The 57,284-nt window shown below is 72.4% G+C and carries 46 protein-coding genes and 1 pseudogene (1 of these 47 running past the window's edge); 29 read left to right on the plus strand and 18 right to left on the minus strand.

From position 1 onward, the window contains the following. Window positions 1-43 precede the first annotated feature (43 nt). Window positions 44-511 (minus strand): acyl-CoA thioesterase, encoded by a 468-nt coding sequence (locus AAW13_RS23115; protein ID WP_046727132.1) that lies wholly within the window; start codon window positions 509-511, stop codon window positions 44-46. A 107-nt stretch (window positions 512-618) separates the two neighbouring features. Between AAW13_RS23115 and AAW13_RS23120 the strand changes: the two genes are divergently transcribed. Further along, window positions 619-1,512, plus strand: coding sequence for a fumarylacetoacetate hydrolase family protein (locus AAW13_RS23120; protein ID WP_046727131.1), 894 nt, complete (start codon window positions 619-621; stop codon window positions 1,510-1,512). On the opposite strand, the gene AAW13_RS23125 is transcribed toward AAW13_RS23120, so the two are convergent. Then, window positions 1,505-1,885, minus strand: a complete 381-nt coding sequence (locus AAW13_RS23125) for an ANTAR domain-containing protein (RefSeq protein WP_046727130.1) — start codon at window positions 1,883-1,885, stop codon at window positions 1,505-1,507. The genes AAW13_RS23120 and AAW13_RS23125 overlap by 8 nt on opposite strands. A gap of 145 nt (window positions 1,886-2,030) precedes the next feature. Continuing rightward, entirely contained in the window at window positions 2,031-4,187 is a 2,157-nt protein-coding gene (locus tag AAW13_RS23130; RefSeq protein WP_046727129.1) for an MMPL family transporter, read from the minus strand. Between the two features lie 302 nt (window positions 4,188-4,489). Here AAW13_RS23130 and hglS point away from each other — a divergent pair, with 302 nt between their 5' ends. Together hglS and amaB are read left to right on the plus strand one after the other, a co-directional pair. Next, the gene (hglS, locus tag AAW13_RS23135) at window positions 4,490-5,887 is read left to right on the plus strand and encodes a 2-oxoadipate dioxygenase/decarboxylase (RefSeq protein WP_046727128.1); all 1,398 of its coding nucleotides are present in this window, start codon (window positions 4,490-4,492) and stop codon (window positions 5,885-5,887) included. Between the two features lie 22 nt (window positions 5,888-5,909). Next, the gene (amaB, locus tag AAW13_RS23140; protein WP_046727127.1) at window positions 5,910-7,439 is read left to right on the plus strand and encodes an L-piperidine-6-carboxylate dehydrogenase; all 1,530 of its coding nucleotides are present in this window, start codon (window positions 5,910-5,912) and stop codon (window positions 7,437-7,439) included. Here the strand turns inward: amaB and AAW13_RS23145 are convergent. Together AAW13_RS23145 and AAW13_RS23150 are read right to left on the minus strand one after the other, a co-directional pair. Continuing rightward, window positions 7,398-8,288, minus strand: a complete 891-nt coding sequence (locus tag AAW13_RS23145; RefSeq protein ID WP_046727126.1) for a methyltransferase domain-containing protein — start codon at window positions 8,286-8,288, stop codon at window positions 7,398-7,400. The genes amaB and AAW13_RS23145 overlap by 42 nt on opposite strands. Before the next feature lie 126 nt (window positions 8,289-8,414). Then, window positions 8,415-9,584: a PP2C family protein-serine/threonine phosphatase gene (locus AAW13_RS23150; protein ID WP_240528703.1), complete on the minus strand. Its 1,170-nt coding sequence runs from the start codon at window positions 9,582-9,584 to the stop codon at window positions 8,415-8,417. Between the two features lie 355 nt (window positions 9,585-9,939). Between AAW13_RS23150 and AAW13_RS23155 the strand changes: the two genes are divergently transcribed. The 3 genes and pseudogenes from AAW13_RS23155 (at window position 9,940) to AAW13_RS23165 (ending at window position 13,098) form a co-directional block, all read left to right on the plus strand. Further along, window positions 9,940-10,608 (plus strand): glycoside hydrolase family 11 protein, encoded by a 669-nt coding sequence (locus tag AAW13_RS23155; RefSeq protein ID WP_046727124.1) that lies wholly within the window; start codon window positions 9,940-9,942, stop codon window positions 10,606-10,608. Then, window positions 10,608-11,288, plus strand: a pseudogene (locus AAW13_RS23160) (polysaccharide deacetylase family protein); the annotation flags it as partial. The gene AAW13_RS23155 and the pseudogene AAW13_RS23160, both read left to right, overlap by 1 nt. Before the next feature lie 130 nt (window positions 11,289-11,418). Next, window positions 11,419-13,098, plus strand: coding sequence for a hypothetical protein (locus AAW13_RS23165; RefSeq protein ID WP_046727122.1), 1,680 nt, complete (start codon window positions 11,419-11,421; stop codon window positions 13,096-13,098). Here the strand turns inward: AAW13_RS23165 and AAW13_RS23170 are convergent. Next, complete coding sequence (locus AAW13_RS23170; protein WP_046727121.1) at window positions 13,095-15,179, minus strand: SpoIIE family protein phosphatase; 2,085 nt, start codon at window positions 15,177-15,179, stop codon at window positions 13,095-13,097. The two genes, AAW13_RS23165 and AAW13_RS23170, sit on opposite strands and share 4 nt — an antisense overlap. A 207-nt stretch (window positions 15,180-15,386) precedes the next feature. Here AAW13_RS23170 and AAW13_RS23175 point away from each other — a divergent pair, with 207 nt between their 5' ends. The 3 genes from AAW13_RS23175 (at window position 15,387) to AAW13_RS23185 (ending at window position 21,352) form a co-directional block, all read left to right on the plus strand. Next, window positions 15,387-17,855, plus strand: coding sequence for a SpoIIE family protein phosphatase (locus AAW13_RS23175; protein ID WP_046727120.1), 2,469 nt, complete (start codon window positions 15,387-15,389; stop codon window positions 17,853-17,855). Window positions 17,856-18,201: 346 nt separating this feature from the next. Then, window positions 18,202-19,719, plus strand: coding sequence for a hypothetical protein (locus AAW13_RS23180; RefSeq protein ID WP_046727119.1), 1,518 nt, complete (start codon window positions 18,202-18,204; stop codon window positions 19,717-19,719). A gap of 43 nt (window positions 19,720-19,762) precedes the next feature. Beyond that, on the plus strand, window positions 19,763-21,352 hold the full coding sequence (locus AAW13_RS23185; RefSeq protein ID WP_046727118.1) for a serine/threonine-protein kinase: 1,590 nt from the start codon (window positions 19,763-19,765) through the stop codon (window positions 21,350-21,352). A gap of 11 nt (window positions 21,353-21,363) precedes the next feature. On the opposite strand, the gene AAW13_RS23190 is transcribed toward AAW13_RS23185, so the two are convergent. Both AAW13_RS23190 and AAW13_RS23195 read right to left on the minus strand, forming a co-directional pair. Beyond that, window positions 21,364-22,305: a D-2-hydroxyacid dehydrogenase family protein gene (locus AAW13_RS23190; RefSeq protein ID WP_046727117.1), complete on the minus strand. Its 942-nt coding sequence runs from the start codon at window positions 22,303-22,305 to the stop codon at window positions 21,364-21,366. A gap of 43 nt (window positions 22,306-22,348) precedes the next feature. After that, window positions 22,349-22,930 (minus strand): antibiotic biosynthesis monooxygenase, encoded by a 582-nt coding sequence (locus AAW13_RS23195; RefSeq protein ID WP_046727116.1) that lies wholly within the window; start codon window positions 22,928-22,930, stop codon window positions 22,349-22,351. 209 nt (window positions 22,931-23,139) lie between these two features. Between AAW13_RS23195 and AAW13_RS23200 the strand changes: the two genes are divergently transcribed. Further along, entirely contained in the window at window positions 23,140-24,384 is a 1,245-nt protein-coding gene (locus AAW13_RS23200; RefSeq protein WP_240528704.1) for a ThuA domain-containing protein, read from the plus strand. 57 nt (window positions 24,385-24,441) lie between these two features. On the opposite strand, the gene AAW13_RS23205 is transcribed toward AAW13_RS23200, so the two are convergent. From AAW13_RS23205 to AAW13_RS23215, 3 genes are all read right to left on the minus strand, one after another. Then, window positions 24,442-24,924 carry an iron chaperone gene (locus AAW13_RS23205; protein WP_046727115.1) on the minus strand — a complete coding sequence of 161 codons (483 nt, stop codon included), beginning with the start codon at window positions 24,922-24,924 and terminating at the stop codon, window positions 24,442-24,444. A 109-nt stretch (window positions 24,925-25,033) separates the two neighbouring features. Further along, the gene (gap, locus tag AAW13_RS23210; protein ID WP_046727114.1) at window positions 25,034-26,029 is read right to left on the minus strand and encodes a type I glyceraldehyde-3-phosphate dehydrogenase; all 996 of its coding nucleotides are present in this window, start codon (window positions 26,027-26,029) and stop codon (window positions 25,034-25,036) included. Between the two features lie 119 nt (window positions 26,030-26,148). Further along, the gene (locus AAW13_RS23215; RefSeq protein ID WP_046727113.1) at window positions 26,149-27,105 is read right to left on the minus strand and encodes a GlxA family transcriptional regulator; all 957 of its coding nucleotides are present in this window, start codon (window positions 27,103-27,105) and stop codon (window positions 26,149-26,151) included. A 178-nt stretch (window positions 27,106-27,283) separates the two neighbouring features. Here AAW13_RS23215 and AAW13_RS23220 point away from each other — a divergent pair, with 178 nt between their 5' ends. Continuing rightward, on the plus strand, window positions 27,284-28,885 hold the full coding sequence (locus AAW13_RS23220) for an FAD-dependent monooxygenase (RefSeq protein WP_046727173.1): 1,602 nt from the start codon (window positions 27,284-27,286) through the stop codon (window positions 28,883-28,885). Between the two features lie 4 nt (window positions 28,886-28,889). Here the strand turns inward: AAW13_RS23220 and AAW13_RS23225 are convergent, their stop codons facing one another. Then, window positions 28,890-29,981, minus strand: coding sequence for a LacI family DNA-binding transcriptional regulator (locus tag AAW13_RS23225; RefSeq protein WP_079178924.1), 1,092 nt, complete (start codon window positions 29,979-29,981; stop codon window positions 28,890-28,892). Window positions 29,982-30,239: 258 nt separating this feature from the next. Here AAW13_RS23225 and AAW13_RS23230 point away from each other — a divergent pair, with 258 nt between their 5' ends. Further along, window positions 30,240-31,298 carry a glycoside hydrolase family 5 protein gene (locus AAW13_RS23230; RefSeq protein ID WP_046727112.1) on the plus strand — a complete coding sequence of 353 codons (1,059 nt, stop codon included), beginning with the start codon at window positions 30,240-30,242 and terminating at the stop codon, window positions 31,296-31,298. A gap of 75 nt (window positions 31,299-31,373) precedes the next feature. Here the strand turns inward: AAW13_RS23230 and AAW13_RS23235 are convergent, their stop codons facing one another. The 3 genes from AAW13_RS23235 to paaI all read right to left on the minus strand — a co-directional run bounded on the left by AAW13_RS23235 (window position 31,374) and on the right by paaI (window position 33,720). Further along, entirely contained in the window at window positions 31,374-31,895 is a 522-nt protein-coding gene (locus AAW13_RS23235; protein WP_046727111.1) for a GNAT family N-acetyltransferase, read from the minus strand. Window positions 31,896-31,936: 41 nt separating this feature from the next. Next, complete coding sequence (paaK, locus tag AAW13_RS23240) at window positions 31,937-33,196, minus strand: phenylacetate--CoA ligase PaaK (RefSeq protein ID WP_079178930.1); 1,260 nt, start codon at window positions 33,194-33,196, stop codon at window positions 31,937-31,939. A gap of 86 nt (window positions 33,197-33,282) precedes the next feature. Continuing rightward, window positions 33,283-33,720 (minus strand): hydroxyphenylacetyl-CoA thioesterase PaaI, encoded by a 438-nt coding sequence (paaI, locus tag AAW13_RS23245; RefSeq protein WP_046727109.1) that lies wholly within the window; start codon window positions 33,718-33,720, stop codon window positions 33,283-33,285. Window positions 33,721-33,866: 146 nt separating this feature from the next. On the opposite strand from paaI, the gene AAW13_RS23250 reads away from it, so the two are divergent. From AAW13_RS23250 to AAW13_RS23295, 9 genes are all read left to right on the plus strand, one after another. Next, window positions 33,867-35,090 (plus strand): thiolase family protein, encoded by a 1,224-nt coding sequence (locus tag AAW13_RS23250; RefSeq protein WP_046727108.1) that lies wholly within the window; start codon window positions 33,867-33,869, stop codon window positions 35,088-35,090. A gap of 114 nt (window positions 35,091-35,204) precedes the next feature. After that, the gene (gene paaA / locus AAW13_RS23255) at window positions 35,205-36,176 is read left to right on the plus strand and encodes a 1,2-phenylacetyl-CoA epoxidase subunit PaaA (protein WP_046727107.1); all 972 of its coding nucleotides are present in this window, start codon (window positions 35,205-35,207) and stop codon (window positions 36,174-36,176) included. Further along, on the plus strand, window positions 36,173-36,463 hold the full coding sequence (gene paaB / locus AAW13_RS23260; protein WP_046727106.1) for a 1,2-phenylacetyl-CoA epoxidase subunit PaaB: 291 nt from the start codon (window positions 36,173-36,175) through the stop codon (window positions 36,461-36,463). The genes paaA and paaB overlap by 4 nt, the downstream gene beginning before the upstream one ends. 9 nt (window positions 36,464-36,472) lie before the next feature. Continuing rightward, the gene (gene paaC, locus AAW13_RS23265; protein WP_046727105.1) at window positions 36,473-37,303 is read left to right on the plus strand and encodes a 1,2-phenylacetyl-CoA epoxidase subunit PaaC; all 831 of its coding nucleotides are present in this window, start codon (window positions 36,473-36,475) and stop codon (window positions 37,301-37,303) included. Further along, window positions 37,297-37,815 carry a 1,2-phenylacetyl-CoA epoxidase subunit PaaD gene (paaD, locus tag AAW13_RS23270; RefSeq protein ID WP_046727104.1) on the plus strand — a complete coding sequence of 173 codons (519 nt, stop codon included), beginning with the start codon at window positions 37,297-37,299 and terminating at the stop codon, window positions 37,813-37,815. The genes paaC and paaD overlap by 7 nt, the downstream gene beginning before the upstream one ends. Beyond that, complete coding sequence (gene paaE / locus AAW13_RS23275) at window positions 37,815-38,927, plus strand: 1,2-phenylacetyl-CoA epoxidase subunit PaaE (RefSeq protein WP_206306265.1); 1,113 nt, start codon at window positions 37,815-37,817, stop codon at window positions 38,925-38,927. The genes paaD and paaE overlap by 1 nt, the downstream gene beginning before the upstream one ends. 258 nt (window positions 38,928-39,185) lie before the next feature. Then, window positions 39,186-39,524, plus strand: coding sequence for a hypothetical protein (locus tag AAW13_RS23280; RefSeq protein ID WP_046727103.1), 339 nt, complete (start codon window positions 39,186-39,188; stop codon window positions 39,522-39,524). A 443-nt stretch (window positions 39,525-39,967) separates the two neighbouring features. Further along, the gene (locus tag AAW13_RS23290) at window positions 39,968-41,581 is read left to right on the plus strand and encodes a purple acid phosphatase family protein (protein ID WP_046727102.1); all 1,614 of its coding nucleotides are present in this window, start codon (window positions 39,968-39,970) and stop codon (window positions 41,579-41,581) included. A 373-nt stretch (window positions 41,582-41,954) separates the two neighbouring features. Beyond that, window positions 41,955-43,871, plus strand: coding sequence for an FHA domain-containing protein (locus AAW13_RS23295; RefSeq protein WP_046727101.1), 1,917 nt, complete (start codon window positions 41,955-41,957; stop codon window positions 43,869-43,871). 85 nt (window positions 43,872-43,956) lie between these two features. On the opposite strand, the gene AAW13_RS23300 is transcribed toward AAW13_RS23295, so the two are convergent. Further along, window positions 43,957-45,813 (minus strand): arabinofuranosidase catalytic domain-containing protein, encoded by a 1,857-nt coding sequence (locus tag AAW13_RS23300; protein ID WP_206306267.1) that lies wholly within the window; start codon window positions 45,811-45,813, stop codon window positions 43,957-43,959. Between the two features lie 277 nt (window positions 45,814-46,090). Between AAW13_RS23300 and AAW13_RS23305 the strand changes: the two genes are divergently transcribed. Next, window positions 46,091-47,626 carry an MFS transporter gene (locus tag AAW13_RS23305; protein WP_046727099.1) on the plus strand — a complete coding sequence of 512 codons (1,536 nt, stop codon included), beginning with the start codon at window positions 46,091-46,093 and terminating at the stop codon, window positions 47,624-47,626. Here AAW13_RS23305 and AAW13_RS23310 read toward each other — a convergent pair. Beyond that, window positions 47,619-49,295 (minus strand): serine/threonine-protein kinase, encoded by a 1,677-nt coding sequence (locus tag AAW13_RS23310; RefSeq protein ID WP_052768443.1) that lies wholly within the window; start codon window positions 49,293-49,295, stop codon window positions 47,619-47,621. The two genes, AAW13_RS23305 and AAW13_RS23310, sit on opposite strands and share 8 nt — an antisense overlap. Before the next feature lie 344 nt (window positions 49,296-49,639). Between AAW13_RS23310 and AAW13_RS23315 the strand changes: the two genes are divergently transcribed. Together AAW13_RS23315 and AAW13_RS23320 are read left to right on the plus strand one after the other, a co-directional pair. Beyond that, window positions 49,640-50,398, plus strand: coding sequence for an SDR family oxidoreductase (locus AAW13_RS23315; RefSeq protein ID WP_046727098.1), 759 nt, complete (start codon window positions 49,640-49,642; stop codon window positions 50,396-50,398). Window positions 50,399-50,427: 29 nt separating this feature from the next. Beyond that, entirely contained in the window at window positions 50,428-51,039 is a 612-nt protein-coding gene (locus AAW13_RS23320) for a VOC family protein (RefSeq protein WP_338059062.1), read from the plus strand. Window positions 51,040-51,055: 16 nt separating this feature from the next. Here AAW13_RS23320 and AAW13_RS23325 read toward each other — a convergent pair whose 3' ends face one another. Continuing rightward, window positions 51,056-51,934, minus strand: coding sequence for a phytanoyl-CoA dioxygenase family protein (locus AAW13_RS23325; protein WP_046727096.1), 879 nt, complete (start codon window positions 51,932-51,934; stop codon window positions 51,056-51,058). A 155-nt stretch (window positions 51,935-52,089) separates the two neighbouring features. On the opposite strand from AAW13_RS23325, the gene AAW13_RS23330 reads away from it, so the two are divergent. The 5 genes in view from AAW13_RS23330 to AAW13_RS23350 are tightly spaced (at most 34 nt apart) and all read left to right on the plus strand, a layout consistent with a single transcriptional unit that may run on beyond the window. Continuing rightward, window positions 52,090-53,190, plus strand: a complete 1,101-nt coding sequence (locus AAW13_RS23330; protein WP_052768442.1) for a LacI family DNA-binding transcriptional regulator — start codon at window positions 52,090-52,092, stop codon at window positions 53,188-53,190. After that, window positions 53,187-54,113: an ABC transporter permease gene (locus AAW13_RS23335; protein ID WP_046727095.1), complete on the plus strand. Its 927-nt coding sequence runs from the start codon at window positions 53,187-53,189 to the stop codon at window positions 54,111-54,113. Before AAW13_RS23330 ends, AAW13_RS23335 begins: the two co-directional genes overlap by 4 nt. Further along, window positions 54,113-55,027: an ABC transporter permease gene (locus tag AAW13_RS23340; protein ID WP_046727094.1), complete on the plus strand. Its 915-nt coding sequence runs from the start codon at window positions 54,113-54,115 to the stop codon at window positions 55,025-55,027. The genes AAW13_RS23335 and AAW13_RS23340 overlap by 1 nt, the downstream gene beginning before the upstream one ends. Window positions 55,028-55,061: 34 nt before the next feature. Further along, a complete protein-coding gene (locus AAW13_RS23345; RefSeq protein WP_046727093.1) occupies window positions 55,062-56,600 on the plus strand; it encodes an ABC transporter substrate-binding protein in 1,539 nt (512 codons plus the stop codon). Next, window positions 56,597-57,284 carry the 5' portion of an ABC transporter ATP-binding protein gene (locus AAW13_RS23350; RefSeq protein ID WP_079178926.1) on the plus strand. The gene runs 344 nt beyond the window's last position, so only the first 688 of its 1,032 coding nucleotides appear in the window; its start codon is at window positions 56,597-56,599; the stop codon falls past the right edge of the window. The genes AAW13_RS23345 and AAW13_RS23350 overlap by 4 nt, the downstream gene beginning before the upstream one ends.

The raw sequence follows: 57,284 nt of genomic DNA on the forward strand, positions 1-57,284 counted from the left end.
GGCTCCCGGGAGCCGGCCCGCCACGAGCACGCGCGCGCACCGGTCAGCCGGTCTGCTCCGGGGTGAGGGCCGCCACCCACTCGGCCGGCCAGGGAGCGCTCACCCGCTCGCCGCCCCGCGGCACGTGGACGACCGTGTAGCGGCCGGAGGCCGCGAGCCGCCGCGGCCGGCCGCCGGTCTCCTCGCCCCATACCTCGAACCCGAACGTCATCGAGGAGGTGCCGACGCGTTCGACGCCGAGCACGGTCGTCACCTCCTGCTCGAACCAGAGCGGAGCGGCGAACTCGACCTCGTAGCGCACGCGCGGCACCGCACCGAAGTACCCGACGACCCCACGCTCGCGCACCAGCGCCGCCTCGGCCGCCTCCACGTACCGCACCACGGCCGAGTTGTGGTAGTGCCCGGAGGCGTCCGTGTCCGCCCACTCCACACGGCACCGGTGCACGGCACCGACCGTCCCGGACGCCAGGAGCCGGTTTCCGACCTCCACGGGCTCCGCTCCGTGTGTCATCTCCGCACCTTCTCTCATGTCTCGTATTTTTCACGATCGTCATTTAAAGTCAATGCATCCCGCTCGGTCGTGGGCGGGCCCGACCGCAACAGAGCGAAAGGGGCGACGTGAAACTTGCCTCCCTCGTCGTCGAGGGCGAGCGGCGAGCCGGTGCCGTGGACGTGCCGAGCCAGACCGTGACGCTGGTGCCCGCGCACATCGGGACCGTCGACGACATCGTCCGCGGCGGCCCGGCGGCCCTCGACGCGGCCCGGGCCGCGGTCGCCCACGGCGGACCGGAGACCGTGGCACTGCCCCAGGTCCGGCTGGAGTCGCCGCTGCACCGCTTCAACCGCGACATCCTGTGCACCGGCTGGAACTACTGGGACCACTTCGAGGAGTCGAAGGGCAGGCGCGAGGGCCAGGATCCGCAGGAGCGGCCCCGGCACCCCACTTTCTTCACCAAGGGCCCGGACACGGTCATCGGTCCCGCCGACGACATCGCCTACGACTCCGACCTCTCCGCCCAATGGGACTACGAGGCCGAGATCGCCCTCGTCGTCGGCCGGGACGGGCGCTCGATCCCGGAGGAGAAGGCGCTGGACCACGTCTTCGGCTACCTCGTCGCCAACGACGTGTCCCAGCGCGACCTCCAGCGGGCGCACGGCGGCCAGTGGCTCAAGGGCAAGAGCATCGACGCGACCATGCCGCTCGGCCCCTGGCTGACCACCGCCGACGAGATCGGGGACCTGACGGCGCTGCGGGTGCGGTGCGAGGTCAACGGGCGGGTGCGGCAGGACGCGACCAGCGGTCAGATGGCCTTCCCCGTGCCGAGGATCATCGCCGAGCTCAGCCGCGGGATGACGTTGCGCGCCGGGGACGTGGTCCTCGCCGGCACGCCGAGCGGTATCGGCAGCGCCCGCGAACCGCAGGTCTTCCTCGCCGACGGCGACGTGGTCGTCACGCGGGTCAGCGGCCTCGGTGAACTGCGGAACACGGTGCGCAGGACCCGGCTCACCTGAGCCGTACCCCGGGGGAGCCGCGGCCCCGCCCGGTGTCCGCGCCGGCCCGGTACCGGCCGATCGCACGCTCCAGTTCCGCCGGGTCGAAGTCCGGTACGGCGATGCCCTGCACGTGCTCCAGGACGTGTTCGGCGACGGTGCGCAGTCTGGTGTTGGTGCGCTGGGACACCTCGCGCAGGACCTGCCAGGCCTTCTCAGGCGGGATCCGGCCGCACGCGACGACGGCACCGATGGCCTGGTCGACGACGGCGTGCGAGGTGACCGCCTGGCGCAGCTGGGCGTTGCGGGTGTCGAGCAGTTCCTGCTCCACCGCCAGTTCGGTGGCCGACAGGAGCCGCAGCGGCTGTGTGCGGGAGATCGCGAAGAAAGCCATGTGCCACCTCGAAGCGGGGATCGTGTTCACCCCTGCGTCTTCCCGCCGCGATCACCTGTACGCGGACCCGATGCGCACCCGGGAACGGGCGGGGGGCCGCCGGTGACCCCGCGGCCGCCGGCGGCCCCCCGTTGTCCCGCTGCCGTCAGCCGGGTCGCCCCGCCGCCTGGTACTCGTCCGTGGCGGGGGAGGAGCCGCCGTCCGTCCCCGGGTCGGCCCGGTCGGCATGCCCCGGCCACCAGGCCGCGTGACCGATCAGGGCCGTGAGGCTCGGGGTGAAGAACATCGCCATCACGAAGGCGGCTACCGCGATGCCGAAGGACACCGCGAAGCCCATCTCCGTGAGCAGCGAGTTGCCGGCCAGCATCATCGTCGCGAAGGTCGCCGCCAGGATGAAGCCGGCCGCGGCCACCGTCGGACCGGCGTGCCGCAGCGCCATCCCGGCCGCCTCGCGCGGCTCCCGGCCCTCGCGGGCCTCCTCGCGGAGCCTGGCGATCATGAGGATGTTGTAGTCCGTGCCGATGGCGACCACGAAGAGATACATGATCACCGGGAGCATGAACATCAGCCCGGGCTTGTTCTGCGCGTCCTGGAAGATCCAGACCGTCGCGCCCAGCGTGGAGCCGAAGCCGAGCCCGACCGAGGCGATCAGGTACCAGGGCGCGACCACACTGCGCAGCAGCAGGCCGAGGATCACCATGATCAGGAGGGCGGCGACCGGGAACACCGTCCGGTAGTCGTGGTTGACCGCGGAGTCGATGTCCTTGTAGATCGAGGACATACCGCCGACCAGGGCCTCGGTGCCCTCGGGAGCGTCGGCGTGCGCCACGTCACGCACCCGGCCCACGGCGTCTATCGCCTTGTCGGTGGAGGCCTCGTACTTGAGCGTGACCGTGAAGTCCGCCGTGGTACCGGCCTTGTTCAGCTGGTTCATGCGGGCGCTCGCGACACCGTCCACGGCGCCCAGCTTCCGCGCGTAGGCGTCGAACGCGGAGGTGTCCAGCGGCTTGCCGCCGGTGCTGGACAGGTACACGTCGGTGGGCGCGGCGGCACCGGCCGAGTACGCCTTCTGCATCTCGTCCTGGACGACCATGGACTCCTTGGTCTTGGGCATCGAGCCCGACGCCAGGTCGAACGTGGCGTGATAGCCGAGCGTGCCCAGCGACAGCACGACCAGGACGAGGCCGGAGACCGCGGCGGTCAGTGCCGGGCGGCGCCGCACACCACGGCCGAGAGCCGCGAACCGGGCGTTCTCCGGCTCGCGTTGCCAGGACTTCGACGGCCAGAAGACCTTCGGGCCGATGAGCGAGACGACGGCCGGGATGAGGGTCAGGCCCGCGATCAGGGTCACGGAGACCGCGATGGCCAGCGCCGGGCCCATCTGCTTGAGGAAGCCCAGCGTGGACAGGACCAGCGCGAGGAAGGCGATGATGACCGCGCCGGCCGCCGAGGCGATGGCCTCGCCGACCCGGGCCACCGCGTTGATCATGGCCTCCTTGGGTTCGTCGCCCGCGCGCAGCCGTTCGCGGTACCGGAACATCAGGAACAGGAAGTAGTCCGTGCCCACGCCGAAGAGCACGACGATCAGGATCGACGAGACCGAGCTGTTGGCCTGGAGACCGAACAGCTTGGTGGCGTAGGCGATCAGTCCGTTGGCGATCGCGGACACCAGGCCGATCGTGATCAGCGGCAGGATCGCGAGGATCGGCGCCCGGAAGATGATCAGCAGGGTCACCAGGATGATCAGGAAGGTGCCGATGCCGATCAGGGCCTCACCGCGTTTGGACGAGTCCTGCTGGTCCAGGGCCTGCGCGGCCGAACCGCCGAGCCTGGCCTCCAGGTCGGTGCCCTTGGTCAGTTGCCTGACGTCGTCACGCAACACCTTGGCCGCGTCCGCCTGTACGGGCTGGCCGGCGTTCTTGCTGTCCATCTGGACCAGGGTCATGGTGTATTTGCCGTCCTTGGACGGCTGGCCGGGGACGACCTTCTGGACCTGGTCGATGTGCTTGCCGCCCAGTTCGGTGGTGATCCGGGCGACGTCCTTCAGATCGGCGGCGGTGAGCTTTCCGCCGTCGGTGCGCTGGTACAGGGCGATCGCGGACGGGGTGAAGGCGCTGGGGAACGCCTTCGCCTGGAGGTCGGCCGCTTTGATCGATTCGTAACTCTTGGGCAGAAAGCTGCTCTCGTCGCTGTTCGAGGGCAGGCTCGGAGCGGTGGCCACGATCGCCACCGCCGCGATCAGCCATGCCACGATCGTCCAGACGGGATGTCGGACGACGGCACTGCCAATTCGTCGGAACATGCGGAAGGTCCTCCTGGGTAGGAAGATCACCGCAGCCCGGGGAGCGGTCCCTGGCATCGGCGACCCCGACCGGTACGCATCCGACGGACCGGTCGCATGGTTGTCTTGAGGTCACATGGTAGGGATCACACACGACGATCGGTCCAGTGGGTTTCCCGTGGCGCGTCCGGGCGTGTTCCGGGCCGCGGGTGTTGCGGGCCGGGTGTGCGCCCGGCCCTGTCGTCTGTACGCCGGGGGGCCGGTCGGCCACCATCGAGGACATGATCCCCGTACCGTCGCCGCCCCGACCGGAGGGTTGAACCATGCCGACGATCAGCCAGTGGCGGCTGCGGGCCGCGTTCGCCGAGCGGCTGTCAAGGATGTACGGGCGCGAGGTGCCCGCGTACACCACGCTGGTCGACGTCTCGCGCGAGGTCAACGAGGACGTCCTGCGCGCACGGGGCGCCGATGCCGAACGCCTGGGCTCCATCGGCCGGGTGACCGCAGAACGGCACGGCGCCATCCGGGTCGGCACCCCGGGTGAACTGGCGCAGGTCGCCCGGATCTTCGGCGCCCTCGGGATGCACCCGGTCGGCTTCTACGACCTGAGGGAGGCCGCCGCCAGCGCGGTCCCCGTCGTCTCCACCGCCTTCCGGCCGGTCGACGAGGAGGAACTCGCCCGCAACCCCTTCCGGGTGTTCACCTCCCTGCTCACCCCCGCCGACCCCCGCTTCTTCGACGCGGACCTGCGCTCGCGACTGGAGACCTTCCTCGCCGGCCGGGAACTCTTCCCGCCCGAGCTGCCGCTGCTGGCCGACCGGGCCGCGGCCGAGGGCGGGCTGCCGGCCGACGAAGCCGAACGCTTCCTGCGACTGGCCGTGCGGGCCTTCGAGTTGTCGGCCGAACCGGTGGACCGGGCCTGGTACCGGACCCTGGAGCGGGTCTCCGCCGTCGCCGCCGACATCGGCGGTGTCCGCAGCACCCACATCAACCACCTCACCCCGCGGGTGCTGGACATCGACGAGCTGTACCGCCGTATGACCGACCGCGGCATCGAGATGATCGACACCGTCCAGGGCCCGCCGGCCTGGCAGGGCCCCGACGTCCTGCTGCGGCAGACCTCCTTCCGCGCCCTGGCCGAACCCCGGGCCATGCGCACCGAGGACGGCAGTGTCGTCGACGGCGCCCTGCGGGTGCGGTTCGGCGAGGTCGAGGCCCGCGGCATCGCCCTCACCCGCACGGGACGGGCCCGGTACGACGACCTCCTCGACCGTGTCGACGAGCAGGCCGCCCAGCACCCCGGGGCGGCCCGCGACGACCTCGCCCGCGCCCTGTGGGAACGGCACATGCCCGGCAGCGAGCAGGAACTCGCCGCCCAGGGACTGGCCTACTTCACCTACCGGGCAGCCGACGGCCGACCACGGGACGGCGCCGCGCCACCGTCCGGCGTCGCCGAACTGGTGCGGCAGGGCTGGCTGGTCGCCGAACCCGTCGTCTACGAGGACTTCCTGCCCCGCTCCGCCGCCGGCATCTTCCAGTCCAACCTCAGCGGCGAGGGCACCCGCGACAACGGCCGGCAGGGCACCCGCTACGACGCCGACTGGCTCTCCGGCGCCGTCGGCCGGGAGGTCCTCGACCCCTTCGCCCTCTACGAACGGCAGCAGAACCGCTCCCTCGCCCATGTCGCCCGCTCCCTCGGCCTCACCGACCCGCCCCGCTGATCCCTCACCCCGGGAGGACACCATGACCGGCACCGCGATCCCCACCACGGACGAACTGCGCGCCCGCGCACTCGCGTGCCTCCGGAACATCGGCGCGCGGGCCGTCGAGGGCGACGACTTCCCGGCCCGCACCCCGATCACCGGCGAACGGCTCCTCGGACTGCGGGCCGCCACCGGCACCGACGTCGAGGAGGCCGTCGCCGCCGCCCGGGCCGCCTTCCTGACCTGGCGCACCACGCCCGCCCCGCGCCGCGGCGAACTCGTCCGCCGCCTGGGCGAGTTGCTGCGCGAGTACCAGAGCGACCTGGCCGATCTCGTCACCGTCGAGGCGGGCAAGATCCGCTCCGAGGCGCTCGGCGAGATCCAGGAGATGATCGACATCTGCGACTTCGCGGTCGGCCTCTCCCGTCAGCTGTACGGCCGTACGATCGCCTCCGAGCGGCCGGGCCACCGGCTCGCCGAGACCTGGCACCCGCTGGGCGTGGTCGGTGTCGTCTCCGCCTTCAACTTCCCCGCCGCCGTGTGGTCCTGGAACACCGCGATCGCCCTCGTCTGCGGTGACACCGTGGTCTGGAAACCCTCCGAACTCACCCCGCTGACCTCCCTGGCCTGCCACCGGCTGCTCACCCGTGCCGCCGCCGAGACCGGTGCCCCGGACGACGTCCACCGCCTCCTGCTCGGCGACCGGACGGTCGGCGAGCGGCTGGTCGACGACCCCCGCGTGGCCCTGGTGAGCGCCACCGGCTCCACCCGCATGGGGCGCGAGGTCGGCCCGCGCGTGGCCGCCCGCTTCGGCCGCAGCCTGCTGGAACTCGGCGGCAACAACGCGGCGATCGTCGCGCCCTCCGCCGACCTGGACCTCGCCGTCCCGAGCGTCGTGTTCGCCGCGGCCGGCACGGCGGGCCAGCGCTGCACCACGCTGCGCCGGCTCATCGTCCACCGCGACATCGCCGACACCCTCGCCGGACGTCTGACCGACGTCTACGGCAGGCTGCCCGTCGGTGACCCGTTCGACGACGCCACCCTGGTCGGACCGCTCATCTCCACCGCCGCGCTCGACGCCATGCACGACGCCCTCGGCCGGGTCCGGGCCGACGGCGGCAAGGTGCTGGCCGGCGGAAACCGCCGCCTGGCCGAGGCGGCACCGGCGGCGGCCTACACGGAGCCCGTCCTCGTCCGCGTCGACGGACAGACCGACGCCGTCCGGGAGGAGACCTTCGCGCCGATCCTGTACCTCCTCACCTACGAGACCCTCGACGAGGCGATCGCGCTCCACAACGACGTCCCGCAGGGCCTGTCGTCGAGCATCTTCACCCGCGACCAGCGGGAGGCCGAGATCTTCCTGTCCGCCGCCGGCTCCGACTGCGGTATCGCCAACGTCAACATCGGCACCTCGGGAGCCGAGATCGGCGGCGCCTTCGGCGGCGAGAAGGACACCGGCGGCGGCCGCGAGTCCGGTTCCGACGCCTGGAAGGCGTACATGCGCGCGGCCACCAACACGGTCAACTACTCAGGCGAACTCACCCTCGCCCAGGGCGTCAGCTTCCTCTGAGCGCCGCCGGGGCCGGTAGACGGTCGCCAGCACCGACACGGTGACCCGCTCCGGCGCCCACCCGCCGTCGTCGGCCCCGTCGAGGTGCCACGCGCTCGGGGTCATCCGCACCAGATCCCCGGCCCGGGGCCGGGCCACCGGCATCACGTACTCGACACGTTCGGTGCGCACGGCCTCGAAGAAGGGACCCAGCGCCCGGCGCAGCCGGCGCTCCTTGGCCGGGTCGACGCCGACCATCGCGGGCAGCCGCCCGCGCAGCTCGGCCAGGTGCCCGCCGGTGGGGCGCACCACCAGCAGCCGGCCCGCCGGCCGGAGCACCCGGTGGAACTCCGCCGGGTTGCGTGGCGCGAACACGTCCAGCACCACGTCGGCCACCCCGCCGGCCAGCGGAAAGGAGCGAAAGACGTCCCAGGCCACCGCGGCGGCGCGGGCATGGGCCCGGGCCGCCGCGCGCAGTGCGCGCGCCGAGGTGTCCAACCCCAGCCCACGCGCGGTGGGCAGCCGGTCGAGGACACCGCCGAGGTAGTAGCCGGTGCCGCAGCCCACGTCGACGACGGTGGCGTGCCGGGGAGCGTCGGCGGCGGCCAGCCGGGCCACCGCGGCGTGCAGGGGTGCGTAGCCGCCGGTGGCCAGGAACCGTTCGCGGGCCCGGACCATGGCCGCGTCGTCGCCGCTGGTGGCGCGGGCGCCGGTGAGCAGGCCGGCGTAGCCGTGCCGGGCGATGTCGAAGGAGTGGCCGGCCGGGCAGCGCAGACTGCCGTGGCCGGGGAGCAGCGGGCGGGCCCGGCAGGCCGGGCAGCGCAGCAGATCCAGGGAGAGTTCGAGGGCAGGGGGCAGCGAAACGGGCACAGGGCACTCCTGATGTGGGTCACGGCGGGCATGCGTGGGAGGGCGACGCCGGCCGGCGTCGCCCTCAGGGCCCTGTGATCACAGGAAGCAGTGGTGAGGGGTGCTCAGGAATGCCACGGGGCGAGTCTACGAGCCGCCGCCGTCCGGGCGGTCGCGGCCGCCCCTCGGCGGTCCGGCCGCTCCCTCGGGCAGCAGGAACGCGGTGAGTGCCGCCGTGTCGTCCCGCAGTTGGTCGTGACTGTAGTCCAGCAGGTCCTGGTGGAGCCGTGCCAGCAGTTCCGGCGGTGGCATCGGGCCCCAGGAGCGCAGCCGCTGGAGCAAGGGGTAGAAGGCGCCGTCCGGGGCCCGGGTCTCGGTGACGCCGTCCGTGTACAGCAGCAGTTGGTCGCCGGGCCCGAAGGCGTAGGTGTCGACGCGGTAGGGGTCCCCGACCAGCATGCCGAGGTTCAGCGGCGGACCCGGCTGTCCCCGGTCCAGCTCGCGCACCTCACCGGGGCGGATCAGCAGTGGGGGCGGGTGACCGCAGTTGAGGACGCGTACCACCCTCTCGCCGTCGGGGATCTCGGCGAAGACGGCGGTGACGAACCGCTCGCCCACCTCGTGTCCGCCCAACTGGTCGGCCCGGCGCGACATGCTGACGTCCACCCGCTCCACCAGCGCGTGCAGGTCGGACTCGTCGTGCGCGGCCTCCCGGAACGCCCCCAGCATCGCGGCCGCCGTCTCCACCGCGAGCAGGCCCTTGCCGCGCACGTCGCCGATGAGCAGGCGTACCCCGTGCGCGGTGGGCACGGCCTCGTAGAGGTCGCCGCCGATGCGGGCCTCCGCGGCGGCGGACAGGTAGAAGCTCTCGAGGAGCAGGTTGCCGATCCGGTGCGGTACCGGCCGGAGCAGGACGCGCTGCGCGATCTCGGCCACGAACCGGACGTCGGCCAGGGTGCGTTCGCGGCGGGTCCGGTGCGCGGCCAGGACCGTGCCGAGGGCGCCGACCAGCGCCGTACAGGCGTAGACGGCCACATAGTGCCGTTCCCAGATGTAGCCGACCGGGCGGCCCGCGCAGCACGGGGTGCCGGCCAGCAGCATCTCGAAGCCGACGGCGAAGACGGTGGTGCCGGCGACGACGGCCGCCGCGTGCGCGAAAGCGGTCACCAGCGGCAGCGCGATCAGGGCGAAGCTCACCGGCCACGACACCGGGGTGATCGGCTCGACCACCAGCACACCGGCCACGTACATCACGGGGAGCCAGCGCATCCACGTGGGGGGCGCGGGCAGTGCTGGGTAGCGACCGTCGTGCCTCACCCGGGACTCCTGGAATACGCGTCTCGACAAGACGCCCAGCCTCCCGGTCGCGCTCCCGACACACCGGTGATTGCTCCGCTCAGCGGCATGTTCCGGACACCGTCGACAGCGTTCGAATCGTGTTACGAAACATTCGGAATTTGGGGTCGCGGAAATAGATCTTGAAGTGGCCGAATATTGGCCTTGGTGATCTCGGGGCGGATATTTGGCGGACTGAGCTGTGGCTATTGCTGTTTCTCCCGACCGCAGCTTTCGAAATAAGTACCGAAACTGTTGACAGGTGACATGCGCAGACCAAAACTCCCCTCCAAGTCACACCCGCAGCAACCCGCACAGGCCCACGAGGAGGCATCGCATGAACCCGCTCGACCACGCCCTCAGCCGCCGGGGCGCCGGCGCCCTGCTGCTCGGCGCCGCCGCCGGGCTCGCCCTGCCGGGCACCGCCCGCGCCGCCACCGTCGTCACCACGAACCAGACCGGCACCGACAACGGCTACTACTACTCCTTCTGGACCGACGCCCAGGGCACGGTCTCCATGACCCTCGGCTCCGGCGGCAACTACAGCACCAGCTGGAGGAACACCGGGAACTTCGTCTGCGGCAAGGGCTGGAGCACCGGAGCCCGCCGCAACGTGACATACTCCGGCGGCTTCAGCCCCTCCGGAAACGGCTACCTGTCCCTCTACGGCTGGACCTCGAACCCGCTCGTCGAGTACTACATCGTCGACAACTGGGGCACCTACCGGCCCACCGGAACGTACAAGGGCAGCGTCACCAGCGACGGCGGCACCTACGACATCTACCTCACGACGCGGTACAACGCGCCGTCCGTCGAGGGCACCAAGACGTTCAACCAGTACTGGAGCGTCCGCCAGTCCAAGCGCACCGGCGGCACCATCACCACCGGCAACCACTTCGACGCCTGGGCCAGGGCCGGGATGCCCCTCGGCAGCTTCAGCTACTACCAGATCCTCGCGACCGAGGGCTACCAGAGCAGCGGCAGCTCCACCATCACGGTGGCGTGATGGGCGCCCTGGCAGAGCGCTCGTCACGGCCCCTGGTGGCGACCGCCGTCGCCCTGGCCGCCGCCGGCACACTCCTCGCCGGCGCCGCCCCGTCCCCCGCGGCCGCCTGCGCCGGCTACGTCGGCCTCACCTTCGACGACGGGCCGTCCACCGCCCACACCCCGGCGCTGCTCAGTGCCCTCGGAGCCAACGGGCTGCGGGCCACCCTGTTCAACGAGGGCCAGTACGCGGCCGCCTACCCGGCCCAGGTCCGGGCCGAGGTGAGCGCGGGCATGTGGGTCGGCAACCACAGCTACACCCACCCGCACCTGACCCAGGAGAACCAGGCGGGGATCGACTCGGAGATCTCCCGCACCCAGTCGGCCGTCGCGTCCGCCGGCGGCGGCACGCCGACCCTGTTCCGGCCGCCGTACGGCGAGACCGACGCGACCGTGCGCACGGTGGAGGCCAAGTACGGGCTGACCGAGATCATCTGGAACGTCGACTCGCAGGACTGGAACGGCGCGAGCACCGACGCGATCGTGCAGGCCGTCGCCCGGCTCACCAACGGTCAGGTCGTCCTCATGCACGAATGGCCGGCCAACACCCTGGCCGCGATCCCGCGCATCGCGGGGACCCTCGCGGCCAAGGGGCTGTGCTCCGGGCGGATCTCCGCGGGGACCGGGCGCGCGGTGGCTCCCTGAGCGAGCCGGAGCCCCCTGGGAGACCAGGGGCACCGGTGGCGCGGCGGTCCGTCAACCGCCGCGCCCTTCTCATGACTTCGGATGAACAAGAACCTCCCCGAGGCCCCGCGTCGATAGGTTCGCCGTCGTGGACTACTACGACCTGGGCAGTCACGGCCGGCGCGTCACGACGTCGTCCCCCGCAGCGCAGACCTGGTTCGACCGGGGGCTGAACTGGACCTACGCCTTCAACCACGAGGAGGCCGTCCGCTGTTTCGAGGCGGCCGGCGCGGCCGACCCGGACTGCGCCATGGCCGACTGGGGGGTGGCCTACGCCCTCGGCCCCAACTACAACAAGCCCTGGGAGTTCTTCGACGAGCGGGACCTGGCGCGTACGACGGAACGCGCCCACGCCGCCGTGGAACGCGCCCACGCCAAGGCCGCCCGTGCGACGCCCGTGGAGCGGGCCCTCGTCGAGGCGCTGCGCGCCCGCTACCCGCGGGCCGCCGCCCCGGACGCCGCGGCGTGCCCGGTGTGGAGCGCGGCCTACGCCGACCGCATGCGCGCCGTCCACGACCTGGCCCCCGACGACCTCGACGTCGCGACCCTGTACGCCGACGCCCTGATGAACCTCACCCCCTGGCAGCTGTGGGACATCCGCACCGGCCGGCCCGCGGAGGGCGCCCGCACGGAGGAGGCCAGGGCCGTACTGGAGCGGGCCCTCGCCACCGAGGCGGGCGCCCGCCACCCCGGGCTGCTGCACCTCTACATCCACCTGATGGAGATGTCGCCGGCCCCCGAGACCGCGCTGCCCGTCGCCGACCGGCTGCGCGACCTCGTGCCGGACGCAGGGCATCTCCAGCACATGCCCTCCCACCTGGAGGTCCTCTGCGGCGACTACCGGCGCGTCGTCTCGGACAACAGCGCGGCCGTCGCCGCCGACGAGAAGTACCACGCCCGGGCCGGCGCCATGAACTTCTACACCCTCTACCGCTGCCACAACCTCCACTTCAGGATCTACGGCGCGATGTTCCTGGGCCGCCTCCAGGACGCCCTCGCCACCGCCGGTCTCCTCGAGGCCGCCGTCCCCGAGGAACTGCTGCGCGTGCCGAGCCCGCCGATGGCCGACTGGCTGGAGGGCTTCCTCGCGATGCGGGTGCACGTCCTGATCCGCTTCGGCCGCTGGGACGACGTCCTCGCCCTGCCCCTGCCCGCCGACCCCAGCCTGTACTGCGTGACCACCGCGATGCTGCACTACGCGCGGGGCGTCGCGTACTCGGCCACCGGCCGCGTCGCCGAGGCCGAGGCGGAACGCGCCCGCTTCCGCGAGGCCGCCGCCGCGGTGCCCGCCACCCGCACGCTGTTCAACAACACCTGCGTCGACCTCCTGGCCATCGCCGCCGCCATGCTCGACGGCGAACTCGCCTACCGCAAAGGAGACTTCGACACCGCCTTCACGGCCCTGCGCCGCTCGGTCGACCTGGACGACCACCTCCCCTACGACGAGCCCTGGGGCTGGATGCAGCCCACCCGGCACGCCTACGGTGCCCTGCTCCTCGAACGCGGCCGGGTCGAGGAGGCCGAGGCGGTCTACCGCGCCGACCTCGGCCTGGACGACACCCTGCCCCGGCCCCTTCAGCACCCGGGCAACGTGTGGGCCCTGCACGGCTTCCACGAATGCCTGCGCCGCCTCGGCAAGGACGGCGAGGCACGGATCGTGGCCCAGCAGCTGAGACTCGCCGCCGCGACGGCCGACGTACCGATCACCGCCTCCTGCTACTGCCGCACCGACTGCTGCGGTGCCCCCGGGGCGGGACAGCACACCTAGAGCGCCCGTGCCACCAGCAGTGCCACGTCGTCGTGGTCGTCCGGGTGCCGCAGGCCGTGCAGCAGCAGGTCGCAGGTCTCCTCCAACGGCCGCTGGGGCTCGTCCAGGAACCCGAGCAGGACCTCCAGACGGTCGTCGATCGGGTGCCGGCGGGTCTCCACCAGACCGTCGGTGTACAGGACCAGCAGATCGCCCGCAGCCAGCCCGACGGACGTGGTCTCGAACGTGACGCCGCCGACGCCCAGCGGGGCGGCCGGCGGCAGTTCCAGCAGGACCGGCGGCCCATCGGAATGGACCAGCGCGGGCGGCATGTGGCCCGCGTTGGCGATCTCGCAGCGCCTGGTGTGCGGGTCGTACACCGCGTACAGGCAGGTCACGATGTAGTGCTCCAGATCGCAGGTGATCTTGTCCAGGTGCCGGAGCACCGCCGCCGGGGGCAGCTCCAGATCCGCGTACGCGCAGGTGGCGGTACGCAGCCGGCCCATGGTGGCGGCCGCGTCGATGCCGTTGCCCATGACGTCGCCGACGACCAGCGCCGTCCGGTCGCCCGACAGCGGGATCACGTCGTACCAGTCACCGCCCACCTCGCTGGTCGCCTGCGCGGGCTGGTAGCGGGAGGCCAGTTCCAGGCCCGTGTGGTGCGGCGGGTGGTCGGGCAGCAGGCTGCGCTGGAGGGTGAGGGCGGTGTTGCGGACGCTCTGGAACCAGCGCGCGTTGTCGATCGCCACCGCCGCCCGCCCGGCCAGCTCGGTGGCGAGGACCACGTCGTCCTCGTCGAAGGGCAGCGGATTGCGGGTGCGCTTGAGGTCGAGGACGCCGAGCACCTCGCCGTGGGCGATGAGGGGCACGGCGAGGTACGAGTGGACACCGGCCCGCGCCAGCAGCTCGCCCGCCTCGGCGTCACGGGCGATGCGGGGCAGGTCGTGCGCGCCGACCCGCGGGACCAGGACCGGCCGCGCGGTGTGCACACACAGCGTCACGAGCCGGTCGCCTTCGTACGTCGCGAGGTCACCGGGCGGATCGGCGGCCCGCAGTGCGACCGTGGGCTGGTCGGCCTTGAGCGCGAGGGCGCGGAACAGCTCGGGACCGTTGTCCGGCCGCCGCGCCCGGCGCAGGGCCAGCGCCGAGTCCAGCACGTCGACCGCGACCACGTCCGCCAGGACCGGGGTGGCGACCTCGGCCAGTTCGTGGGCGGTGCGCTCCACCTCCAGCGAGGTGCCCACCCGCGCCGAGGCGTCCGCGATCAGCGCGAGCCGGCGCCGGGCCCGGTCGGCCTCGGCCGCCGCGCGGTGCCGCTCCGTCACGTCGACGACCGAGGCCGCCGCGCCCAGGACCCGGCCGCCGGGGTCCTCCAGCCGGTAGAACGACAGCGACCAGGCGTGCTCGTGCTCCGGATCGGCCGGCGTACGGCCCACGTGGTACTGGTCGAGCAGCGGCGTGCCGGTGGTGAGCACCTGGCGCAGCGCCGACTCCACCGTGTCGATGTCGGGCAACGGCAGCGTCTCCCGCAGGTGACGGCCGATGTGCTCCTCGGCGGGAACGCCGTCGATCCGCTCCAGCGCCGGGTTCACCAGCAGATAGCGCAGGTCGGGGTCGAGCAGGGCCAGACCGATGGGGGACTGGCTGATCAGCCGCTCGCACAGCGCCAGGTCGGTCTCCACCCGCTGCAACAGGGTGTGGTCGGCGGCGATGCCCAGCGCGTAGACGTCACCGAGATCGTCCAGCAGCCGCATGGTGCGGAACTCCGTCAGCCGGCTGCTGCCGTCCTTGTGCCGGACCGGGAAGGCGCCCGCCCAGCTCCGGCCGGTCTCCAGCACCTCCGTGAAGAGACCCACCACGGCTTTCAGGTGCTCGGGGCCGACGAGCAGGCGCGCCGCGTTCTTGCGCAGCGCCTCGTCGGCCGTGTACCCGAAGAGATCCTCGGCCTGCGGGGTCCAGAACACGATCCGGCCCTGTGTGTCCAGCGCCACCGCGGCCACGCTCAGCACGTCCAGCAGACCGGTCGGACGCGGTCTGCCGGCGCCGTACTCCTCACCACCGGAGCCGCCGGCGCCACCGGACCGCAGGGGACCCACAGCCATCCCTCAACCACCTCCACCGGCCACCGGGCCGATGCCGATGCCGCTGTAGCGGCACTTCCATGCTGCCCCCGGCCCGCCGCTCGCCCAACTCCAGACGGGTACCCCGGTCCCGCGGGATCCTGTCCGCCGGATGCGCCCCGCCTCCCGGCGGGCCGTGCGTATCGGCAGGACAAGCAGGAACATGGGGGTACCTGGAGGATGTAATCGATGGATTCCCCGCGAAGAGATGTGGACGTGCCGGCTTCCGTGGGACCGCGCGGTCTGCTCGACGCCTCCAGCGACGCGGCGGCGGTAGTGTCGGCCGGGGGCACCGTGATCGGCTGGACGCGCGGTGCCGAGGCGCTGCTCGGATACCCGCCCGCCGAGGTGACCGGCCACCCCGCGGCGCGGCTGCTCGCCGTGCGCGCCGATCCGGCCCGCGCCACCGGGGTCGCCGAGCGCTGCCGCTCCGGCATGGGCTGGAGCGGGCTGGTGCCGGTACGGCACCGCGACGGCCGCACCGTCCTCGTCGACCTGCGGGTCTCCGCGGCCTTCCGCATCGGAGGCGAGGAGTGCTTCCTGCTCTCGGCGCGCGAGCAGCGACCCGAGTGGACGGCCCGGCAGTCCGTCCTGGACGGCTTCCTCACCCGCGCGCCGATCGGCATGGCCGTCATGGACCCGGAGCTGCGCTACGTCTGGCTGAACGACACCCTGGAGCAGTTCGGCGGAGTGCCCCGCGAGCAGCGCCTGGGCCGGCGGCTGAGCGAACTGCTGCCCGGGTTGCAGGGGGCCACCATCGAAGGCCTGATGCGCAAGGTGCTGGCGACCCGGGAGCCGGTCACCGACTACGAGTACCTCGGCTGGAGCTGGTCGGACCCGCACCGCAGGCGCGCCTATTCCACGTCGTTCTTCCCCCTGGTCGACCCCGACGACTCCGTGACCGGGGTCTGCTACCTGGTCACCGACGTCACCGAACGGTGGACCGCCCGGCAGCTGCTCTCGCTGGTCAACGAGGCCGGCACCCGTATCGGCACCACCCTGGACGTGCTGCGCACCGCCCAGGAACTCGCCGACTTCGCGGTCCCCCGGTTCGCCGACTTCGTCATCGTCGACCTCCTGGAGCCCGTCCTGAGCACCGAGGGACACGGCACCTGGCTGACGGACGCGGGCCCGGCGCCCGCCAGGCCCGCCATGCGGCGCGCCGCGCTCAGGACCGTCCGCGAGGGCAGCCCCGAGGCGGTGGCGCGGATCGGCGACCAGGTGGACTTCCTGCCGCCGCCGCACGGCCTCGACCTGCTCATCGACGGCGAACCGATCCTCATCCCCGAACTCGACCCGGACGACCACCTGTGGGTCACCCAGCAGCCCGCACGGTCGGCCCGCATCCGGGAGTTCGGGCTGCACACCCTCATCTCGGTCCCGATGCGGGCCCGCAACACCGCCCTCGGCCTCACCACGTTCGCCCGCTCGGTCAACCCGGTCCCCTTCGGGCCCGACGACGTCCTGCTCGCCCAGGAACTGGTCGCCCGCGCCGCCGTCTGCGTCGACAACGCCCGCCGGTACACGAGGGAGCACACGGCCGCGGTCACCCTCCAGCGCAGCCTGCTGCCCCAGGCCCTGAGCGGCGGTACGGCCCTCGACGTGGCCTCCTCCTACCTGCCGGCGGACGCCGCGGACGGCGTCGGCGGTGACTGGTTCGACGTGATCCCGTTGTCCGGCGCCCGGGTCGGCCTGGTCGTCGGCGACGTGGTCGGCCACGGCCTCACCGCGGCGGCCAGCATGGGCCGGCTGCGCACCGCCGTCCAGACCCTCGCCGACATGGAGCTGCCGCCCGACGAACTCCTCGCCCACCTCGACGACCTCGTGCTGCGGCTCGGGGAGGAGGAGAACTCGGGCGCGGCCTCCGAGGGCAGCACGGCCACGTTCGTCGGGGCGACCTGTCTGTACGCGGTCTACGATCCGGTGACCCGGCGGTGCGCCATGGCCCGGGCCGGGCACCCGCCGCCGGTCGTGGTGGCGCCCGACGGGCGGGTCTGGTTCCCCGAGATGCCCGCCGGCCCGCCGCTCGGGCTGGGCGGCATGGCCTTCGAGTCCACCGAGTTCGAACTCCCCGAGAACAGCCTGCTGGGCCTCTATACCGACGGCCTCATCGAAGGTGCCGACCGGGACGTGGAGTTGGGCATGTCCCGGCTGCGGGCGGCCCTGTCCGCACCGGACGCGGACCTCGGCACGCTGTGCGTGTCGGCCGTGCAGCAACTGGTGCGCGTTCCCCAGCCCGACGACATCGCCCTGCTGCTGGCCCGCACCCACGCCCTGGGCACCGACCACGTCGTCTCCTGGGACGTACCGGTCGACCCGGCCGCCGTGGGTGAGGTCCGGGCCAAGGCGGTGAACCAGGTGGAGGCATGGGGCTACGACGAACTGGCGGTGACCACCGAACTCGTCGTCAGCGAGCTGGTCACCAACGCCATCCGCTACGCCGAACCGCCCATCCGGCTGCGGCTGCTCCGTAACACCCGGCTGACCTGTGAGGTCGCCGACGGCAGCAGTACGGCACCGCGGCTGCGGCACGCCCGCAGCACCGACGAGGGCGGCCGCGGCCTCTTCCTGGTGGCCCAGCTCGCCCACCGGTGGGGTGCCCGCTACACCGGTGAGGGAAAGGTCATCTGGGCCGAGCAGGAGATCCCGGGGCGGTGAGCGGGGAAGGGACGGCGGGGTGACCTGGGGGGCGGCCGGGGCTCTGTCGAATGCGCACGTTTGGCCGTACGCTGTCAATTGATGAGGATTCGGCAGCAATTGGGGGGGAGCCGCCATGTCCGGGGAAGCGCACGGCCCGAACCAGCAACCACCGAACGACAGGCCCCCGGGCCCCGGCACGCCGAACCCGGCCCCGCCGGGCCCCAGTTCCCCGAACCCGGCCCCGCCGGGCTACGGGTTTCCGCCGCCGGGCGCCACGGGGCCGCAGCAGAGGCCGGCGTTCCCGCCGCAGGGCTTTCTGCCCCCGCCGCACGGCTTTCCGGCCCCGGGGCCCTTCGTCCCGCCCATGCCGTCGAGTCCGCCGTCCGCACCGCCGGACGGCCTGCGGGCCGCCACCGTGGCCCTCCTCAACCTGAGCGGACTGGGCCTCGGTTACCTGCTCGTCCGAAGACGGCTCCTGACGGCCGCGTGCCTGGCGGCGACCGTCGTCCTGCTCCTCGTGGCGCTGCCCGCGGACGCCGACGGCGTGCCCGGCGCCGCTCTCGTCTGCTACCTCGTTCTCCTGCTGCTGGCCGCCCTGCACGGCGCGTTCGTCGGCCTGCGCACCGCGCTGGTGTGGCCGGGCCGGCGGCCCGTCGCCCTCCTGCTGGGCGTCGCCCTCCTCGCCGTCCCCGTCGGCGGCGCGCTCTGGTACGACAGCGCTCACCAGGAAGCCGTGCAGCGCGCCCTCCTCGACCGGCTCGACCAGGCCGACGAACAGGTCACCGCGGCCGCCGAGCACGACTTCACCGGTGCCAAGGCCGACTACCGGAACGCCCTGGCCGTCTACCGCGACCTCGCCGTGAACCACTCCGGTTCCCGGGCCGCCGCCCAGGTCCCGGACCGGCTGCGGACCTACTACACAACCGTCGCGGCGGCCTACGGCCACCAGGACTACTGCACGGCCGTCGCCCCGCTGAAGTATCTGCGGACGGTGCCCAACTCCATGCCGAAGGACCAGCTCGGCACGCTCGCGCACTGGCCCGACGACCGGCTGGCCACCTCGCTGTACGAGTGCGGTGCGGACGGCCTGGACGGCGGCGGCACCGACTGGGTGGCCCGGTTCGACGACCTGCTGGGCACCTTCCCGGACTCGGCACAGGCCGCCAAGGTCGTGCCGGCCGTGGACGCGGCGGAGAAGAAGGCGGCGAAGGCCGTGTCCGGGTCCGATCCCTGCACCGCCGTCGAGCGGCTGCACACCCTGAACTCCCAGATCGTCCAGTTGTCCGGCGTGTCCGGCGCGCAGTCCGGTGCCCTGGGCAAGGTCGCCACCCGCGCCGACCGCAGCGGCGACGCGGGGGAGTACCAGTGCGGCGTCAAGCAGTACAAGGACGGCGACTACGCCAAGGCGCAGGCGACCATGCAGCAGTTCGTCACCGACAACCCGCACGACCACAACGGCGACCGCGCCCGGAAGATCGCCATCGGCGCGGAGGTCGCCCAGACCCTCCCGGCCGCCGGCAGGAAACTGCCCACCACGGCGTCCGGCGGCGGTATCTCCGTGACCGTGAAGAACGACAGCCCGGACGACATCACCGTGCTGTACACCGGCCCGGTCACCGGCAGCTTCACCCTGAAGGCGTGCGGCGGCTGCAAGGCGTACTCCTTCGCCAGCTCGATCACGCCCGGCTGGGAGCCGTGCAGCGACAGCGGCCGCGACTACCCGCAGCGCACGATCAGCCTCCCGCCCGGCACCACGTACTTCGTGCACAAGCCGAAGAAGGACACCTCGGCCACGCCGGGCTCCGACACCGCCAAGCTCCGCTACGGCTACGTCTACACCGAGTGCGCCTACACGACGCAGTCGCTGGGGTCCGGGTACTGAACAGGGCGCGAGGCTGTCGGACCGGCCAACTAAGCTCCCGCGCATGAGCGAAGAGGGCAGAGACAACCCCGCGAGACGGGTTGTCGACGGGCGGTTCGAGCTGGAGGCACGGCTCGGTGGCGGCGGCATGGGCACGGTCTGGCGCGCCACCGACCTGGTGCTGCGGCGGAGCGTGGCCATCAAGGAGGTACGGCCGTCCGACCCCGGCCTCGCCGAGTACGACCCGGAGGCGGCCCGGCTGCTGCGGGAACGGGTGCTGCGGGAGGCCCGCGCCCTGGCGCGGGTCGACCACCCCAACGTGGTGACCATCCATCACATCGTCGACGGCGGCCCGGGAACCTACCCGTGGATCGTCATGGAACTGGTCACCGGCGGCTCGCTCGCCGACCGCCTCGCGCGCGGCCCGATGAACCCGGCCGAGGCCGCCCGCGTCGGCCGCGAGGTGCTGGCCGCCCTCCGGGCCGCCCACGCGGCGGGCATCGAACACCGCGACGTCAAACCGGCCAACGTCCTGCTGCGCCCCGACGGACGTCCGGTCCTCACCGACTTCGGCATCGCCGCCGTCCGCGAGGCCACCGCCCTCACCGCCACCGGCTCGGTCATCGGCACCCCCGACTACATGGCACCGGAGCGCGTCTCGGGCAAGGACGGCGGCCCGGCGGCGGACCTGTGGTCGCTCGCGATGATGCTGTACGTCGCCGTCGAGGGCCATCACCCGCTGCGCCGGGGCACCACGCTCGCGACGCTCGCGGCCGTCCTCGCGGAGGACGTTCCCCCGCCGGTCCAGGCGGGTCCGCTCACGGACGTCCTCAGCCGCGTCCTCGTCCGCGACCCCGGCGCCCGCCCGGACGCCCGGCAGCTGGACCGGATGCTGGCCGAAGCCGCCGGGCAGCCCCAGCGGACCGAGTCGCCCACGTCCTTCCCCCTGCAACCGCCGGCCGCGCCGCCACGGGACACGGTTCCGGTCCCCGCCGCGCCCCCGGCCGGCCGCCGCCGCTGGACGCTGCTGGTCCTGCCCACCGCGGGCGTCGCCCTCGCGGGCGCACTGGTGTGGACCCAGCTGCCCGACACGGGCACCCACGCCAACGGAGCCAAGGGCTCCGGCACCACGTCCGCCACGGCGTCCGCGCCGGGCGACGCCACCGGCTCACCCACGTCCGGGAGCCGGGCCACCACGACCGACCTGCTGACCCCGCAGGGCATCCGCACCGCGATCGCCGCCTTCAAGAAGGAGACCGGCCGGGACCGGTACGCCAGTCTCACGGTCTATCCGGAGTACGTGGTCGCCAACCTGATGGTGAAGGGCGACGACGCCGCGTACGACATGTACACCTACCGGCCGGGCCAGGGCGTGCGGAAGGACATCATCAGCGGGCACGTGAGCGGCGACGACAAGCCCGTCACCCTGGACGGCTACGACTGGGACAAGGTGCCCTCGCTCCTCACCGAGGCCGGGAGGAAGCTCAAGGTGCCCGACCCCGACACCCGTTACCTGGTGCTGATCCTGCCGGGCAACGCCTTCGGCGACCCCGCCGGGATGTCCGTCTACCTGAGCAACGACCACAGCCAGACCGGATACCTCCAGACGGACAAGAAGGGGAAGACCGTCAAGCTGATGCCGTACGACGGCTGAGGCCGTGCCGGTCAGGAGAGGACGCGGACCGGGGTTCCGGCCTGCCAGGCGGCGATGTCCTCGACGGCGTCCCGGTAGAACACCTCGTACAGGTCCCGGCTCACGTACCCGATGTGCGGGGTCACGACCGCGTTCGGCAGCGAACGCAACGGGTGGCCGGCGGGCAGCGGCTCACGGTCGAAGACGTCCAGGGCCGCCGACGCGATCCTCTTCTCGGTCAATGCCGTGATCAGGGCCTCTTCCTCCACCACGGGCCCGCGCGAGGTGTTCACGAGGACGGCCGTCGGCTTCATCAGGCCCAGTTCACGGGCGCCGACCAGGCCGCGGGTGCGGCCGCTGAGCACGACGTGGACGCTCAGCACGTCGGAGCGCCGGAACAGTTCGTCCCGTGACACGTGGATCGCTCCCCTGGCCTCGGCGTCGGCGGGGGTCAGGTGCTGACTCCAGGCGATGGTCCGCATCCCGAAGGCGCGCCCGATCTCCGCCACCGCGGTCCCCAGCCGGCCGAGGCCCAGCAGCCCCAGCGTGGCGCCCCGCAGGCTCGTCCCGAGGCCTTCCTGCCAGCCGCCCCGGCGGACCGCGTCGACCTGCTGGGGGATCAGGCGCGCCGCGGACAGGATCAGTCCCCAGGTGAGCTCGACCGTCGGGTGCGGGAAGTAGCCCGTGCCGCAGACGGTGATCCCCAGGTCGCGTGCGGCCGGTACGTCGATCGCCGCGTTGACCGGGCCGGTGGTGACGAGCAGCTTCAGACGCGGCAGTGCGCCCAGCGTCGACGACGGGAACGCGGTCCGCTCGCGCATGGCCACCAGCACGTCGAAGTCGGCGAGGGCCGTCACCACGTCCGTTTCGTCCGCGAAGGGCGTTCCGAAGACCCGCACGTCGGCGCCGAGGCGGTCCCAGTCCGCCAGGCTCCGCGCGACGCCTTGGTAGTCGTCCAGGATCGCGATCCTCATGCGGGTTCCCTTCGCTCGTGCCTCCAGGTTGGCACAGGCCCCGTCAGCCGCGCGGCTCGGACGTCGTGCCCCTGGTTCCGGCCGGCCGGGCTCCCCGGAGCAGCCACGAACGCGCCCTGCGGGTCAGCCGCGGCTGGATCACCCAGGTGAGGAGGGCCGTCAGGACCAGCGAGTTGACGGCCAGGGCCGCGGCCTGCGGCAGGGCGGGGAACAGCAGCTTCAGCAGTGTCGCGATGGTCAGCAGGCAGGGATAGGCCGCGGCCCATGTGGTGAGGAAGCTCTTCCACCGGGGCGGCACGTTACGTTCCTGGAGGGTGAACCAGGGGGCCAGGTCGGTGCTGCGGCTGCTCCGCGGCTCCGAGATCCGGTTGCCGCGCCGCACCAGCTCGCGCCGTACGTCCGACCGCTCCCAGGCGTCGAGGTGCTCGGCGGAGTCGAAGCGGTAGACGAGGTGGTGCAGCCCCTGACCGTCGTGCAGCCGTACGGCGCCCAGGTGGCCGGGACAACCGGCCGCGGCCCGGTCGGCCTCCTCGGCCCAGCGGGCGAACTCCTCCTCCCGTTCCGGCGCGACGACCCTGGTCACCATGACGGTGACCGAGTCCTCGGTGCCCGTGTCACCCCGCATCCCGGCCTCCTCCCGGCGTCGCGTTCCTCCCGCTGACCGCCCGGGTACCCCGCGGCCTGGGCCCGGGTACCCCGCGGTCTGGGCCCGGGTACCCCGTGGCCCGGGCATGAGCACTTGGTCTGCACCATTGACATGTACGCGTAGCGAGGCCTTCAATGCGGCTCATCCGCACGTCCCTCCCGACGGTCGCGCACGAGGAAGGCCCCCGCATGATCACCCCCCACCCCGTCATGGCCTGGTCCCGCACCCTGTTAAGACTGTTCGCCCTGGTCGCCGTCGTGCTCGGCGTCCAGGCCGCGCCCCCGCACGCCGCCCGCGCCGCCACCACCGTCAACGTGATCGCCTTCTACGACGGCACCTACGACGCGGCCCACATCAGCTTCGACCACGAGGCCAACTCCTGGTTCCCGCAGGCGGGCGCCCAGAACGGCTTCACCTACACCGCGACCACGGACTGGAGCCGGCTCAACACCGCCACCCTGGCCGACTACCAGGTCGTCATGTTCCTCGACGACTACCCCCACACCGCGGCACAGCAGTCCGCCTTCCAGACGTACGTGGCGGGCGGCGGCGGTTTCATCGGCTTCCACGTCTCGGCCTACAACGACGACACCAGCGACTGGCCCTGGTACCACAACACCTTCCTCGGCACCGGCACCTTCAAGAGCAACACCTGGGGGCCGACCCAGGAGACCCTGAAGATCGACGACCCCTCGCACCCGGCGACCGCGAACCTCCCGTCCACCATCACGTCCTCGGTGAGCGAGTGGTACAGCTGGCAGAACGACCTGCGGCAGAACCCGGCCATCGACATCCTCGCCTCGATGGACCCGTCGACCTTCCCGATCGGCACCGACCCCGACCAGACCTGGTACAGCGGCTATTACCCGGTCGTCTGGTCCAACCGCAACTACAAGATGGTCTACAACAACTTCGGCCACAACGCGATGGACTACTCGACGAACACCACCCTGTCGTCGACGTTCGCGAGCGACCGGCAGAACCAGCTCCTGCTCCAGGAGATCAAGTGGGCGTCCGGCCAGTCCGGCCCGGTCACCCCGCCCACGAACGCCACCGGCCCGATCCACGGCTACGGCGGCAAGTGCGTGGACGTCGCGGGCGCGAGCAGCGCCAACGGCACCGCCGTACAGCTCTACGACTGCAACGGCACCTCCGCGCAGAACTGGACGGCCGGCGGCTCCGGCACCCTCACCGCGCTGGGCAAGTGCATGGACGTGACCTCGGCCGGCACGGCCAACGGCAGCCAGGTACAGCTGTACGACTGCAACGGCTCCGGAGCGCAGGTCTGGCAGACCGGCGCGAACGGATCCCTGGTCAACCCCCAGTCGGGCAAGTGCCTCGACGCCACCGGCCCCAGCTCGGCCAACGGCACCCGGCTACAGATCTGGTCCTGCTCGGGCGCCGCCAACCAGAGCTGGACCCTGCCGTCCTGACCCGTCCAGGCCCCGCCGGGCGGTGCGGTCCCGCACCGCGCCGCCCGGCCGCGGGCCTCAGCCCGCCGCCCGCCGGACGAGATCGGTGATCCGTGCCTCGGCCGCGGGGGTCAGCTCCGTCAGCGCGAAGGCCGTCGGCCACAGCGTCCCCTCGTCCAGGAACGCCTGGTCACTGAAACCGAGCGTGGCGTACCGCGACTTGAACTTCTGGGCGCTCTGGAAGAAGCAGACGACCTTGCCGTCCCTGGCGTACGCGGGCATCCCGTACCAGAGCCTCGGCGCAAGGGCCGGCGCGGCGGACGCGACGACGGCGTGGACCCGCTCGGCGAGCACCCGGTCCGCCTCGGGCATCTCGGCGATCTTCGCAAGCACCTCGCGCTCCGCCTCCGCCGCCTTCTCCGCGCTCCCGGCCCGGCGGGCCGCCGCCTTCAGCTCCCGCGCACGCTCCTTCATCGCGGCGCGTTCCTCGTCCGTGAAACCGTCGCGCCGCCCGGTGGTCGCGGGGGCGGCGCTCTTCGCGGCTGTCTGCGTGCGCGTCATCTCGGGTTCCTCTCCGACGGACCTGCCGATGACTCCCATGCTAGGAATCCCCGGGGTCCGCGGGCTTCTCCGAAACTGACCGGATCGAGGCGCCGTGCCGCGCCGGCCGTCAGCGCGCGAGCAGTTCCAGCGTGTCGATCACCCGGTTCGAGAAGCCCCACTCGTTGTCGTACCAGGCGACCACCTTGACGTGGCGGCCGTCGACGCGGGTCAGGGCCGAGTCGAAGATCGAGGACGCCGGGTTGCCGGTGATGTCCGAGGACACCAGCGGGTCGTCCGAGTACTCGAGGACGCCCGCGAGCGGACCCTCGGCGGCCGCGCGGTACGCGGCGAGCACCTCGTCGCGGGTCACGTCCCGCGCCACCGTCGTGTTGAGCTCGACGATCGAACCCACCGGCACCGGCACCCGGATCGAGTCCCCCGACAGCTTGCCGTCCAGGTTCGGCAGCACCAGACCGATCGCCTTCGCGGCGCCCGTCGTGGTCGGCACGATGTTGACCCCCGCGGCCCGGGCCCGGCGCGGGTCGCGGTGCGGGCCGTCCTGGAGGTTCTGCTCCTGCGTGTAGGCGTGCACGGTCGTCATGAACCCGTGCTCGATACCGGCGAGTTCGTCGAGCACGGCGGCCAGCGGCGCGAGCGCGTTCGTGGTGCACGAGGCGTTGGAGACGACCGTGTGCAGTTCCGCGTCGTACGCGTCGGTGTTCACGCCGTACGCCAGCGTGACGTCGGCCCCCTCCGACGGCGCGCTGACCAGCACCTTCCGAGCACCCGCGTCCAGGTGCGCACGGGCGGCCTTCGCGGAGGTGAAACGGCCGGTCGACTCCAGCACGAGGTCCACGCCGAGGTCGGCCCACGGCAGCCGGGCCGGCTCGCGCTCGGCGATCACCTTGATCCGGCGGCCGTCGACGACGAGGACGTCCCCGTCGACGCTCACCGGGCGGCCGAGGCGGCCCGCCGTCGAGTCGAAGGCGAGCAGCCGCGCCAGCGCGGTGGGCTCCGTGAGGTCGTTGACGGCGACGATCTCCAGGCTGCTGTCCCGCTCCAGCAGAGCGCGCAGCACATTGCGTCCGATACGGCCGAATCCGTTGACGGCGATACGAGTCATAAGTGGCGTCCCTTCGCTACGCCACCAGGTTCGCCGTCCGCGTCCGTCCGGGACAGCGGCGAGAACGCCACTGTTCAAAAGGATCCCGCCACCCTGTTCCGCCACCGCCCGTCGCGGTGTCACTCGCCCTTCGTGAAGGTGCGCCGGTAGTCGCTCGGTGTCGTGCCGAGGATGCGCTGGAAGTGCAGCCGCAGGTTCGCGCCGGTGCCGAGGCCGACATCGTCGGCGATCTGCTCGACGCCGCGTTCCGACCGCTCCAGGAGTTCCCGGGCCAGGTCGATCCGGGCCCGCATCACCCACTGCATCGGCGTGTACCCGGTGTCCTCCACGAAGCGCCGCGAGAACGTACGCGGCGACACCCCGGCGTGCCGGGCGAGCGCGTCCAGGGTGAGCGGCTCGGCCAGCCGGTGCAGTGCCCACTCACGGGTCGCGGCGAACCGCTCGCCGAGCGGCTCGGGCACGCTGCGCGGCACGTACTGGGCCTGGCCGCCGCTGCGGTAGGGGGCCGCCACCAGCCGCCGCGCCGCGTGGTTGGAGGCGGCCACGCCCAGGTCGCCGCGCAGGACGTGCAGGCACAGGTCGATGCCCGAGGCGGCGCCGGCCGACGTCAGCACGCTGCCCTCGTCGACGAACAGCACGTTCTCGTCGACCTTGACGAGCGGATGGCGCTCGGCGAGCGCCCGCGTGTAGTGCCAGTGCGTGGTGGCCCGCCGGCCGTCGAGCAGTCCGGTCGCGGCGAGCGCGAAGGCCCCCGTCGAGATGGCGGCCAGCCGCGCGCCCCGGCCGTGCGCGGCGAGCAGCGCGTCGACGACCGCCCGCGGCGGGTCCTCGCGGTCCGGGAACCGGTAGCCGGGCACGAACACCATCTCCGCCCACTCCAGCGCGTCCAGACCGTGGGCGACGTGGTACGACAGCCCGTCACCGCCGGTGACGAGGCCGGGCGCCGCCCCGCACACCCGTACCTCGTAGGGCATGCTCGCGCGGGTCGTGAAGACCTGCGCCGGGATACCGACGTCGAGGGGCTTGGCGCCCTCCAGGACGAGGACGGCGACGCGATGCAGGCGGCTGGCGGACACACCGAAAGGGTACGAGCCCAGGACCGGCGCACAGCCGCTCCGCCCGCGATGAGCCCGGCGCCCGCCGGCGCCCCGTCGTCGGCCCCTGCGGCCGGACGTGTCCGCTGGACCGACTCGTTCGGGTGCACGCCCGCGGGCGGAGCCGGCGATCGGCGGCCCGGAGCCGATGATGGGGGGCATGCCTGGAGCGGATGTCGAGGTGCCGGTGCTGATCGTCGGCGGGGGACCGGTCGGGCTCACCGCCCGAGCCCTGCTGGAGCGCTGGGGCGTGCCGGCCCTGCTGGTCGAGAAGCGCCGGGAACTGTCCCCGTTCCCCCGGTCCCGGCTGGTCAACGTGGGCTCGATGGAGATCTTCCGGCGGCTCGGCGTCGCCGCCGAGGTCTCGGCCGGGGCGTTCGCACCGGAGTACGGGCGGGTCCGCTTCCGCGACACCCTCCACGACCCCGACTTCGCCACCGCCGCGATGGTCGGCGTCCACGATCCGGTCCCCGAGAGCCCGGTGACCGGAGTGGTCACCTCGCAGGACCGGCTGGAGCCGATCCTGCTGGCCGCGGCCGGGGGAGAGGTACGTTTCGGGACCGAACTCGTCGACCTGGAGGAGACGGCCGCGGGTGTCCGCGCCGAACTCGTCGACGCCGGCAGCGGGACGCGGACCCGGGTGCGCGCCGGATACCTGCTCGCCGCCGACGGGGCGAACTCCACCGTCCGTGAACGGCTGGGCATCGGTGCCACCGGCCCCGGAGCGCTCGGCAGTTTCACCACTGTCGTGTTCGACGCCGACCTGTCCCGCTGGTGCGCGCACCAGCCCGCCGGGGTCTACTTCACCACGTTCGGCACCTTCACCCCGCTCTACCCCGAGGGCGGCTGGGCCTGGTTCGGCGCCACGCCGCCGGCCGCCGGGCCCACCGACTGGCCCGGCCTGGTGTCGCGCGCCCTCGGCCCCGGCGCGGACGTGCGGGCCGAGGTGGTCCGGGTCCAGCACTGGTCGATGACCGCGCACGTCGCCGACAGCTTCGGCGACGGCCGGGTCTTCCTGGCCGGTGACGCCGCGCACGCGGTGCCGCCCATCGGCGGCCTCGGCATGAACGCCGGAGTCGCCGACGCGCACAACCTGTCCTGGAAACTCGCCGGAGTGCTCCAGGGCTGGGCCGGACCAGGTCTGCTCGCGACCTACGAGACGGAACGGCATCCGGTCGCCCGGGAGACCCTCCGCCAGGCGGTCGACAACACCCGGCTCCTGCTCCAGGTGCAGCGGCTGCGCACCGGACAACTCCGCGCCGGAGGCTCGGGACCCGTCGAACTGCCCTGGTCGGAACGGTACTTCGCCCAGCTCGGCCTCGTGCTCGGCGTGACGTACGAGTCCGCGGCCGTCCTCCCCGACCACGGGTCACCCCGGCCCCGCGGTACCCGCCCTGACCCCTCCGGTACCGAACCCGGCCTCCCCGGTACCGAGTACGTTCCCACCGCCCGGCCGGGCCACCGCATGCCGCACCACTGGCTGGCCCCCGGCCGCTCCACCCTCGACACGCTCGGGGAGTGGTTCACCCTGCTCACGCCCGCTCCCGACCGCTGGCTGAGCCAGGCCACCGACCCGTGGCCGGTGCGGGTCGAGGCGCTGCCCGGCGAACACTGCGCCGGGTACGGGCTGGACCGGCGCGCCGGAGCCCTCCTGGTCCGCCCGGACGGCCACCTCGCGGCCCGCTGGGACGCGCCCCCGCCGCACGGCACCACGCTCCGCGACGCCCTGACCGCCGTCACGGCGCTCCCGCCGCCCGGGTGAGCCGTCAGCCGCCCGGCGGGGCGGTGCTGCCCCTGACCACGAGACGGGTGGGGACGAGGTCGGTACCGGGACGGGAGTCGTCGCCGGTGCGGATCTGACGCAGGACCCGCTGCACGCACCGCCGGCCGACCTCGGCGAAGTCCTGGTGCACGGTGGTCAGGGGCGGGATGAAGAAGGGCGCGTCGGCGGTGTCGTCGAAGCCGACGACACTGATGTCCGCCGGGACGGACCGCCGCCGCTCGTGGAAGGCACGCAGCAGTCCGAGCGCCATCTGGTCGTTGGCCGCGAACACGGCGGTGCACTCGGGGACTTCGGCGAGCAGCAGTCCGGCCGCGTGACCGGACTCGGCGGACCAGTCGCCGTGCAGCGGTGCCGGGACCGGCCGCCCGGCCTCCGCCAGCACGGCCCGCCAGGCCTGACCGCGGCGCTGGGCCGCGTACGACGACTCCGGACCCGTCACATGCCACACCGTCCGGTGACCCAGGTCCAGCAGATGCCGGACGGCCTTGCGCGCGCCGTCGGCCTGGTCGGTGTCGACCACGCAGTAGCGGTCCCCGGCGTCCGAGTCCACGACCACCACATGGACCCCTGGCGGCAGTTGCACGGTGCTGGTGTCGAGCAGATGGATCTCCATGATGACGATGACGGCGTCCACGGCCAGCTCGCCCATCCGTGTGAAGGCACCCAGCACGTTGTCCTGCGTGGCCACGTCGATGGGGATGAGGGTGATCGCGTAGCCCTCGGCCGCGGCATGGGTGGCGATCGCCTCCACGGTGCGGCTGCTGCCCGTCGAGGAGAGACTGAACAAGATCACGCCGATGGTGTTGAACCGGCCGTAACGCAGGGCGCGTGCCGCACTGTTGGGCCGGTAGCCCAGTTCCCGCATCGCGGCCAGCACCTGTTCCCGGGTGGAACCGATCACCCCCGGACGGCCGTTGGAGACCCGCGAGACCGTCTGCGAGGAGACACCGGCGAGTTCGGCCACGTCCGCCATGGAGACCCGCTGCTTGCGGCGCCCGCCCGGCACCCCGGTGCCGTCACGCCCGGCCCCGCCCGTGGTCGGCGCGACCCGCCCCTCCGGTTCGTCCGGATCCATCGCCCCACCCCTCAAATCCCCGTCAGGCACGGGAAGTCGCGACCGGGAATCTTGACGCCCGCGGGAGCGGGTGCCACGATTCCGACGCTTTCGAGTTTACGTGAACATCGCGGTGTGACCAGCCCGGACGGAGATCCCGTCCGATCGTCGCGCAGACGATGTTCACGTAAACACGACCGCTTGATGTTTACGTGAACACGTGACCTGGGCCCCGATCCCCCCTCGCGTCGAGCCGCCGTCTCCTGAAAGGGCACGTTGATGCGCAAGACCCCAGCCAGAACCCGTGTCACCCCCCGCACCCGCGCCGCACTCGCGGCGGTCGCGGTCGCCGCGGTGGGCGCCACGACCCTCACCGGCAGCCCGGCCTCCGCCGCCGTTCCGGGCCACGGCACCAGCCAGTTCAAGGGCGTCAACTGGGCCGACCCGCGCGACAACTACGCCGACGACCCGGTGGTCCTCTCCGGCCTGTCGCTCTCCGACAGCTACGCCCAGACCTACGCCAAGGCCACCAGGGTCATCGCGGCCTTCCGCGCCAACCTCGGGGCCAACACCGTACGGCTGCCCATCAACCCGTACACGGTGAACGGCTCGTACTGGAAGTCGTACCGCGGGGTCATCGACGCGGCCTCCGCGCAGGGTTTCAAGGTGATCGTCTCCTACTGGGAGGGGACCGGCGCCAACAAGGACGGCTTCATCGACGACGAGGCCACCTACTGGCCGATGTGGGACACCGTCGTGAAGACCTACCGGCACGACCCGCACGTCTACTTCGAGCCGATGAACGAGCCGCACGGCTACACCGACGCCCAGTGGGCCGACCTCGCCGCGAAGTGGCTGGCCACCTACCCGTCCGTGCCGCACGACCGGGTCTTCGTCAGCGGCGCCGGCTACAACGACCACGTCACCACCGTCTGCGCCGACCCGCGCCTGAAGGGCACCTATCTCTCCCTGCACCACTACGGGTTCTGGAAGAGCTACGCCACCTACGACCAGTGGGCCGCCGACCTGAAGGAACGCCTCGGCGACTGCGCGGGCCGCACTGTCGCCGACGAGTTCGGCGCCCCGATGACCACGGGCCTCGACTACGACAAGCCCGCTCCCGACGACAACTCCGTCAACTTCATCCAGGCCGACACCGACCTGTTCCGCAAGCTCGGCATGGGCTCGGTGTACTGGCCCGGCCTGCGCACCGACGACACGTACTCGATCCAGAAGCTGATCGGCGACCCGTCCCGCCCCTGGCTGGCCACCACCAACCAGTCCGGTGCCGACCGCCTCGCCTGGGCATGGGGCCGCGGCAGGCCCGTCTCCGGCTGACCCGCCGGACGCCGGCCGCGACGTCCACGAGCGTCGCGGCCGGCGTCCGGTTCCTGGCCGGGCTCCCTGACCGGCTCACGGCCCCACGGGTCTGCCCGTGGGGTGGTCGGGGGCGGCGTCGAGGGTACGCAGGTACGTCAGGGCCGGGCGGCCGGAGAGCACGGTTTCGCCGGTGACGGTGAAGCCGGTTCGGGTCAGGACGGCCCGGGACGCCGCGTTCCGCAGGCTCGCGGCGGCTCGCAGGGCGGTCAGGCCGTAGTCGGTGGCGGCGAGCCGGCAGATCTCCCGTACGGCCGAGGTGGCCAGTCCCCGCCCGGTGGCGCGCTCCGCGATCCGGTAGCCCAGATCGGCGGAGCCGTCCGCCACGTCCACCAGGTTGATCCGGCCCAGCACCTCGCCGGCCGCGTCGACCAGTACGTGGAAGTAGCAGATCCCGGCGGCCTGTTCGGCCAGCCGCGCGCGGTGCACCTCGTCGAAGCGGGCGAAGAAGGCGTCGCCGCGGTCGGGGATCGACGCCGCGAAGTAGGCGCGGTTCTCCCGCTCGAAGACGAGGAGGGCCGGGGCGTGGTCAGGGCGGAGCAACTGGAGCTCGGGCATGGAGAGGACGTTAGGCAACCGGCCGCCCGTCCGCCACCGTGTCAGGCCTCGCGCAGGTCCTTGACCCGGCGGAGTTTGCCGACCGAGCGCTCCAGGGTCTCCGGGGCGACCACGTCGACCTCGACGGTGACCCCGACCCCGTCCTTGATGCCCTGCGCGATCGTCTTCGTGGCGGCCGCGCGGTCGGCGGGAGCCGCGTCGGGCCGTGCCTCCACGCGGACGGTCATGTGGTCCATCCGCCCCCGCCGGCTGAGCTGGATCTGGAAGTGCGGGGCCACCCCCGGGGTCCGCAGCACGATCTCCTCCACCTGGCTGGGGAAGACGTTGACCCCACGCAGGATGATCATGTCGTCGCAGCGGCCGGTGATCTTCTCGATCCGGCGGAATCCCGGACGCGCGGTGCCGGGCAGCAACCGGGTCAGGTCCCGCGTGCGGTAGCGGACGACGGGCAGCGCCTCCTTGGTGAGCGAGGTGAAGACCAGCTCCCCGCTCTCCCCCTCGGCCATCACCTCGTCGGTCAGCGGGTCCACGACCTCCGGGAGGAAGTGGTCCTCCCAGACGTGCAGCCCGTCCTTGGTGTCCACGCACTCCTGCGCGACCCCCGGACCCATCACCTCGGACAGGCCGTAGATGTCGACCGCGTGGATGTCGAGGCGCTCCTCGATCTCGCGGCGCATCTCCTCCGTCCACGGCTCGGCGCCGAAGATGCCGACCCGCAGCGAGGTGGAGCGGGGGTCGACGCCCTGTCGCTCGAACTCGTCGAGCAGGGTCAGCATGTAGGACGGCGTGACCATGATGATCTCGGGCCGGAAGTCCTGGATGATCTGCACCTGGCGCGCCGTCATACCGCCCGAGGCGGGGATCACGGTGCAGCCGGCCCGTTCGGCGCCGTAGTGGGCGCCCAGGCCGCCGGTGAACAGGCCGTAGCCGTAGGAGATGTGGACCTTGTGCCCGGGGCGGCCGCCGGCCGCCCGGATGGAGCGGGCCACGACGTCGGCCCACACGGACAGGTCGTGGTCCGTGTAGCCGACCACCGTGGGGCGGCCGGTGGTGCCGCTGGAGGCGTGCACCCGCCGCACCTCGGACATCGGTACGGCGAACATGCCGAAGGGGTAGGTGTCGCGCAGGTCGGCCTTGGTCGTGAAGGGGAACCGGGCGAGGTCCGCGAGCGTCCGGCAGTCGTCGGGCCGCACCCCGGCCGCGTCGAACTTCCTGCGGTACAGCTCCACGTTGTCGTACGCGTGCCGCAGGGTCGTGCGGAGCCTGGTGAGCTGGAGCGCCCGGAGCTCGGCACGGGACATCCGCTCGGCGTCGTCCAGCAGCGCCTCGGGAAGCGGCTCTCCCCGGCGGGTGCCCCTGGGTTCGGGCGCGATCACTTCGCTGCTCACTACGGCTCCTCGTGCTCGGTGCGGAGGGTGCGGAGGCTGCGACTGCGGCCGCGGAACTCCGCGATCACCTCGTCGCCGCGCACGACACTCACGTCGTAGACACCGCTGCGGCCGAACCGGACCCGCTCGCGTGCGGTGGCCACCAGCACGTCGCCCTCGTACGCGGGCGCCACGAAGTCGATGTCGGCGCCGGCGGCGACGGTCACCGGGCCGTGGCTGTTGCAGGCGCAGGCGAACGCGGTGTCGGCGAGGAGGAACAGGAAGCCGCCGTGGGCGATCCGGTGCCCGTTGACCTGCGAGGACGACACGGTCATCCGGAGCACGGCGGTTCCTTCGCCGTGTTCGAGCAGCTCGATGCCGAGCCCGCGGGACGCCTCGTCCGCGGCGAACATCGTCTCGACGGGGCCAGGCGTCGTACCCGGTACCTGGGTCGTCATCTCCACCACCTTGTGAACCGACCGAACATTCGGTTAGCGTGCGGCGTGGTCAAGTAATCCAGCCAGGCCCCCGCATGTCAAGAGGCGGACCGCAGGTCGCCGTGGACCCCCGGGGCCGACGGTTCCGACGCCGAGGAGGCCGACTGATGCCCGACGACGTGTACCTCGTCGACGGCGCCCGCACCCCGCAGGGACGCCACGGCGGCGCGCTGGCCGCCGTCCGCCCCGACGACCTGGCCGCCCTCGTCGTCGGCGAGGCCGTCCGGCGGGCCGGCGTGCCCGGCGAGGCCGTGGACGAGGTCGTGCTCGGGGCCGCCAACCAGGCGGGCGAGGACAACCGGGACGTGGCCCGGATGGCGGTCCTGCTGGCCGGACTGCCGCACACCGTGCCCGGCTACACCGTCAACCGCCTGTGCGCCTCGGGCCTGACCGCGGTGGCCTCGGCGGCCCAGGCGATCCGCGCCGGAGAGGCGGACCTCGTGGTCGCCGGGGGAGTGGAGTCCATGACCCGGGCGCCCTGGGTCATGGAGAAGCCCGGCACCCCGTGGGCCAGGCCGGGCCAGGTGCACGACACCGCCCTGGGCTGGCGGTTCACCAATCCGCGCTTCACCGCCGCCGACCGGGCCGTGCCCCCGGACGCCGGCCCGGAGGCGGTCAGGGTCACGCTCTCCATGGGGGAGACCGCGGAGGAGGTCGCGGCCCTGGACGGCATCACCCGCGCCGAGTCCGACGCCTTCGCCCTGCGCAGCCACCAGCGGGCCGTGGCCGCCCAGGAGGCGGGCCGCTTCGACCGCGAGATCGTGCCGGTCCCGGTGCGCGACGGCGAGGTCACCCGGGACGAGGGTCCGCGCCCCGGCACCACCCTGGAGAAGCTGGGCTCCCTGCGGACGGTCTTCCGCGCGGACGGCATCGTCACCGCGGGCTCCTCCTCACCGCTCTCCGACGGCGCCGCGGCCCTGGTCGTCGCCGGTGCGGAGGCGGTGCGGCGGTACGGGCTCACACCCCGGGCGCGGATCGTCGCGTCCGCCTCCGCGGGGGTGCAGCCCCACCTGATGGGCCTGGGTCCGGTACCCGCCACCGAGAAGGTCCTGGCCCGAGCCGGACGGCGGGCCGGCGACCTGGACGCCGTGGAACTCAACGAGGCGTTCGCCGCCCAGGCGCTCGCCGTCGTCCGCCGCCTCGGCCTCGACGAGGCACGGGTCAACGCCGACGGCGGCGCCATCGCCCTCGGGCACCCGCTCGGCTGCTCCGGAGCCCGCATCCTGCTCACGCTCCTCGGCCGCATCGAGCGGGAGAACGGCCGCCGCGGTCTGGCCACGCTGTGCGTCGGTGTGGGCCAGGGCGTCGCCCTCCTCGTGGAGCGCGTGTGAACACCGGAACGGCTGCCGGCGCGTGACCCGGCCGATCGGCCCGGACTCTTGCCAGACCGGGGAGGGAAGACCTTATGATGAACCGAACGAATGGTCGGTAGGGAGTTGGTGGAGATGACTGAAGCGGCCGGAAGGGACGCCGGGCCGGATCTGGAGTCCCAGTTCGAGGCGACGATCGCGCGTGACCAGCGCATCGAGCCCCGCGACTGGATGCCGGAGGGCTACCGCAAGACGCTCGTCCGGCAGATCGCCCAGCACGCGCACTCCGAGATCATCGGCATGCAGCCGGAAGGCGAGTGGATCACCAAGGCCCCCTCGCTGCGCCGCAAGGCGATCCTGTTCGCCAAGGTCCAGGACGAGGCCGGCCACGGCCTGTACCTCTACTCGGCCGCCGAGACCCTGGGCGCCGACCGCGCCGACCTCACCGAGCGTCTCCTCGAAGGCCGCCAGAAGTACTCGTCCATCTTCAACTACCCGACGCTCAGCTACGCGGACGTCGGCGTCATCGGCTGGTTCGTGGACGGCGCGGCCATCTGCAACCAGGTGCCGCTGTGCCGCAGTTCCTACGGCCCCTACGCGCGCGCGATGGTGCGGATCTGCAAGGAGGAGTCCTTCCACCAGCGGCAGGGCTACGAACTGCTGATGACCATGATGCGCGGCACCGAGGCCCAGCGCGAGATGGTGCAGGACGCCGTGAACCGCTGGTGGTGGCCGTCCCTGATGATGTTCGGCCCGCCCGACGACGACTCGCCCAACTCCGCGCAGTCCATGGCCTGGAAGATCAAGCGGCACAGCAACGACGAACTGCGCCGTCGCTTCGTCGACATGACCGTGCCCCAGGCGGCGAAGCTCGGCGTGACCCTGCCCGACCCCGAGCTGCGCTGGAACGAGGAGCGCGGTCACCACGACTTCGGCACCCCCGACTTCAGCGAACTCAAGGAAGTCATCACCGGCAACGGCCCCTGCAACGCGCAGCGGATGGACCGCCGGCGCACCGCCCACGAGGAGGGTGCCTGGGTGCGTGCGGCCGCCAGTGCCCACGCCGCCAAGCAGGCCGCCCGGGCACGCGAGGAGGCCGTGGCATGAGCAACTCCGAGAACTGGCCGCTGTACGAGATCTTCATCCGCGGCAAGCGCGGCCTCAACCACGTCCACGTCGGCTCACTGCACGCGGCGGACGACCGGATGGCCCTCACCCACGCCCGCGACCTGTACACCCGGCGCAACGAAGGCGTGAGCATCTGGGCGGTGCGCTCGGAGCACATCGCCGCCTCCACCCGGGACGAGAAGGACCCGTTCTTCGCCCCGAGCGCCGACAAGGTCTACCGGCACCCGACGTTCTACGACATCCCCGACGACGTCCCGCACATCTAGGAGCCGGTGATGAGCGACGACCACGTCTACCTGAGCCTGGCCGAGGGCCACGACGACAGTGACGCCCGCTGGGCCTTCGGCACCGGCTTCGAGGACCCGCTGCACGGCGTCGACACCACCGTGCCCGAGCACGTCGACGCCGCCGCGCTGTCCTCCCTGTGCCTGGCGCTCGGCGACGACGCCCTGGTGCTGGCCCAGCGGCTCGCCGAATGGGTCACCCGCGCCCCCGAGCTGGAGGAGGAGGTGGCACTGGCCAACATCGGGCTCGACCTGCTGGGCCAGGCCCGCCTGCTGTACGCGCGCTGCGGCCAGACGGACGGCACCGGACGCACCGAGGACGCCTACGCCTACTTCCGCGACCCCGGCGACTTCCGCAACGTGACCCTCGCGGAACTCCCCAACGGCGACTTCGCCTTCTCCGTCCTGCGGCTGCTGGTGTTCGCCGCCTGGCGGCTCGCCCACTTCACCGAACTCGTCACCACACCCGACCCGGTGCTCGCGGCGATCGCGGCCAAGGGCGTCAAGGAGCTCACCTACCACCGGCAGTACGCCGCCGAGTGGGTCGTCCGCCTCGGCGACGGCACCGAGGAGTCGCGCGCCCGCATGCTGACCGCCCTGGAGGCGCAGGCCCCCTACTGGGACGAGCTGTTCGCCGCACAGGACGCGCGAGCCGCGGTACTGGCCGACCTCCGCCAGGTGTTCGACGCGGCCGGCCTCCCCACGCCCGACCTTCCGCCGTCGCCCGGCGTCGGCCGCGACGGCGCCCACACCGGGCATCTCGCCCCGCTGCTCGCCGAGTTGCAGAGCGTGGCCCGCGCCGACCCGGAGGCGACGTGGTGACCGGAGTGCTGTCCGACGTCCGGCGGGCCCGGCACCTCGCCGAGCAGGTCCCCGACCCCGAACTGCCCATGCTCACCCTGGCCGACCTCGGCGTGCTGCGGGACGTGACGATCGAGCCGGACGGCACCGTGGTCGCCGCCCTCACCCCCACCTACTCGGGCTGCCCCGCCATGGCCGAGATGCGGGCCGGCGTCGCCGCGCGCCTGCGGGCCGCCGGCTTCGAGCGGGTACGGATCCGCACGGTCCTCGACCCGCCGTGGACGAGCGACTGGATCACCCCCCAGGGCCGCCGCAAACTCGCCGAGCACGGCATCGCACCGCCCATGACGGCGCCGCGGCGCCCCACGGGACCCGTCCCGCTGGACCTGTCGCCGACCCGGCGCACGGTGCCCTGCCCGCAGTGCGGCTCCGCCGACACCGAGGAGACCTCCCGCTTCGCGGCCACCTCCTGCAAAGCGCTCTGGCGGTGCCGCACCTGCCGTGAGCCGTTCGAGTACGTCAAGGAGATCTGATGGCAGAGCTGACGGCACCGGCCGCCGGTGCCCCCGCGACGAGCCCGCGGCGGCTTCGCCCGGCCTTCCACGCCCTGCGCGTCGCCGACGTGCAGCCGCTGTGCGAGGACGCCGTGGCGGTCACCTTCGACGTCCCCGCCGCCCTCGCGGCGGAGTTCGCCTTCGGCCCCGGCCAGTCGCTCACCCTGCGCCGCGAGACCGACGGACGCGACGAACGGCGCTCCTACTCGATCTGCTCGGCGGCCGGCACCCCGCCCCGCATCGGCGTCCGTGAGGTGCCCGGCGGGCTCTTCTCCTCCTGGCTCGTCCACGACGTGCGGCCGGGTGACACCGTCCAGGTGATGGCACCGACCGGAGCGTTCACCCCCGACCTCACCGTCCCCGGCCACCACGTGCTGATCGCGGCCGGCTCCGGCATCACTCCCATGATGTCCATCGCCGAGTCCGTCCTGGCCGCCGACGACCGCTCGAAGGTCACGCTGTTCTACGGCAACCGGCGCACCGACACCGTGATGTTCGCCGACGAACTGGCCGACCTCAAGGACCAGTACCGCACCCGGTTCCACCTCGCCCACGTCCTGTCCCGTGAACCCCGCGAAGCCGACCTCCTCTCCGGCCGGCTCGACGGCGCACGCCTCGCCGCGCTCATCGAGGGCCTGGTCGACGTCCGGGGCGCCGACCACTGGTGGCTGTGCGGCCCGCACGGCATGGTGCTCGACGCCCGGAAGCTGCTCGCGGAGCTGGGTGTCCCGGACCCGCGGGTCCACCAGGAGCTCTTCTTCGCCGACGAGCCGATCGAACCGCTCCGGCATCCGGAGAGGACGGCGGACGGCCCGGTCAGCGAGGTCACCGTCACCCTGGACGGCCGCTCCACCACCGCCCTGCTGCCGCGCGGGAGCACCCTCCTCGACGCCGCCGCGCGCATCCGCCCGGACCTGCCCTTCGCCTGCAAGGGAGGCGTCTGCGGCACCTGCCGCGCACGCGTCACGGACGGCTCGGCGGACATGCGCCGCAACTACGCCCTGGAACCGGCCGAGGTGCGGGCCGGCTACGTCCTGACCTGCCAGACGTTCCCGGTCTCCGACACGCTGACCGTCGACTACGACAGCTGACCGGCCGCCCCGGGACACTGGGCACCCGCCGGCCGGACGCCGTCCCCCTCCGCCGGCGCGTCGCCCTCGGCCGCCGGTACCGGCGAACACGCCCGGTGACCGTACCCTTGCGGCTTCCCGCGGAAGTTGCCACGCTGGTCGTTCAGACCGTCCGGTCCGGCAGCTCCGTGGCGTCGGCGGGACCCAGGTCCCCGGCCGGCCCCGGCTCGACACGTACGTGCGCGTCGCTCTCCCGCCGCCTCACCTGTGGAGCACACCATGGACACGAGCGGGGAGGCCGCCCGCGGCCTGACCGACATCCAGGACTTCCTGTACCAGCAGGCCCATCTGCGGGCGGCACGCCGCCGCGTGGCCGAGTTCACCGCGCGCGAGCCCGGCCTGACGCCGGTGCAGAAGGCGGACATCGAGCGCTGGTACCTCGCGGAACAGACGTACGTGGCCCGCCTGGTGACCGACCACATCGCCGCCAGCGTCAGCGAGGCGGAGCAACGGCACAACGCCCGCTTCGGGCACTGGCTGCGCGGCACCCTGACCGCGATGATCCTGATCACCGTGGCCATGGGCCTGTGTGTGACGGCGGTGCTGGCCGGAATGTGAGGCCACCGGCCCGGGGCCTGCTTCCGCCCCGCGAGCCGGTCCTCGATCCGGACCTGGGGGCGTCAAGGGCGGCGAGCCCCATGCGGACGAACTCCGCCGGTCTGAAGACCTCGGGCCCGGCGACCTCGACCACCCCGTTCACAGGAGCGCCGGCCGCGGTGCGGCTCACGGCCGCGGCCACGGCGTCGGAGACGACGGGCTGGATCCTGGCGTCCGGCAGCCGCACGGTGCCGCCCTCGGTGACCCCGTCGGCGCGCCCCCGCGCGAACTCACGCCAGGTCAAGAGCGGATCGGGGGCGGGTAAAGGCGAGGGCAGGTGTCGGTCTTGACGGCCTGATGCCTGGACTGTGGTGGCCAGGTGGTCATGTGGTGTTCATGCGGCAGCAGTTGGGCTGGGCCAGGGTGCGGACGTTGTCAGCTCAGCAGCTCGTCGGGAGGGCGTCATGACGGAACAGACAGAGTCCACAGAGGGCAGATCGCCGGAGGCCTCGGAGGGGTTCAGCCGCCGGCACGCGCTGGGGCTGCTCGGCACCGCGGGAGCCGGTGCGGCAGCCACCGGGCTGCTGGGCGCCGGCACGGCCCAGGCCGCGCCGCTCGCCGCCCCGGCCCTCCACCTCACCGCGGACGCCTCGGGCGCCTCCCCCGTGCAGGGCCTGCACCTGACCTTCGGAGCCGACCCGCGCACCCAGATGACGGTCTCCTGGATCACGGACGGTCCGGTGACCAAGCCGGTCGTGCACTACGGCACCCTGGAACACGGCTTTGGTTCCAGGGCCGCCGCCCGGACCGTGACCTATGTCGACGGCACCTCGAACCGCACCGTCCACGTCCACCACGCCCGGCTCGACCGCCTCACCCCGGACACGGACTACCTCTACCTCGCCACGCACGAGGGCGCGACCCCGGACAGCGGCACCTTCCGCACGGCCCCGCGCGGGCGCAGGCCGGTCACCTTCACCAGCTTCGGCGACCAGTCCGCCCCGCAGGTCACCTGGTCGGCCGACGGCACGGTCGCCCTGGACGCCAACTCCACGCCCGCGACGAAGGACATCGTCACCGGCATCGAGCAGGTCGCCCCGCTGTTCCACCTGCTCAACGGCGACCTCTGCTACGCCAACCTGGATGTCGACCGGGTGCGCACCTGGAACAACTTCTTCACCAACAACACCCGTTCGGCGCGCTTCCGCCCCTGGATGCCGGCGGCCGGCAACCACGAGATCGAGAGGGCCAACGGCCCGATCGGACTCGGCGCCTTCCAGGCCTACTTCTCCCTGCCCTCCACCGAGACGGACCCCGAACTCGCGGGCCTGTGGTACGCGTTCACGGCCGGTTCGGTCCGGGTGATCGTGCTTCAGAACGACGACAACTGCCTCCAGGACGGCGGCGACGTCTACATCAGCGGCTACTCCGGCGGCCGTCAGCTGGCCTTCCTGGAGCGGGAGCTGAAGGCGGCGCGTTCCTCGAAGGAGGTCGACTGGGTGGTCGTGGCCATGCACCAGGTCATGATCAGCTCCTCCGACGCCAACGGCGCAGACCTGGGCCTGCGCGAGAAGTACGGCCCGCTGTTCGACCGGTACGGCGTCGACCTGGTGCTGTGCGGCCACGAGCACAACTACGAGCGGTCACTGGCGGTCCGCGGCGTCGTCTCCGGCAGCGAGACGCTCACGCCCAACCCGGTGTCGCAGGCCACCGACGACATCGACGCCGACCACGGCACCGTGCACATGATCCTCGGCGGCGGCGGTGTCTCCGGTACCACCAACCAGAACTTCTTCAAGGACGGCACCGGCAAGGTGATCACCGCCGTGTCGGCGACCGCCGGCTCCAACGGCAAGCGCACCTCCACCTACGTGAAGGAGCAGGCGGTGTGGATCGGCGTCCGGGACACCGAACACCCCTACGGCTTCGCCGCGTTCACCGTCGACCCCGGCCGGCACCCCGGTGACACCACCCGGATGCACGTCACGTACTACAACGTGAACAAGCCGCACGGCGAACTGTCGGTATTCGAGAACTTCACGCTGCACCGCAGGCGTTCGGACGGCCCCGGCCACTGACCCCGCCCCGGGCCTCCGCCGACGGGGCGGCGGGCCGGGTGACGACCGCCCGGCTTGCCGCCCCGTCCGTACCCGTGCGGGCCTGGCCGGATACCGGCGAAGTCCCCTTGCGCAGCCGGGGGTTGGGCCGGGGTGCAGACTGGAAATACTTGGCTAAGCAACTATATGCTCGCCCATGGGGGCGGATGGCGAACATGGCCGCACGCCCCCGTGAGAATCCTGTCTCCGTGGCCCATGATGGAGGTCGCGGTTCGACAACATGTCAAACGTGTCGCTGTTCCGCCGGTTGACTGCCGCCCGGCGTGGACGTGCATGGCAGTGTCCGGTGGTGCCGCATCGATGAAGAGATCATCCACTCCTGGAAGGAAGTGCCGTGGCACCGGTGCTGGTCGGACTCGAAGGTCTGCTGGCGGGGGAGCGCATCCCGGTCCTGGACACCCGCGTCACCTTCGGACGCAACTCCGAGAACACTGTCGTCATCTCCAGCCTGAGCGTCTCCCGCTTCCATGCGGAGATCGTCTTCGACGAGGACAAGGGTTACGTACTGCGTGACCTGGAAAGCAGCAACGGCACCCTGGTCAACGGCGAGGAGGTGGAGTCCCGGCTGTTGCAGCCGGGCGACGAGATCTCCCTGGGCGACCAGGAGTTCCGCTTCGAGGTCGCCGACGCCATGCAGACGCTCATGGCGCTCTCCCTGCCGCGGTCCGTGACGCACGGCCCGAAGGAGGGCGAGCACGGGCCCGTCCTGCGGGTCACCGTCGCCGGCGGCGGCCCGGTCGGCCTGTCCCTCGCCCTGCTGCTGGAGCACTTCCTCGGCCCCCAGGCGCAGATCACCGTCTACGACGGCCGGTGGCGCAAGCAGGGCCGGACCGTGACCTGGAAGACCCAGGAGGAGGGCAACGTCCGCCGCCAGCAGGTGGTGACCGTACAGAGCCGTCAGTACCTGGCGTGGCCGGAGGAGGTCCGGACCCGGCTCTTCGACCCGGAGCACTACACGGAGATGTGGCCCTCGGGCCCGGACTCGGTCGGCGACCACCACCCGCGCAACATGCGCATCGCCTACATCGAGGACCGGCTGCTGGAACTGGCCAACGAGAAGCGCGACCGGATCCGGCTCATACCCGCCCGCTTCGACGCGGCCGCGGAACAGGAGGCGCTGGCCACCCAGCACGTGCTGGCGATCTGCGACGGCGGCCGGTCACGCACCCGGGAACACTTCGCCGCCCGGTTCGGCAAGGCCGACGAGTCGATCTACTCCCTGGAGGGCCGTCACCTCCAGGACGTCGTCCTCGGCCTGCGCGTGAAGTCGGGCCTGACCGACCCCATGGCGGTCCTGCTCACCGTCGCCCAGAACCGTTTCCTGCTCAACTCGCTGCGCGGCGAGGGCTTCCTCAACATGCGGCTCACCGACGCCGAGGCGGCGGAGGTCATCGGTCTGGATCCGGTCCGCCGGGTCTTCGAGGAGTGCATCGCCTCCCGGCCGTGTCTGATGGACCGCGACGAGTACGGCGACTTCCAGTGCTCGACCCACGGCACGCTGTTCCTGCCCGCGCTGGTCAAGGGGTCGCCGCTGTGGCGGCGGGTGCGGGAGGGCCTGCTGCTGTTCGGCGTCGAGTCCGACGACCTGTCCGCGGTCACCAGCTTCCGCCTGGACATGGTGCAACGACCGCGCTTCTCGGCTGAGTTGCTGCCGCCCACCACCAACTCGCCGGGCACCTACGGCTTCCTGCTGGGCGACGCGGCCAACGCGATCCACTTCTGGCCGGGCCGGGGCCTCAACAGCGGTCTCGCCTCGGCCATCTCGCTGGCCCGCTCCCTCAACAGCGCCTGGAACGGACGGCCGTTCCGGGACGCGGACTTCCTGCGTCACGAGGCGGCGATGTCCATGCTCCAGTACCGGCACAAGAGCCGGGCCTGGAAGGCGATGGTCACCACCGACGACCAGGGTGTCACCTGGGCCATCAAGGACATCATCGGCCACGGCATCGACGGGATCCCCGAGGAGCCCGACCGCGAGGCCGACACCAAGACGCTGCTGGAACGCATGCAGGCCATCCGTGCCCGGCTCGCTCCGCGCCTCGCGGGCATGCCGGACGACGAGGCGATCCTCGAACGCCTGCGGACGTTGCAGCCCGCCACCCTGCGCATGCTCGTCCTGAGCGGCGCCTGGGACACGCTGACCATGGGGGGCGAAGAGGTCGACATCGACATCTTCTACGGCCAGGACTCCTCCGCGGCGGCCGCGGCGGCCGCGGCACTGGAGCCCGCCACGCCCGCCACCCAGGCCTAGCCGGGGGCCCCTCGCGGCCCGACGCCCGGTGCGGCCCCCGGTCCACGGACCGGGGGCCGCACCGGGCGTGCCCGTGTTCCGGCCGTCAGTTCAGGGTGAACTTCTGCGCGGTGGCGCCGTTGCAGTCCCAGATCTGGAGGCGGGTGCCGTTGGCGGTGGCGCCGCTGGGGGAGTCGAGGCAGCGTCCGGACTGGGGGTTGAGGAGGGATCCGTCGGCCTGCTGGACCCATTTCTGTCCGCCGACCCCGTCGCAGTCCCACAGCTCGACCTTGGTGCCGTTCGCCGTGCCGTTGCCGACGATGTCCAGGCAGCGTCCCAGGGTGGCGAGGGAGGTGTCGGAACCGCGGTACCAGTGCTGGTCGATCGCGTACGACTGGCAGTCCCAGAGCTGGACCGCGGCACCGTCGGTGCCGGTGTCGTCGGCGGCGACGTCCACGCACTTGCCGCCGGGACCGGTGACCGGGCCGCCGCCGTTCACGGAGAACTTCTGCGCGGTGGCGCCGTTGCAGTCCCAGATCTGGAGGCGGGTGCCGTTGGCGGTGGCGCCGCTGGGGGAGTCGAGGCAGCGTCCGGACTGGGGGTTGAGGAGGGATCCGTCGGCCTGCTGGACCCATTTCTGTCCGCCGACCCCGTCGCAGTCCCACAGCTCCAGCCGGGCCCCGCCCGCCGTGCCGTTGTTCTCGATGTCGAGGCAGCGCCCCAGGGTGGACAGCGAACCGTCCGGGTTGTGCGTCCAGTGCTGGTCCTCGGCGTACGTCTGGCAGTCCCAGAGCTGGACGGCGGCGCCGTCGGTGCCGGTGTCGTCGGCGGCGACGTCCACGCACTTGCCGCCGGGACCGGTGATCGTCCCCTGCGGGCCGTCGGGCACGTCGGTCCGGCCGCTGTAGCCGACGGAGACGATGTTCGCCTGGACGGCGTTCTCCGCCGCGTCGGTGGGATAGCCGGAGACCATGACCCCCTCGAAGAAGGTGCCCCGGTTCCAGTTGCTGTTGTCGCCGCCGATGCCCAGGATGATGCCGCCCTCCTGCTGCATGGGCCGGTAGCCGCCGCGGGTGGGCAACGCCCCGTCCCACCAGGTGCTCAGGCCGCCCGACTGGGCGTTGCCGCCCTTGAGCGCGTAGCGGGTCTGCCCGTTGTTCTTCAGCACGGCGGTGACGAAGGTGCTGCTGTTGCCCTGGTTCGCCGTGTTGGAGCCGTTGTCGCCCTGGAACATGCCGTTCTCCAGATCGGCCTCCACCCAGGGCCCGTTTCCGGTGCACGGAGCGAAGTAGCAGGTGGTGGCGATGGAGACGGCGTCCATGTGCCCGTTGCCGGTGTCGGCGGGGGTGCTCTCGGCGTTGCCGTAGTCGAAGCAGCAGGCGGATCCGACATGGGTGCCGCTGGCCACCATGTAGGCGCCCTCGGGCTGCCCGTTCACCGCGACGCCGGAGGCGACCCCGGTGTACCGGTAGCCCACGCCGGGCGAGATCCACAGCCCGTACACCTTGTGGCCGCCGGCCGTGACGGATATCTCGGAGGCGTCGGCGCCCCGGTCGGCGCCCGTACCGGCGGTACCGGCCGGGCCGGGCGTGAGGTCGTTGTGCCGGCCGCTCTGGTCGTAGATCCGGGTGATCCGGCAGCCGCCGCTGTTCGCGCAGAACGCGTCCTGGGCCGCCGCGTTCGCGTATCCGCCCTGGGTCAGCGTCCCGATGTCGGCGGTGGCCCCGTCCGACACGCGGGTCACCTGGTAGAGCGGGCCGGAGTAGGAGGAGAGCAGCGCGCGGGTGACGCTGTGCGCGGCCACGCAGGGGGTGCCGGCCGCGGCGTAGACGTCACACGGCAGTGAACCGGCGGCCTGTGCGGCGGCCGGCAGTCCCAGCAGCAGCCCGAGCGCGAGGCCGAGACAGGCCGCCACCGCGGCCACGCTCCGCCATGGACCTAACCGCAATCTTGGCGAGTACATGACATTACCGGGGGAACCACGCATGGCACGTCCCTCTCTGATCGGCTCGGCCCGGAAACTACGCATCTTGTTCGAGCGCGTCAATATTTGTTTCCTTTTTTGGTTCAGACCAAGCCCTGGGGGGCCTGGTCCGATGCCGGTGGCGTTGCAGGCGCACATGATGCAGGTGTGGCATCGCCGTTCCGGGGCAGCAGACTGCCGTGCGGGTCCTTCACGCCCGGCACGGAATTCGCTGGAGCGAAACATCGAGCTCCCGACAGTGGAAGGGGGCAGCGGCATGGCCGAAACGACATCCGACAAAATCCCCGGTCCCGGACCGGTCAAGCACCCGACGCCGGTCGCCGAACTGCCCCGGCAGGTCCGCGACGAGCTCGGGCGCCGACTGCGCCGGAACAGGCGGGCGTTCCGCGCGGACGACGTACAGGTCGTCGAACGGCCGCTGCTGCGGCGCGCGGTGGGCGCCTCGGCGCTCGGCAACTGCATGGAGTGGTTCGACTTCGGCGTCTACAGCTACCTCGCCGCCACCATCGGCAAGGTCTTCTTCCCCGGCGCGTCCCCCGGCGCCCAGGTCATCTCCTCCTTCGCCACCTTCGCCGCCGCCTTCGTCGTACGGCCCCTCGGCGGGCTCGTCTTCGGCCCGCTCGGCGACCGGGTCGGCCGGCAGAAGGTGCTCGCCACCACCATGATCATGATGGCGCTCGGCACCTTCGCCATCGGGCTCATCCCCAGCTATGCCACGATCGGCATCGCCGCCCCGATCCTGCTGCTCCTCGCCCGGATGGTGCAGGGCTTCTCCACCGGCGGCGAGTACGGCGGCGCCACCACGTTCGTCGCGGAGTACTCACCCGACCGGCGCCGCGGCTTCCTCTCCAGCTGGCTCGACTTCGGCACCTTCGTCGGCTACGCCCTCGGCTCCGCCCTGGTCACCGTGCTGAACCTGCTCCTCACCGACACGCAGATGCTCACCTGGGGCTGGCGGCTGCCGTTCCTGATCGCCGGTCCGCTGGGCGTCATCGGTCTCTACATGCGGCTCAAGCTGGAGGAGTCCCCGGCCTTCCAGCAGCAACTGGACGAGCACGAGAGGGAACTCGCCCAGGAGTCGGCGGGCGGCGAGCTGAAGGGCATCGTCACCCGGCACTGGCGGCCGCTGCTGATCTGCATGGGCCTGGTGCTGCTGTACAACGTCACCAACTACATGGTCACCGGGTTCCTGCCGACGTACCAGACGGAGACCCTGCACCGCTCCAGCGGCTCAGCCGACCTCCAGGTGCTGGTCGGCATGGTCTGGATCGTCGTACTGATCACCTTCATCGGCCGACTGAGCGACCGGATCGGACGGCGTCCCGTCTACGGCGTCTCCGCGGCCGCCATGATCCTGCTCGCGGTGCCCTCCTTCCAGCTCATCAAGGCCGACGGCACCTGGCCGCCCGTCCTCGGCGTGCTGATCCTCTCGACCCTGCTGGCCTGTTTCGCCGCCCCGAGCGCCGCCACCCTGCCCGCGCTCTTCCCGACGGCCGTCCGCTACGCCGCGATGGGCATCGGCTTCAACATCGCGGTCGCGGCCTTCGGCGGGACCACACCTTTGGTGACCGAGGCGCTCGTCAACGTCACCGGTGACGACCTGATGCCCGCCTACTACCTGATGCTGGCCGGTGCGATCGGCCTGGTGACCGTGCGGTTCCTGCCCGAGAGCGCGCAGGTCCCGCTCAACGGGTCCCGCCCGATGGTCGGTTCCCGCGCGGAGCAGCGCGAGCTGATCACCACGTCGAAGGAGCTGTACGCGGCCTCCGTCCGGAAGACGTCCGTCAGGTGACGCGCCCCAGCCGGGACGGCGATCCGGCGGTCTGACTGCCCTCGTCGCCGAGCACCAGGGCGGCCCCCTGCTTCGTCAGCGTGTAGAGGTTGCCGGCCCCGCACACCACACCGGTGGAGGGGTCCGAGGGCGTGCTGGTGACCGCTTCGAAGACCATGGTCGTCCCGTGGGTCTCCCGCAGCCGCAGTGTCTCGGTGCAGCCGATGTCGGCGCCGCTGCCCGCCTCGGTCACATGGCTGACCTGCCGCCCCACGTTCTCGCCGCGGCGCGCCGTGTGCAGGGTGAGGGTGACGGACACGCCCGTCGTACGGGCGTTGAACACGCCGTCGCCCGCGGTGCTGCCGGGGCCGGTGCCCTTCCAGGTGCCCACCCATGACGCGGGCAGCGCGTCCGCCGCCGGGCGGGACGCGGACGGGGAGGACGTCGCCGGCGGCGAGGTGCGGTCCCCGGCCGGCCCGTCGCCGTCCCCACCCCACGGGGCAGCCACGACGACGGCGACGGCGACGGCCACCACGGCGGCCGACGCACCGGCCGCCACCACCGCGGTACGGCCCCGCGCCCGGCGCCCGCCACCGGCGGCGGACGGCACGCCCCCGGACCCCCGACCGGTACCGGACAGCCCATCGTGGACCGCCGGTGGCGTTCCGTACGGGGGCGGTGGCGTGCCGTACGCGGCTGCCGACGGCGCGGGATGCGGTGGCCGCGGGGGGCCGAACCCTTGTGGTGCGGTGGTGGCCGGTGGTGTCACGGTGGCGGTCCGGGCGTCGAGCAGGGTCCGCAGCTCGGCCTCCCGTGCCGCGAGGTCCTCCGTCAGGCCGGCCGGGAGGGCGGTGGCCCATTCCGTGGGTCCCGCGGCGGCGGGGGCCAGCAGGTCCGGCAACTCCTGTGCCGTGGGGCGGGCCTCCGGCGACTTGTCGAGGCAGGCGGCCAGCACCGGGGCGAGGGCCGGCGGTACGTCGTCGAGCCGGGGCTCCTCGTGCACGATCCGGTAGAGCAACCGGGCCGCCGAGGGTTCCTCGCCCGGGTGCAGGAACGGGCCCTGCCCGGTGGCCGCGTACACCAGTACCGCGGCCAGCGCGAACACGTCGCCCGGTGCCGCCGAGGTGCCGCCCGTCACCTGCTCGGGTGCCATGTAGCCGGGGGAGCCGATGACACCGCCGGTGCGGGTGTGGCGGGTGTCGTCGGCCGCCCGGGCGATACCGAAGTCGATGAGCAGCGGGTGCCGGCGGGCGAGCAGCACGTTCGACGGCTTCACGTCCCGGTGCGCGAGTCCCGCCCGGTGCACGGCCCGCAGCCCCTCGGCGAGTTCGGCACCCAGGGCGCGCACGGCCGGCGTGGGGAGCGGACCGTGTCGCTCCACCCACTCGGCGAGCGACGGCGCCGCGACGAACTCGGTGGCCAGCCACTGCGGCCGCTGTCCCGGCGGGCTGTGGTCGACCACCGTCACCGTCCACGGCGAACGGACCCGGTCGCTGCTGGCGATCTCCCGGGCGAACCGCGCCTCGAACCCCGGGTCCACGGCGAGTTCGCTCCGTACGGTCTTCAGTGCCAGGGGGCGTCCCGAGGACGTCCGGGAGAGGAAGACCTGCCCCATGCCGCCGGCGCCCAGCCGGGCCAGCAGAGGGTAGCCGCCGACGGCGGACGGATCCGTGGGATCGAGACTTCTCATGAACGTCTCCGGGCGGTGAGCGCGTCGCGACCGGGCAGGCCGCCACCGGCAAGCGGAGCCCCCCGTCGGCATCCGCGTGGACATGGCCTGCGGTGAGGTATTCATATCAGTTGGCGAGGTTCGGCCCGGCACAGGGCCGTACCCCGCAGGTCCCGGATGCCGTTCGCCCGGCTGAGTGACAGACTGGGTTCGGCGTCGGCGTCGGCGTCGGCGTCGTGCGACGCGCGGCCCCGAATCGGCGGCCGTCCGGGTCACGGACAGGGCCACGACGCCGTGGCCGGCCTGTGCGTCGGCATCGGGGAAGCAACCGGCAGGGACCAGGATCCGGATGGTGGTGACCTTCCGTGAGCGGGACCGGGGCAGGAACCGACGGTGCGCCCGGCGCACTTGCCGGGCAGACGGTCGTCTTGGTGGGCGGCAGCGCCGGGATGGGCCTGGAGACCGCACGGCAAGTGCGGGCGAACGGGGGTGACGTGGTGCTCACGGCCCGCAACGCCGAGCGTCTGGTGCAGGCCGCGGACGAGCTGAGGCCGCTGGGCACGGCCGTGTTCGACGCCCGCGACACCGAGCGCCTGGAACGCTTCCTCGGTGAACTGCCGGGCCGCGTCGACCACGTGATGGTCACGGCGGGCAGTCCGTCGTACACCCCCCTCGACGAACTGGACCTGACCGAGGCGGCCCAGGACTTCGGCGGCCGCATCGCGATGATGCTGGCGGTGGCACGGGCGAGCCGCGACCGGGTCAGGGCCGGGGGAACGCTGCTGTTCGTCGGCGGCACCGGCGGCCGGCGGCCCGCCCCCGGAATGGCCGTGACCGGCGCGCTCACCGCCGCACTGCCCGCCCTGACCGCCAACCTGGCCCTGGAGGTCGCCCCGGTCCGGGTCAACCTGATCGCGGCCGGGTTCGTCGACACGCCACTGTCCGCCGCGCTCCTCGGTGACGAACTGGAGGCGAGGCGCGAGCAGTTGAGGAGATCGCTGCCCATCGGACGGGTGGTCGGACCGGCGGACGTCGCCGCTCTCGCCCTGCACATCATGCTCAACGGCGCCCTCACCGGCGCGACCTACGACATCGACGGCGGCCAGCAACTCGTCGCCCACTGACGGCTCCGCGGGAGGCACGGACAATGGACATGAAACTCGAGGTCGTCGTGGTGCCGGTGTCCGACGTCGACCGGGCCAAGGACTTCTACACGGCGCTGGGCTGGCGGCTCGACGCGGACGTCGCCACCGACGGCGACTTCAGGGTGGTGCAGGTGACCCCTCCCGGTTCCCCGGCGTCCGTCATCTTCGGCAGCGAGGTCACCGAGCAGCCTCCGGGGTCGGCCCGCGGCCTCCATCTGATCGTCGCCGACATCGAGGCCGCCCACGACGAACTGGCGCGCAACGGCGCCGACCCGAGCGACGTGTTCCACGACGCCGGTGGCGTCTTCCACCACGCGGGCACCGACGCCCGCGTGCCCGGTCCCGACCCGGAACGCGGCAGCTACGGCTCCTTCCTGTCGTTCAGCGACCCGGACGGCAACGGCTGGCTCCTCCAGGAGATCACCGCCAGACTCCCCGGCCGGCTGGATCCCGCGACCACCTCGTTCGCCTCGGCCGATGACCTGGCGGGCGCGCTGCGCCGGGCCGCGGCGGCACACGGCGAGCACGAGGCCCGCACCGGCGCGGAGGACCCGGACTGGCCCGACTGGTACGCGCGGTACCTGGTGTCCGAGCAGGCCGGGACGGAACCGCCCACGTAGCGGCCGTGCCCCGCGCTCACCTGTCGCAGCCCCCGGACCGGTCCCGCCGCACCCGGGGGATGCGGATGTCGGCGGTGCCCTTGTAGGCGTACGGGTCCCGGCCGGCGACCAGCACGATGTCCCGGAAGTCCGCCTGGGCCATGGGCACTTCGGCGCCGGGAGGTGCCCAGGGGAGCAGCGACGAGGCGCTCATGTAGTGGTTGACCAGGGCCCGCCTGAAGCCGTGCCGGCCGGTGTTGGGCAGCGACCTGTGCAGCAGGTAGCCGTGGAAGAGCAGCACCGATCCGGCGGCGATCTCCACGGGCACGGCGTCGGCCTCGTCGTACGGGAAGCCGTAGGACTCCGCCGTGCAGTCGTAACGGGCGTCGTCGTGCTGCCGGTTGGGATAGATGACGCCGGGACGGTGCGAACCCGGCAGGACCCACAGGCAGCCGTTCTCGACGGTGGCGTCGTCGAGGGCGATCCAGGCGGCGGTCAGCGAGCGGTCCCGGGTCGGGATGAACATCTCGTCCTGGTGCCACGCCTGACCCGGCCGGCCCTCGGACTTCACGAACAGCATGGACTGCATCGACTTGACGTCCGGGCCGATCACCCGCGTCAGCGGTCCGACGACGGCGGGATGGCGCATGGCGTCGAGCATGAGCGCGGACAGTTTGTGCGGATAGTGGACGCACAGGAACCGCCGTACGGTGTCGTCGTCGCTCTCGCCCGGGACCGACGGCGGCGCCCCCTCGACGGCACCCCGGTCACCGCGGCAGATCCGCACGGTCTCCGCGCGCAGCCCCGCCACCTCGTCCGGCGTCAGGGCGCCTGTCAGTACGGCGTAACCGTCCCGGTCGAAGCGGGACGCGAGGTCCGCGGCGGCCGCGTTCCCCGGACTGCTGCGGACGGTCATCGGGTTCCCCTTCCCGCTGGGATGCCGGGGTGCGTTCGCGTATCAGATCATCCGTCAGAAATAGTCGGGACGGTGGCGGTTCACAACTCTTGACGCGTTTCGCCGGGTCCGAGTAGCGTCATTCGGCACTTGCTAATACGTATTAGGGAGTGCTCATGGCCCCTCCCGAACGGCGTAGACGCACCACCCAGCGGGACATCGCCCGGCGCGCCGGCGTCTCCCAGGCGACCGTGTCACTGGTGATCAGCGGAGGCGCGGCCGGATCCCAGATCGCGGAACCGACCCGGCGGGCCGTGCTCGCGGCGGCCGAGGAGCTCGGCTACGCGGCCAATGTCGCCGCACGCAGTCTGAAGGGCGGCCGCAACCGGCTCCTCGGGCTCTACACCTTCGAGTCGGTGTTCCCGACCGACCAGCGCGACTTCTACTACCCGTTCCTGCTCGGCGTGGAGGAGGAGACCGCCCGCCAGGGCTACGATCTGCTGCTGTTCTGCTCCGGCGGGGGCCCGTCCGGTGCTCCGGACTCCGGTCGGTCGATCTACGCCGACGGGGCCAACCGGCTGAAGATCGCGGACGGTTGCGTGCTGCTCGGCCGCAACGTCCGCCGCGCGGAACTGTCCGCGCTGGCCCGGGAGGACTTCCCGTTCGTGTTCGTCGGCCGCCGCGAGGTCGACGGCGCCCGACTCTCCTACGTGGCCGCCGACTACGTGGCGGCGACCGCGGCCCTCGTCGCGGAGCTGGTACGACTCGGCCACCGGCGGATCCTGTACCTGCGGGCCCTGGAGGACAGCGAGCCCACATGGGACCGCGAGCAGGGGTACCGGCGCGGGCTGGCCGAGGCCGGCCTCCCCCTGGACGAGACGCTGGTCCGGCGCCTGGCCGACCCCGCGGAACTCACCGCCGGGCAACTGGCGGAGTGGACGGCCGGGCTGGGCGTCACCGCCCTGCTGGTCGAACCGACCGAGGGCAACCGGCTCACCGCGGCACTGGCGGCGATGACCGGCACCGGACGGATCCGGTTCCCCGAGGACTGCTCACTGGCCCTGCTGGGCGATCCGCCGTCCTGGACACCGGAGTCCCGGAACTGGACGCGGTTCTCACTGCCCCGCGCCCGGATGGCGGGGGAGGCCGTACGGCTGCTCGTCGAACTGCTCGACCAGGACACCCCCGAACCGCTCCGGCTGACGGTGCCCTGCGCCTTCGTGCCCGGCGACTCGATCGGCCCGGTCCCCGCCGGCGGCCGGAGGCGCGCGCCATGACCCGGATGATCGTGCACCGGCTGCTCGTCGGGCTCTTCGTGATGTGGGGCGCCGCCTCGCTGATCTTCCTCATCGTCCGGGCCGCACCGGGCGACCCCGCGACGGTCCTGCTCGGCCCGGACGCCGACCATGCCCAGATCGTCAGGCTGCGTGCCTCGCTCGGCCTCGACCGGCCGCTCGGCGCGCAGTACCTCAGCTACCTCGGCGACGTCTGCCGGCTCGACTTCGGCGAGTCGCACCGGCTCGGCAGGCCCGCCATGGACGCGGTCCTCGACCGGCTGCCCGCGACGGTCGACCTCACCCTCACGGCCACCGTGACCGCGGTGATCGTGGGCCTGACCCTCGGCATGCTGGCCGGCGGCCGGCCGGGCGGCCTGCTGGACCGGGTGGTGTCGGCCTGCACGATCGCCCTCCAGTCGTTCCCCACGTTCTGGACCGGCATCATGCTGGTGCTGGTCTTCGCGCTGAACCTGCGCCTGCTGCCCAGTTCGGGGGTGGGCACGCCCCAGCACCTGGTGCTGCCGGCGGTCACCCTCGCGTTCCCCTTCATCGCCATCATCGCCAGGCTGACCAGGACGAGCCTGGTGGAGACGATGAGCGAGGAGTACGTCAGGACCGCCCGCTCCAAGGGGCTGACGGAGCGTCAGGTACTGCTCGGGCACGCCCTGCGCAACTCCCTGATCCCGGTGGTGACCGTGGTGGGTGTCCAGGTCGGGGCCCTGGTCGGGGGCGCCGTGATCGTCGAGAACGTGTTCGCCTGGCCCGGCCTGGGCTCGCTCGTGGTGGAGGCCGTCGCCAACCGGGACTACACGGTCGTCCAGGGCGCCACCCTGCTGATCGCGGGCATCGTCGTCGTGCTCAACCTGATGGCGGACCTGCTCGTCGCCCAGCTGGACCCGCGGATCCGGACGGGAGCCGTCTGATGGCCGACCTCACCGTCACCGTCGAACGGCCGCCGACCGCCGTACGACGGCCGCGGCGCGCGCTCCTCTCCCTCGTCCCCGCGCTCGTCGTCGGCTGCTACCTGCTGGTCGCCGCCGTCGGACCGCTGCTGATCCACTACGACCCGGTGCACACGTCGCTGACCGACCGGCTGCTCGCGCCCGGCTCCCGGACCTCCACCGGCGACACGGCGTGGCTGGGCACCGACGGACTCGGCCGGGACATGCTGGCCCAGATCGCGTACGGGGCCAGGACCGCGGTGCTCATCGGCGCGTGCACCGTCACGCTCTCCGGCCTCGTCGGGGTCGTCCTGGGCGCCGTCGCCGGTTACTTCCGCGGCGCCGCCGACGCCGTACTCGCCCGGATCTTCGACGTCCTGCTGGCGTTCCCCGCGATCCTGCTGGCGATCGTCATCGCGGGCGCCTTCGAGCGCAGCGCCCTGCTGGTCGTCCTCGCGCTCTCGGCGACCGGCTGGATCGGCTTCGCCCGCGTCACCCGCGGCATCGCCCTCTCCCTCCGGGAGCGGCCCTGGGTCGACGCCGCCCGGGTGCTGGGCGTGCCGGGCCGCACGATTCTCGCCCGGCACGTGCTCCCGTTCACGGCGGGACCGGTCGTCGCCCTCGCCACCCTCGAGTTCGCCCTGGTGGTGCTGGCGGAGGCCGGGCTCAGCTTCCTCGGTATCGGCCTGCCCCCGTCGACCGTGTCCTGGGGGCAGACCATCGCGGGCGGCAAGGAGTACCTGGAGACGCAGTGGTGGATCGCCACCCTGCCGGGCATCGCCCTGTCCCTCCTCATCGTCGCCATCGGCATCCTCGGCGACCAGCTCACCGCCCGCTACGGGCGCGGCCGCCCCGGCCGAACCCCCACGACGCACAGCTCCGCACGCACCGGCTGACTCCGACCGACCCCCGATCGACAGGAGCACCACCATGACCAGGACGCGTGAGCGACGGCGGAGCCGGCTGGTCCGGCTCGCCACCACCGCGACGGCGGGCGCGGCGCTCCTCGCCGCCTGCACGACGACGACCGGCGGCGACGACACGGGCGGCGCCGACGACGGCGAGGTGACGGTCGCCGGCACCTACCCGATCGAGAGCCTGGACCCGCACGGCGCCCAGGGCGCCTCCACGGGAACGCAACTGGCCGCACAGGAGATCTTCAGCAGACTCGTGAAACCCGACGCGGACGGCACGCTCAAGGGCGACCTCGCCACCTCCTGGAAGCCCAACAAGGACGTCACCGCCTGGACGTTCACGCTGCGTGACGGCGTCACGTTCTCCGACGGTTCCGCGCTCGACGCCGACGACGTGGTCGCCTCCTTCCAGCGGATGACCGGGCTGAACGGACCCAACGCGGGCAACTTCCCCGGCGACACGATGACCAGGACCTCGGCCACCGAGGTGGTCCTGCACAGTCCGGCACCCGACGCGTCCGTCCCCGGCAAACTCGGCACCTTCTACGTGCTTCCGACGGGCGTCGGCAAGGACGACACCGCCTTCTTCAACCACCCTGTCGGCTCAGGCCCGTTCACCGTCGCCGCGTTCACCCCGAGCGAGTCACTGGCCCTGGTGCCCAACAGCAAGTACCGGGGCACCCGGCCCGCGCCGCGCCGGGTGACCATACGCGACATCCCCGAACTCGCGGCCCGGCTGACCGCACTGCGCACCGGCGAGGTGGACGTCGTCTGGGGCATCCCCGACGACCAACTCGCCGCCCTGAAGGGGCAGAAGGACCTGACCGTGCGGACCGTGCCCAGCAGCGCCGAGTTCACCATGTGGTTCAACTCCTCGGTCTCCGCCCTCAAGGACGCCGAGGTGCGCCGGGCGATCTGGCAGGCGGTCGACTTCGGCACCATCATCCGCGAGCTCTACCCCGAGACCGGCAGGCCGGCCGACGCACCCGTCACCGGTGTCGTCCTCGGCCACGTGGCGCAACAGCCCGTCACCTACGACCCGAAGGCCGCCAAGGCGGCGCTCACCGCCGCCGGCTTCGACTTCACCAGGAAGCTCCGGCTCCAGTTCGCCAACGCCGAGTTCCGGCCCTTCGTGCAGGCCGTCGTCTCCGACCTCCAGAAGGTAGGCGTCCGTGTCGACCCGCTGGAGAAGGAACAGGCCGCCTTCACCGAGGACCTGCTCGCACTCAAGTGGGACATCAACTTCCAGCAGCTCGCCACCCCCAGCTACGACGCGGCCAGCAACCTCGGCCGCCTCTACACCTGCGCGGCCGAGCGGATGGGCTACTGCAACAGGCGGCTGGACGGCGTGCTGGCGGCGGCCGGCGCGACGGCCGACAAGAAGCGGCGCACCGACCTCTACGGGCAGGCGAGCCGGATCATCTGGCAGGACGCGGTCGGGATGTACCCGATGTCGGTGAGCATCGCCTACGCCTGGAACAGCCACCTGACGGGTTTCGTGCCCGACGCCAGCGGGCTGCCGGACTTCGCCACCGTACGGACCGGCGGCTCGTGACCGCCGCGGGTACCGCACGCGGACACGGCGCCGGCAAGGCGGCGCCCGGGACCGACGGGCCGGTCCTGCGGATCGCGGATCTGGCGGTGGAACTGCCGGGTCCGCACGGCACCCGGGTCCGCGCCGTGGACGGCGTCTCCTTCGACGTGCCACGCGCCACCACCGTGGGACTGATCGGGGAGTCCGGCAGCGGAAAGACGATGACCGCGCACGCCGTCCTGGGCCTGCCACCCGAAGGGGCCACCCTGACCGGCCGACTGCTGTGGCACGGCGAGGACCTGGTCACCGCCGACCCGGCACGGCGCCGCGCGGTACGCGGCCGGGAGATCGCCATGATCTTCCAAGACCCGCTCGCCGCGCTCAACCCGACCCAGCGGATCGGCCGGCAGGTCGGCGAGATACCGCGCCGCGACCGGCTGCCCCGCGCCGAGGTCAGACGGCGGACCGCCGAACTCCTGGACCGGGCCGGGATACCCGAGCCCGAACGGCGGATGCGCGCGTACCCGCACGAACTCTCCGGAGGGCTGCGCCAGCGCGCCGTGATCGCGATGGCCCTGGCCGGGAACCCCGAGCTGCTGCTCGCCGACGAGCCCACGACCGCGCTCGACGTCACCGTGCAGTCCCGGATCCTGCGGCTGCTTGCGGACATCCAGGCGGCGGACGGCCTGGCGATGCTGCTGGTCA

It is taken from the genome of Streptomyces humi (genome assembly GCF_001005085.2).
Taxonomy (GTDB): Bacteria; Actinomycetota; Actinomycetes; order Streptomycetales; family Streptomycetaceae; genus Streptomyces; species Streptomyces humi.

What these genes read in the sequence shown, in the direction of transcription:
- AAW13_RS23115 (WP_046727132.1), bottom strand. Translation starts at nt 511, where the DNA reads ATGACACACGGAGCGGAGCCCGTGGAGGTCGGAAACCGGCTCCTGGCG.
- AAW13_RS23125 (WP_046727130.1), bottom strand. Translation starts at nt 1,885, where the DNA reads ATGGCTTTCTTCGCGATCTCCCGCACACAGCCGCTGCGGCTCCTGTCG.
- AAW13_RS23130 (WP_046727129.1), bottom strand. Translation starts at nt 4,187, where the DNA reads ATGTTCCGACGAATTGGCAGTGCCGTCGTCCGACATCCCGTCTGGACG.
- hglS (WP_046727128.1), top strand. Translation starts at nt 4,490, where the DNA reads ATGCCGACGATCAGCCAGTGGCGGCTGCGGGCCGCGTTCGCCGAGCGG.
- amaB (WP_046727127.1), top strand. Translation starts at nt 5,910, where the DNA reads ATGACCGGCACCGCGATCCCCACCACGGACGAACTGCGCGCCCGCGCA.
- AAW13_RS23155 (WP_046727124.1), top strand. Translation starts at nt 9,940, where the DNA reads ATGAACCCGCTCGACCACGCCCTCAGCCGCCGGGGCGCCGGCGCCCTG.
- AAW13_RS23170 (WP_046727121.1), bottom strand. Translation starts at nt 15,179, where the DNA reads ATGGCTGTGGGTCCCCTGCGGTCCGGTGGCGCCGGCGGCTCCGGTGGT.
- AAW13_RS23175 (WP_046727120.1), top strand. Translation starts at nt 15,387, where the DNA reads ATGGATTCCCCGCGAAGAGATGTGGACGTGCCGGCTTCCGTGGGACCG.
- AAW13_RS23180 (WP_046727119.1), top strand. Translation starts at nt 18,202, where the DNA reads ATGCCGTCGAGTCCGCCGTCCGCACCGCCGGACGGCCTGCGGGCCGCC.
- AAW13_RS23185 (WP_046727118.1), top strand. Translation starts at nt 19,763, where the DNA reads ATGAGCGAAGAGGGCAGAGACAACCCCGCGAGACGGGTTGTCGACGGG.
- AAW13_RS23190 (WP_046727117.1), bottom strand. Translation starts at nt 22,305, where the DNA reads ATGAGGATCGCGATCCTGGACGACTACCAAGGCGTCGCGCGGAGCCTG.
- AAW13_RS23195 (WP_046727116.1), bottom strand. Translation starts at nt 22,930, where the DNA reads ATGCGGGGTGACACGGGCACCGAGGACTCGGTCACCGTCATGGTGACC.
- AAW13_RS23200 (WP_240528704.1), top strand. Translation starts at nt 23,140, where the DNA reads ATGATCACCCCCCACCCCGTCATGGCCTGGTCCCGCACCCTGTTAAGA.
- AAW13_RS23205 (WP_046727115.1), bottom strand. Translation starts at nt 24,924, where the DNA reads ATGACGCGCACGCAGACAGCCGCGAAGAGCGCCGCCCCCGCGACCACC.
- gap (WP_046727114.1), bottom strand. Translation starts at nt 26,029, where the DNA reads ATGACTCGTATCGCCGTCAACGGATTCGGCCGTATCGGACGCAATGTG.
- AAW13_RS23220 (WP_046727173.1), top strand. Translation starts at nt 27,284, where the DNA reads ATGCCTGGAGCGGATGTCGAGGTGCCGGTGCTGATCGTCGGCGGGGGA.
- AAW13_RS23225 (WP_079178924.1), bottom strand. Translation starts at nt 29,981, where the DNA reads ATGGATCCGGACGAACCGGAGGGGCGGGTCGCGCCGACCACGGGCGGG.
- AAW13_RS23230 (WP_046727112.1), top strand. Translation starts at nt 30,240, where the DNA reads ATGCGCAAGACCCCAGCCAGAACCCGTGTCACCCCCCGCACCCGCGCC.
- AAW13_RS23235 (WP_046727111.1), bottom strand. Translation starts at nt 31,895, where the DNA reads ATGCCCGAGCTCCAGTTGCTCCGCCCTGACCACGCCCCGGCCCTCCTC.
- paaK (WP_079178930.1), bottom strand. Translation starts at nt 33,196, where the DNA reads ATGTCCCGTGCCGAGCTCCGGGCGCTCCAGCTCACCAGGCTCCGCACG.
- paaI (WP_046727109.1), bottom strand. Translation starts at nt 33,720, where the DNA reads ATGACGACCCAGGTACCGGGTACGACGCCTGGCCCCGTCGAGACGATG.
- AAW13_RS23250 (WP_046727108.1), top strand. Translation starts at nt 33,867, where the DNA reads ATGCCCGACGACGTGTACCTCGTCGACGGCGCCCGCACCCCGCAGGGA.
- paaA (WP_046727107.1), top strand. Translation starts at nt 35,205, where the DNA reads ATGACTGAAGCGGCCGGAAGGGACGCCGGGCCGGATCTGGAGTCCCAG.
- paaB (WP_046727106.1), top strand. Translation starts at nt 36,173, where the DNA reads ATGAGCAACTCCGAGAACTGGCCGCTGTACGAGATCTTCATCCGCGGC.
- paaC (WP_046727105.1), top strand. Translation starts at nt 36,473, where the DNA reads ATGAGCGACGACCACGTCTACCTGAGCCTGGCCGAGGGCCACGACGAC.
- paaE (WP_206306265.1), top strand. Translation starts at nt 37,815, where the DNA reads ATGGCAGAGCTGACGGCACCGGCCGCCGGTGCCCCCGCGACGAGCCCG.
- AAW13_RS23280 (WP_046727103.1), top strand. Translation starts at nt 39,186, where the DNA reads ATGGACACGAGCGGGGAGGCCGCCCGCGGCCTGACCGACATCCAGGAC.
- AAW13_RS23290 (WP_046727102.1), top strand. Translation starts at nt 39,968, where the DNA reads ATGACGGAACAGACAGAGTCCACAGAGGGCAGATCGCCGGAGGCCTCG.
- AAW13_RS23300 (WP_206306267.1), bottom strand. Translation starts at nt 45,813, where the DNA reads ATGTACTCGCCAAGATTGCGGTTAGGTCCATGGCGGAGCGTGGCCGCG.
- AAW13_RS23305 (WP_046727099.1), top strand. Translation starts at nt 46,091, where the DNA reads ATGGCCGAAACGACATCCGACAAAATCCCCGGTCCCGGACCGGTCAAG.
- AAW13_RS23310 (WP_052768443.1), bottom strand. Translation starts at nt 49,295, where the DNA reads ATGAGAAGTCTCGATCCCACGGATCCGTCCGCCGTCGGCGGCTACCCT.
- AAW13_RS23320 (WP_338059062.1), top strand. Translation starts at nt 50,428, where the DNA reads ATGAAACTCGAGGTCGTCGTGGTGCCGGTGTCCGACGTCGACCGGGCC.
- AAW13_RS23325 (WP_046727096.1), bottom strand. Translation starts at nt 51,934, where the DNA reads ATGACCGTCCGCAGCAGTCCGGGGAACGCGGCCGCCGCGGACCTCGCG.
- AAW13_RS23330 (WP_052768442.1), top strand. Translation starts at nt 52,090, where the DNA reads ATGGCCCCTCCCGAACGGCGTAGACGCACCACCCAGCGGGACATCGCC.
- AAW13_RS23335 (WP_046727095.1), top strand. Translation starts at nt 53,187, where the DNA reads ATGACCCGGATGATCGTGCACCGGCTGCTCGTCGGGCTCTTCGTGATG.
- AAW13_RS23340 (WP_046727094.1), top strand. Translation starts at nt 54,113, where the DNA reads ATGGCCGACCTCACCGTCACCGTCGAACGGCCGCCGACCGCCGTACGA.
- AAW13_RS23345 (WP_046727093.1), top strand. Translation starts at nt 55,062, where the DNA reads ATGACCAGGACGCGTGAGCGACGGCGGAGCCGGCTGGTCCGGCTCGCC.